The sequence below is a fragment of the Nocardiopsis potens DSM 45234 genome (assembly GCF_000341105.1).
In the GTDB taxonomy this organism is placed as follows: domain Bacteria; phylum Actinomycetota; class Actinomycetes; order Streptosporangiales; family Streptosporangiaceae; genus Nocardiopsis_A; species Nocardiopsis_A potens.
The window spans coordinates 1-56817 of record NZ_ANBB01000056.1 but is presented as its reverse complement, the minus strand read 5'-3'; the positions used below and the strand labels follow the sequence as shown (position 1 = coordinate 56817).

At 76.5% G+C, this 56817-nt stretch carries 50 protein-coding genes and 1 tRNA gene (1 of these 51 only partly in view); 28 read left to right on the top strand and 23 right to left on the bottom strand.

All coding sequences use genetic code 11. The features are described 5' to 3' along the window. Together D459_RS36205 and D459_RS0122895 are read left to right on the top strand one after the other, a co-directional pair. Nucleotides 1-335, top strand: partial view of a hypothetical protein gene (locus tag D459_RS36205; RefSeq protein ID WP_152523085.1) — the 3' portion only. It extends 4 nt beyond the left edge of the window; 335 of the gene's 339 nt are visible here — the last part of the coding sequence; the start codon falls outside the window, past its left edge; its stop codon occupies nt 333-335. Continuing rightward, a complete protein-coding gene (locus tag D459_RS0122895; RefSeq protein WP_017595344.1) occupies nt 335-826 on the top strand; it encodes an ATP-binding protein in 492 nt (163 codons plus the stop codon). The genes D459_RS36205 and D459_RS0122895 overlap by 1 nt, the downstream gene beginning before the upstream one ends. Nucleotides 827-1007: 181 nt before the next feature. Here D459_RS0122895 and D459_RS32460 read toward each other — a convergent pair whose 3' ends face one another. From D459_RS32460 to D459_RS0122870, 5 genes are all read right to left on the bottom strand, one after another. Beyond that, a complete protein-coding gene (locus D459_RS32460; protein ID WP_017595343.1) occupies nt 1008-2423 on the bottom strand; it encodes a DHA2 family efflux MFS transporter permease subunit in 1416 nt (471 codons plus the stop codon). After that, complete coding sequence (locus tag D459_RS0122885; protein ID WP_017595342.1) at nt 2420-3073, bottom strand: DsbA family oxidoreductase; 654 nt, start codon at nt 3071-3073, stop codon at nt 2420-2422. Before D459_RS0122885 ends, D459_RS32460 begins: the two co-directional genes overlap by 4 nt. A 196-nt stretch (nt 3074-3269) precedes the next feature. Then, entirely contained in the window at nt 3270-4214 is a 945-nt protein-coding gene (locus tag D459_RS0122880; protein ID WP_017595341.1) for a quinone oxidoreductase family protein, read from the bottom strand. 139 nt (nt 4215-4353) lie between these two features. Then, nucleotides 4354-7062: an ATP-binding protein gene (locus D459_RS0122875; protein ID WP_017595340.1), complete on the bottom strand. Its 2709-nt coding sequence runs from the start codon at nt 7060-7062 to the stop codon at nt 4354-4356. A 329-nt stretch (nt 7063-7391) separates the two neighbouring features. Beyond that, a complete protein-coding gene (locus tag D459_RS0122870) occupies nt 7392-8171 on the bottom strand; it encodes a TetR/AcrR family transcriptional regulator (protein ID WP_026120678.1) in 780 nt (259 codons plus the stop codon). Between the two features lie 102 nt (nt 8172-8273). Here D459_RS0122870 and D459_RS0122865 point away from each other — a divergent pair, with 102 nt between their 5' ends. The 4 genes from D459_RS0122865 (at nt 8274) to mobF (ending at nt 13727) form a co-directional block, all read left to right on the top strand. Further along, on the top strand, nt 8274-9170 hold the full coding sequence (locus tag D459_RS0122865; protein ID WP_017595338.1) for an NmrA family NAD(P)-binding protein: 897 nt from the start codon (nt 8274-8276) through the stop codon (nt 9168-9170). 451 nt (nt 9171-9621) lie between these two features. After that, nucleotides 9622-9789: a hypothetical protein gene (locus D459_RS35915; RefSeq protein ID WP_017595337.1), complete on the top strand. Its 168-nt coding sequence runs from the start codon at nt 9622-9624 to the stop codon at nt 9787-9789. Nucleotides 9790-10060: 271 nt separating this feature from the next. Further along, entirely contained in the window at nt 10061-10564 is a 504-nt protein-coding gene (locus tag D459_RS0122850; protein ID WP_017595335.1) for a hypothetical protein, read from the top strand. Nucleotides 10565-10616: 52 nt separating this feature from the next. Next, nucleotides 10617-13727, top strand: a complete 3111-nt coding sequence (gene mobF / locus D459_RS32455) for a MobF family relaxase (RefSeq protein WP_017595334.1) — start codon at nt 10617-10619, stop codon at nt 13725-13727. A gap of 48 nt (nt 13728-13775) precedes the next feature. On the opposite strand, the gene D459_RS32450 is transcribed toward mobF, so the two are convergent. The 5 genes from D459_RS32450 to D459_RS0122820 all read right to left on the bottom strand — a co-directional run bounded on the left by D459_RS32450 (nt 13776) and on the right by D459_RS0122820 (nt 19155). Next, entirely contained in the window at nt 13776-15017 is a 1242-nt protein-coding gene (locus D459_RS32450; RefSeq protein WP_017595333.1) for a relaxase/mobilization nuclease domain-containing protein, read from the bottom strand. Further along, a complete protein-coding gene (locus tag D459_RS0122835) occupies nt 15014-15370 on the bottom strand; it encodes a hypothetical protein (protein WP_017595332.1) in 357 nt (118 codons plus the stop codon). Before D459_RS0122835 ends, D459_RS32450 begins: the two co-directional genes overlap by 4 nt. Nucleotides 15371-15791: 421 nt before the next feature. Then, nucleotides 15792-18338, bottom strand: coding sequence for a PEP/pyruvate-binding domain-containing protein (locus D459_RS32445; protein WP_017595331.1), 2547 nt, complete (start codon nt 18336-18338; stop codon nt 15792-15794). Then, a complete protein-coding gene (locus D459_RS0122825; protein WP_026120677.1) occupies nt 18316-18813 on the bottom strand; it encodes a MarR family winged helix-turn-helix transcriptional regulator in 498 nt (165 codons plus the stop codon). The genes D459_RS32445 and D459_RS0122825 overlap by 23 nt, the downstream gene beginning before the upstream one ends. A 268-nt stretch (nt 18814-19081) precedes the next feature. Next, a tRNA-Gly gene (locus D459_RS0122820) sits at nt 19082-19155 on the bottom strand. A gap of 130 nt (nt 19156-19285) precedes the next feature. Between D459_RS0122820 and dcd the strand changes: the two genes are divergently transcribed. After that, entirely contained in the window at nt 19286-19861 is a 576-nt protein-coding gene (dcd, locus tag D459_RS0122815; protein WP_026120676.1) for a dCTP deaminase, read from the top strand. A 106-nt stretch (nt 19862-19967) separates the two neighbouring features. Here the strand turns inward: dcd and D459_RS0122810 are convergent, their stop codons facing one another. Further along, complete coding sequence (locus D459_RS0122810; RefSeq protein ID WP_020380298.1) at nt 19968-20579, bottom strand: rhomboid family intramembrane serine protease; 612 nt, start codon at nt 20577-20579, stop codon at nt 19968-19970. Between the two features lie 509 nt (nt 20580-21088). On the opposite strand from D459_RS0122810, the gene D459_RS0122805 reads away from it, so the two are divergent. The 3 genes from D459_RS0122805 (at nt 21089) to D459_RS0122795 (ending at nt 24671) form a co-directional block, all read left to right on the top strand. Then, the gene (locus D459_RS0122805) at nt 21089-22423 is read left to right on the top strand and encodes a quaternary amine ABC transporter ATP-binding protein (RefSeq protein ID WP_017595327.1); all 1335 of its coding nucleotides are present in this window, start codon (nt 21089-21091) and stop codon (nt 22421-22423) included. Continuing rightward, the gene (locus D459_RS0122800; protein WP_017595326.1) at nt 22420-23655 is read left to right on the top strand and encodes an ABC transporter permease; all 1236 of its coding nucleotides are present in this window, start codon (nt 22420-22422) and stop codon (nt 23653-23655) included. The genes D459_RS0122805 and D459_RS0122800 overlap by 4 nt, the downstream gene beginning before the upstream one ends. Nucleotides 23656-23732: 77 nt before the next feature. Further along, complete coding sequence (locus tag D459_RS0122795; protein WP_017595325.1) at nt 23733-24671, top strand: glycine betaine ABC transporter substrate-binding protein; 939 nt, start codon at nt 23733-23735, stop codon at nt 24669-24671. A gap of 103 nt (nt 24672-24774) precedes the next feature. On the opposite strand, the gene D459_RS0122790 is transcribed toward D459_RS0122795, so the two are convergent. Further along, nucleotides 24775-25245 (bottom strand): hypothetical protein, encoded by a 471-nt coding sequence (locus D459_RS0122790; protein WP_026120674.1) that lies wholly within the window; start codon nt 25243-25245, stop codon nt 24775-24777. Between the two features lie 279 nt (nt 25246-25524). Beyond that, on the bottom strand, nt 25525-27867 hold the full coding sequence (locus tag D459_RS0122785) for a penicillin acylase family protein (protein ID WP_017595323.1): 2343 nt from the start codon (nt 27865-27867) through the stop codon (nt 25525-25527). Nucleotides 27868-28157: 290 nt separating this feature from the next. On the opposite strand from D459_RS0122785, the gene D459_RS36200 reads away from it, so the two are divergent. Together D459_RS36200 and D459_RS0122775 are read left to right on the top strand one after the other, a co-directional pair. Further along, nucleotides 28158-29537 carry a DUF5685 family protein gene (locus D459_RS36200; protein ID WP_017595322.1) on the top strand — a complete coding sequence of 460 codons (1380 nt, stop codon included), beginning with the start codon at nt 28158-28160 and terminating at the stop codon, nt 29535-29537. Between the two features lie 168 nt (nt 29538-29705). Further along, nucleotides 29706-30215, top strand: coding sequence for a DUF6069 family protein (locus tag D459_RS0122775; protein WP_017595321.1), 510 nt, complete (start codon nt 29706-29708; stop codon nt 30213-30215). A 247-nt stretch (nt 30216-30462) separates the two neighbouring features. Here the strand turns inward: D459_RS0122775 and D459_RS32440 are convergent, their stop codons facing one another. Beyond that, entirely contained in the window at nt 30463-32094 is a 1632-nt protein-coding gene (locus D459_RS32440) for a PH domain-containing protein (protein WP_051065516.1), read from the bottom strand. A gap of 14 nt (nt 32095-32108) precedes the next feature. After that, a complete protein-coding gene (locus tag D459_RS0122765; protein ID WP_017595319.1) occupies nt 32109-32645 on the bottom strand; it encodes a PH domain-containing protein in 537 nt (178 codons plus the stop codon). A 96-nt stretch (nt 32646-32741) separates the two neighbouring features. Here D459_RS0122765 and D459_RS0122760 point away from each other — a divergent pair, with 96 nt between their 5' ends. Together D459_RS0122760 and D459_RS0122755 are read left to right on the top strand one after the other, a co-directional pair. Further along, nucleotides 32742-33659 carry an SPFH domain-containing protein gene (locus D459_RS0122760; protein WP_017595318.1) on the top strand — a complete coding sequence of 306 codons (918 nt, stop codon included), beginning with the start codon at nt 32742-32744 and terminating at the stop codon, nt 33657-33659. Between the two features lie 17 nt (nt 33660-33676). Continuing rightward, nucleotides 33677-33934, top strand: coding sequence for a hypothetical protein (locus D459_RS0122755; protein ID WP_017595317.1), 258 nt, complete (start codon nt 33677-33679; stop codon nt 33932-33934). A gap of 160 nt (nt 33935-34094) precedes the next feature. On the opposite strand, the gene D459_RS32435 is transcribed toward D459_RS0122755, so the two are convergent. Together D459_RS32435 and D459_RS0122745 are read right to left on the bottom strand one after the other, a co-directional pair. Further along, a complete protein-coding gene (locus D459_RS32435) occupies nt 34095-36083 on the bottom strand; it encodes a sensor histidine kinase (protein ID WP_017595316.1) in 1989 nt (662 codons plus the stop codon). Continuing rightward, on the bottom strand, nt 36064-36777 hold the full coding sequence (locus tag D459_RS0122745; RefSeq protein ID WP_017595315.1) for a response regulator transcription factor: 714 nt from the start codon (nt 36775-36777) through the stop codon (nt 36064-36066). Before D459_RS0122745 ends, D459_RS32435 begins: the two co-directional genes overlap by 20 nt. Nucleotides 36778-36950: 173 nt before the next feature. On the opposite strand from D459_RS0122745, the gene D459_RS0122740 reads away from it, so the two are divergent. The 3 genes from D459_RS0122740 (at nt 36951) to D459_RS0122730 (ending at nt 39918) form a co-directional block, all read left to right on the top strand. Further along, complete coding sequence (locus D459_RS0122740; RefSeq protein WP_017595314.1) at nt 36951-37682, top strand: L,D-transpeptidase; 732 nt, start codon at nt 36951-36953, stop codon at nt 37680-37682. Nucleotides 37683-37723: 41 nt separating this feature from the next. Beyond that, complete coding sequence (locus D459_RS0122735) at nt 37724-38065, top strand: hypothetical protein (RefSeq protein WP_017595313.1); 342 nt, start codon at nt 37724-37726, stop codon at nt 38063-38065. A gap of 335 nt (nt 38066-38400) precedes the next feature. Further along, complete coding sequence (locus tag D459_RS0122730) at nt 38401-39918, top strand: amidohydrolase (RefSeq protein WP_017595312.1); 1518 nt, start codon at nt 38401-38403, stop codon at nt 39916-39918. 207 nt (nt 39919-40125) lie between these two features. Here D459_RS0122730 and D459_RS0122725 read toward each other — a convergent pair whose 3' ends face one another. The 3 genes from D459_RS0122725 to D459_RS0122715 all read right to left on the bottom strand — a co-directional run bounded on the left by D459_RS0122725 (nt 40126) and on the right by D459_RS0122715 (nt 44154). Beyond that, entirely contained in the window at nt 40126-40515 is a 390-nt protein-coding gene (locus D459_RS0122725) for a hypothetical protein (protein ID WP_020380297.1), read from the bottom strand. A 385-nt stretch (nt 40516-40900) separates the two neighbouring features. Next, nucleotides 40901-41659, bottom strand: a complete 759-nt coding sequence (locus D459_RS0122720) for a putative protein N(5)-glutamine methyltransferase (RefSeq protein WP_017595310.1) — start codon at nt 41657-41659, stop codon at nt 40901-40903. A gap of 1688 nt (nt 41660-43347) precedes the next feature. Next, nucleotides 43348-44154, bottom strand: coding sequence for a TetR/AcrR family transcriptional regulator (locus D459_RS0122715; RefSeq protein WP_020380296.1), 807 nt, complete (start codon nt 44152-44154; stop codon nt 43348-43350). 203 nt (nt 44155-44357) lie between these two features. On the opposite strand from D459_RS0122715, the gene D459_RS0122710 reads away from it, so the two are divergent. The 9 genes from D459_RS0122710 (at nt 44358) to D459_RS0122670 (ending at nt 52488) form a co-directional block, all read left to right on the top strand. Then, nucleotides 44358-45050 (top strand): GTP cyclohydrolase II, encoded by a 693-nt coding sequence (locus tag D459_RS0122710; RefSeq protein ID WP_017595308.1) that lies wholly within the window; start codon nt 44358-44360, stop codon nt 45048-45050. Further along, complete coding sequence (locus D459_RS0122705) at nt 45037-45843, top strand: inositol monophosphatase family protein (protein WP_017595307.1); 807 nt, start codon at nt 45037-45039, stop codon at nt 45841-45843. The genes D459_RS0122710 and D459_RS0122705 overlap by 14 nt, the downstream gene beginning before the upstream one ends. After that, the gene (locus D459_RS37500) at nt 45830-47017 is read left to right on the top strand and encodes a CDP-alcohol phosphatidyltransferase family protein (RefSeq protein WP_338044449.1); all 1188 of its coding nucleotides are present in this window, start codon (nt 45830-45832) and stop codon (nt 47015-47017) included. Before D459_RS0122705 ends, D459_RS37500 begins: the two co-directional genes overlap by 14 nt. A 1-nt stretch (nt 47018) precedes the next feature. Beyond that, nucleotides 47019-47993: a zinc-dependent alcohol dehydrogenase gene (locus D459_RS0122695; RefSeq protein WP_017595305.1), complete on the top strand. Its 975-nt coding sequence runs from the start codon at nt 47019-47021 to the stop codon at nt 47991-47993. Nucleotides 47994-48027: 34 nt separating this feature from the next. Further along, entirely contained in the window at nt 48028-48426 is a 399-nt protein-coding gene (locus tag D459_RS0122690) for a 6-pyruvoyl trahydropterin synthase family protein (RefSeq protein WP_017595304.1), read from the top strand. 86 nt (nt 48427-48512) lie between these two features. Further along, nucleotides 48513-49595 (top strand): glycosyltransferase family 4 protein, encoded by a 1083-nt coding sequence (locus D459_RS0122685; RefSeq protein WP_241485106.1) that lies wholly within the window; start codon nt 48513-48515, stop codon nt 49593-49595. After that, nucleotides 49592-50434, top strand: coding sequence for a hypothetical protein (locus tag D459_RS0122680; protein WP_017595302.1), 843 nt, complete (start codon nt 49592-49594; stop codon nt 50432-50434). The genes D459_RS0122685 and D459_RS0122680 overlap by 4 nt, the downstream gene beginning before the upstream one ends. Nucleotides 50435-51154: 720 nt before the next feature. Continuing rightward, nucleotides 51155-52204, top strand: a complete 1050-nt coding sequence (locus D459_RS0122675; protein WP_017595301.1) for a lysylphosphatidylglycerol synthase transmembrane domain-containing protein — start codon at nt 51155-51157, stop codon at nt 52202-52204. Beyond that, nucleotides 52201-52488 carry a putative quinol monooxygenase gene (locus D459_RS0122670; RefSeq protein ID WP_241485105.1) on the top strand — a complete coding sequence of 96 codons (288 nt, stop codon included), beginning with the start codon at nt 52201-52203 and terminating at the stop codon, nt 52486-52488. Before D459_RS0122675 ends, D459_RS0122670 begins: the two co-directional genes overlap by 4 nt. Nucleotides 52489-52846: 358 nt before the next feature. Here the strand turns inward: D459_RS0122670 and D459_RS0122665 are convergent, their stop codons facing one another. From D459_RS0122665 to D459_RS0122655, 3 genes are all read right to left on the bottom strand, one after another. Then, nucleotides 52847-53545: a creatininase family protein gene (locus D459_RS0122665; protein WP_026120669.1), complete on the bottom strand. Its 699-nt coding sequence runs from the start codon at nt 53543-53545 to the stop codon at nt 52847-52849. Further along, a complete protein-coding gene (locus D459_RS0122660) occupies nt 53542-54432 on the bottom strand; it encodes an isocitrate lyase/PEP mutase family protein (protein ID WP_017595298.1) in 891 nt (296 codons plus the stop codon). The genes D459_RS0122665 and D459_RS0122660 overlap by 4 nt, the downstream gene beginning before the upstream one ends. A gap of 107 nt (nt 54433-54539) precedes the next feature. Beyond that, nucleotides 54540-55160, bottom strand: a complete 621-nt coding sequence (locus D459_RS0122655) for a flavin reductase family protein (RefSeq protein WP_017595297.1) — start codon at nt 55158-55160, stop codon at nt 54540-54542. A 65-nt stretch (nt 55161-55225) separates the two neighbouring features. Between D459_RS0122655 and D459_RS0122650 the strand changes: the two genes are divergently transcribed. Further along, nucleotides 55226-55951 carry an ArsR/SmtB family transcription factor gene (locus D459_RS0122650; RefSeq protein WP_017595296.1) on the top strand — a complete coding sequence of 242 codons (726 nt, stop codon included), beginning with the start codon at nt 55226-55228 and terminating at the stop codon, nt 55949-55951. 34 nt (nt 55952-55985) lie between these two features. After that, on the top strand, nt 55986-56393 hold the full coding sequence (locus tag D459_RS0122645) for an NUDIX hydrolase (RefSeq protein WP_206540794.1): 408 nt from the start codon (nt 55986-55988) through the stop codon (nt 56391-56393). Nucleotides 56394-56817: the final 424 nt, after the last annotated feature.

Below are 56817 nucleotides of genomic sequence, written 5' to 3'. Positions count from 1 at the left end.
AGTCGTCATATGTGCATGGAGGGCGTGCCGCTCTGCTCACCGACCTGCAGGACGAGATCCGCGTCCTGGGACGCACCGCGCTGATCGCACTCGGATCCTCGGACCACCCGGTGCTCTACACCACCGACGCCGACGGTCGCCGCGTGGCGGTGGTGGCGGTGCGGATCGGCGGCGAATGGTGGTTCATCTGGGGAAAGCGCGGCCAGGCCCCGGCGGCGGCGCCGGGCAGGGCCGCGCGGATGCTCGTCCGGCATCCCCGGTCGGACGTGGTGGACCTGTTCGCCCGGCGGCCCCGGGCGCGCGGGTTCCGCACCGGGTGGGCGGAGGCCGCGTGATGGCCGTGCAGGTCCTGGAACCCGTCGCGACCGTCTCCGGCGGCCTCGCCCTGCCGGGCCGGCCCGAGCAGTGCAGCCAGGCCCGGCTGTGGACGCGCTCGCTGCTGCACCCCTTCCCCGACGTGGCCGACGCCGTGGAGCTGGTGGCCAGCGAGTTCTTCACCAACGCGATCCGCTACACCGCCTCGGGCCGCCCCGGCGGGCGCGTCGGCCTGACCCTGGTCGGCCTGTCCAGCGGGATCGTTCACCTGGAAATCGTCGATCAGGGGTGCGCGGAGGGGACCGCCGCGGTTCTGCCGCCGGCCGTGGACCGGACGCACGGGCGCGGACTCTTCCTCGCTGAGGCCCTGGCGCAGGCGTGGGGGCAGGTGCCGACCGGCGGCGATCCGCGCTACGGCCCCTTCGCCGCCGCGCCCGAGGGGCACCGCGGGCCCCTGGTCACCTGGGCCGACTTCCTGACCAAGATCCGACCGGCGTCGACCATGCGCTGACACCTTCGGAGAACCCCTCATAACGGGAGAGCGGAAGGAGAAGAGAACGGAGTGCCGGTCCACCCGGGTATGGCGGCTGATGGCGGAGCTCGGCATCGGGGCGTGAAGCTCCGCCGAGCCCTTCACGCGACTGATTTCCGGCACCGCCCCGACCCCGGACGGGACCGGGGCGGTCCCGAGCTCATCCGGTGGGCGCCCGGTTCCCGCCCGTCCTCGACGGGGCCGCCAAGGGGAGCAGGGCGCTCGCCAGCAGCACGCCCGCCACGGCCAGGTAGGCGGTGCCGATGGAGTGCTCCAGCGGGCCGAGGCCGAAGGCGAGGGCGCCGAGGGCGACGGTGCCCACCGTGCCGCCGATCTGGCGGAAGAAGGTGAACAGGCCGCTGGCCACGCCCACGTCCTCCGGAGGCACCCCGTCCTGCAGGGCGACCACGACCACCTGGAAGAACACCCCGGTGCCCAGGCCCATGGCGGCGGCGAGCAGGCCCACCGCCCACAGCGGGGAGTCCGCGCCGAGGGCGGAGAAGCCGGCCATGGAGCCGGCCATCCACGCCGTGCTCAGCACCAGCATCGGGCGGTGGCCGCCGTGCACCGCGATCGGGCCGGCGATCCGGCCGGCCGCGATGATCGCCGCGGTCTGCGGCACCAGCATCAGCCCCGCCTCCGTCGGGGAGAGCCCCATCACCGCCTGCAGGTGCAGCGGGAGCAGCAGCAGACCGCCGAAGATCCCGATGCCCGCCGCGAAGTTCACCGCGTTGACCAGGGTGAACGTGCGGTTCCGGAACAGGCGGGGCGGGAGCAGCGCATCATCGCCCAGCGCCCGCTCGGTGCGGACGAACAGCACCGCGCCCGCCGCCGCCACCGCACCGGCCGCGGCGGCGGCCGGGGAGGCCCACCCCCACTCGGCACCGAACTCGGCGAGCAGCAGCACCGGGACGACCGCCGCGACCAGCAGCACCCCGCCGAGCAGGTCGACGCGGCGCGCCGGGCCGCGGGCCGGCCGCGGCAGCGCCCCCGCGACCAGGGCCAGTGCCGCCGCCCCGACCGGCAGGTTCACCAGGAACGCCCAGCGCCACCCGTCCACCCCCAGCAGGGTGCCGGCCCCGGCGAAGAAGCCGCCCAGCACCGGCCCGGCGACGCTCGCCACCGCGAACGCCGCGCCGAGCCACGCCTGGTGGCGCACCCGGCGCTCCGGCGGCAGCAGGTCGGCGAGGACCGCCAGGGCCAGCGCCATCAGCCCGCCGGCGCCCAGCCCCTGCACGGCGCGGAACACCGCCAGCACCGGCATGGACCAGGCCAGCCCGCACAGCAGCGACCCGAGGAGGAAGATCCCGACCGAGGCGGTGTAAAGCGGGCGCCGCCCGTACACGTCGGAGAGCTTCGCGTAGACCGGCGTGGACACCACCGAGGCCACCAGGTAGGCCGACATCGCCCAGGCCTGGACCTCCGCGCCGCCCAGCCGCTCGGCGATGGTCCGCAGCGCGGTGGCGACGATCATCTGGTCCAGCGCCGACAGCAGCACGCCCAGGAGCAGCCCGGTCGAGACCGCGGCGACGGTGCGCGGCGCCGGCGCAGGACCGGGCACCGGGTCCGCGCTCACCCCCGCTCCGCTTCGCGGAGCAGGGACAGCAGCTCATCGGGGCCGAGCGCACCGGAGACCGCCTTCCCGCCGTTCACCCGGTAGGACGGCACCCCGGTCACCCCCGCCTCGACCGCCAGCTCGCGGTCGCGCCGCACGCCGTCGGCGTGCGCCCCGGTCCGCCACATCTCCTCGGTGGCGGCCGGGTCCAGACCGGCCTCGGCGGCCAGCGCGGTGAGCGCGTCCCGCCCGCCCAGCTCGGCGTGGTCCACGTGGTAGGCGTGGAACAGCCGCTCCAGCACCGGCCCGGCCGCACCGTGCTCGGAGGCGAGCCGGACCAGCCGGTGCGCGTCGAAGGTGTCGAACGGCCGCACGTTCTCCGGGTCCAGGTCGAGCCCGACGGCCCGGCCGCCGGCCTTCACCCGGGTCACGACCGCGGCGGCCTGCTCCTCGTCGAAGCCCCACTCGGTGCGCATGACCTCGGCGAGCCGCAGGCCGGGCCGCTCCGGCCCGCCCGGGCGCAGCTCGAACGCCCGCCACCGCACCTCGACCCGGTCCGCCCCGGGGAGGCGATCCAGGGCGGCGGTCAGGTTCCGGGTGCCGATCCAGCACCAGGGGCAGACGATGTCCACCCAGACGTCGAGGGTGGTGCCGGTGGTGGCGGAGGCCATGGGGTCCTGCCTTTCCGGGCGCATGAGGCCCTGAGTCGTGGAGGTTCCGGAAGGGGGAGGGGCGGCCGCGCCGGAGACGCGGGCCGATCCCGACCGGGGGTGCGGAACAGGGACCGGACCGGTGCCGGGGCGCCCCGGCACCGACCCCGCCTGCCGCGCCGACACGCGGACGGGGGAAAGGAGCGCGGAACCGGGCTCACGCGCCGGTCGCGCCGCGCAGGGCGGCGGTGGTGAGCACGATCTTTCCGCGGATGCCGCCCGCCTTGTAGTGGCGGTGCGCGTCGGCCGCCTTCTCCAGCGGGAAGGTGCGGTGCAGGTGCACCCGGAGCCTCCCCTGGGCGTACAGGTCGGCGAGCTCGGCCAGGCGCGCCGCGGAGCGCTTCGGCGGGACGGTCCGCACCCCCAGATCGGCCGCCTTGCCGTGCTCGACCAGGGTGAAGATGCGCGAACGGTCCGCGACCAGCTCCAGCGAGGCGTCCAGGGCGTGCCCGCCGACCCCGTCGATCGCGCCGTGCACCGCCCCCTCCGGGGCCAGGGCCCGCACCCGGTCGGCGAAGCCGTCGCCGTAGGAGACCGGGAGCGCGCCCAGCGACCGCAGGTGGTCGTGCTGCGGCTCCCGGGCGGCGCCGATCACGGTCGCGCCCTTCAAACGGGCGAGCTGCACGGCCATCGCGCCCACCGCCCCGGCGGCACCGTGCACCAGCAGCGTCTCGCCCGCGCCGAGCCCCATGTCCTGCAGGGCGATGTGCGCGGTCTGCGCGGCCGCGGTGAAACCGCCGGCGACCTCCCACGGCATGTTCGCCGGCTTGGCGGTGATCTGGTCGGCGGGGAAGACCGCGTGCTCGCGGTAGGAGCCGAGCACGTTGAACCCGAGCACCTCGTCCCCGGGCGCGAACCCGGAGACGCCCTCGCCGACCTCCCGCACCACCCCGGCGTACTCGTTGCCGGGGATGCGCGGGTAGTCCATCGGCCCGACCACCGCCGGCAGCCAGCCCTCGACGACGGCCACGTCGAACGGCTGCACCCCGGCGGCCATCACCTCGATCAGCACCTCCCCGGGACCGGCCCCGGGCACCTCGGCCTCGACGACCTGCAGCACCTCGGGCCCGCCCGGCTCGTGGAACACGACGGCCTTGCTCATCGGACTCCCGCCCTTCCGCTCCGCGCCCGGCCCGGTGCCGGGGCGCAGAACAGAACGGTAGGCGCGCACCCCACCGGCCCGAATCCGTGCCGCCACTGGGCCCGCCACGTGCGGGCCCAGTGGCGGGCCCGACGTCCGCTCAGCCGTCGGAGAGGTCCAGACGGGCCAGGTCCGCGCGGGACCGGACGCCGAGCTTCGGATAGGCCTTGTACAGGTGGTACTCGACGGTGCGGTGGCTCAGGAAGAGCCGCGCGGCGATCTCGCGGTTGCTCACGCCGTCCGCGGCCAACCGGGCGATCTGCAGCTCCTGCGGGGTGAGCAGGGACGCCGGCGCGCCGCCGCCCCCGGCCGGGGCGGCCTCACCGGCCGCGCGCAGCTCGGCGCGGGCCCGCCCGGCCCACGGGGCGGCGCCCAGCCGCTCGAAGACCTCCAGCGCGGTGCGGAGCAGATCCCGCGCCTCGCCCCGCCGCTTGCGCCGGCGGAGCCACTCCCCGTACAGCAGCGCGGTCCGGGCGCGCTCGAACGGCCGCCCGCCGGCCTCGTGCTCCGCCATCGCCGCGGCGAAGCGCCCGCCCGCCTCGTCCGGGCCGGAGAGCAGGGCATGGCAGCGCTCCACCAGCGCCCGGGCCCACGGCCGGTCCGAGGCCCGCGCCCACACCTCGAACCCGGCGAGCGCCTTCCGGCCGCACTCGGGCTCCCCGGCCAGCACCGCCGCCTCGACCAGGTCGGCGGAGGAGGAGACGGCCGGCCCGGTGGCGCGCGCCGGACCGGACAGCGCCCCGGCGAACCGGCGCAGCGCCTCGGCCGGGCGGCCGGAGGCCAGGTCGAGCAGGCCGAGCGCGCACTCCGCGGCCGCCGCCGACTCCGCGGTCCCGGCGGACCGCCCGGCGAGGCGGCGGCAGCGCTCCCCATCGCCCTCGATCGCCGCGGCCCGCGCGGCCACCGCGCTCAGCCGGGCGCCGCGGTGCGTCTGCCCGGTGTCGCGCGCGAAGGCCAGCGCCTCCGCCAGCGACAGGGCGGCGTCGCGGTGCCGACCGGCCATCAGCTGCGCCTGCGCCTGCATCTGCAGCACCGCGGGGAGCGCGCCGAGCAGCCCGCGCCCGCAGGCGGCGGCGGCGTCCGCGCCCGCCAGCTCCGCGGCCGCCTCGTCGTCCCCGATGAGCAGCGCCGCCGCGCACAGGTGCAGCCGGACGATGAGGCTGTCCGGCGGGCTGGACCGGGCCGACTCGACCGCGCCGCGCAGCCGCGGCAGCGCGCCCCGGACGTCGCCCGCGGCGAGCAGGCCGAGCGCGGCCACGGACGCGGCGACCGGCCCCGGCGCGGGCAGGAACCCGTCCGCGCCGCCCGGCTCCGCGGAGATCCCCTCCGCCAGCCGCGCCGCCTCCCGCACCGCCTCGCCCTCCCCGGCCGCCCACGCCGCATCGGCGGCCATGACCAGCAGGGTCAGCGCGAGCGCCGGATCCCGGCCGGTGATCGGCGCGGCGCGGTCGAGCAGCACCCGCGCCGCCCGGGCCGGCACGCCCCGCTCGATCTCCATGGTGCCGCGCACCATCGCGGTGCCCGCCAGCAGCACCGGGTCGCGGGTCAGCGCCGCCGCCTGCTCGGCGAGGGCGTCCGCCCGCTCGGTGCGGCCCACGGTGATCGAGGACTGGGCGGCCCGGGTGAGCCGCCGGGCCCGGTCCGCGGCGTCGGCGCTGAGCTCGGCGGAGCGCTCGTAGAACGGCACCGCGGAGGGCAGGGCCCCCCGCCGCCGGGCCCGCTCGGCGGCCCGCTCCAGCTCGGCGGCGGTGCCGTCGTCCGGGCCGGTGGCGGCCGCGGCGAGCTGCAGCGCCCGCCGGTCCCCGTCGAGCACCCCGGCCAGGGCGCGGTGGATCGCCAGCCGCAGCGACGGCGCCGCCGCCTGGTAGCACGCGGAGCGGATCAGCGGGTGGCGGAAGGCGAGCGCGACCCCGGAGACGTGCACCAGGCCGGCCCGCTCGGCCGGGTCCAGGTCGGTCTCGGCGGCGCCGAGCGCCCGCCCGGCCTGGAGCACGGTGCCCAGCTCGCCGGTGCCCTCGGCGGCGGCGACGGCCAGCAGCAGCCGGGTCCCCTCGGGCAGCCGGTCGATGCGGGCGCCCAGCGAGTCCAGCACCCGCCGCCGGACCGGGAACGCGGCCGGCGCGGCGGCGCGGCCGGCCCGCTGCTCACCGGTGAGGCCGCCGGGCAGCTCGACCAGGGCCAGCGGATTCCCCTCGGCCTCGGCGAGGACCCGGTCCCGCACGTCGCGGGGGAGACCGGGGAAGCGGTCGGCGAGCAGCCCGACGGCGGCCTCCCGGTCCAGCGGCGCGGGCGCGAGCTCCTCGATGCCGGGCGCGTCGAACCCGTCGCGCGCGGCGAAGACGAACGCCACCCCTTCGGCGTGCAGCCGGCGGGCGGCGAACAGCAGCACGTCGGCGGAGGCGTCGTCGAGCCAGTGCGCGTCGTCGACCAGGCACAGCACCGGGCGCCGGGCGGCCAGATCGGACAGGAGGGTGAGCACCGCCAGGCCGACCAGGAACCGCTCGCCCGGCTCCGCCTCGGACAGCCCGAGGGCGCCGCGGACCACCGCGGCCTGGGCCTCCGGCAGCCCGTCGACGGCGGGCAGCACCGGACGGAGCAGCATGTGCAGCGCGCCGAACGGCAGCCCGGACTCGGCCTCCACCCCGGTCGCCCGCAGCACCCGCACCCCGTCGGCGCCGCGCGCGGCGGCGTCCAGCAGCGCGGTCTTGCCGATCCCGGCCTCCCCGCGCACCACCAGCGCCCCGCTCACCCCGGCCCGCGCCCCGTCGACCAGCCGGGCGACGGCGGCCTCCTCCTCGTCCCGCCCCATAAGCACGCCCTCAACGTAGCGCCCGGCCCCCGACCGCCACGGCCCCGGAGCCGGGAAACGGCCGAGATACCGCTCCGGGCGGCCCTCGGCGGCGGACGCGGCCCCGCCGCTCACCGATCCTGCCGGGAGCTCCAGCGAGCCCCGGACGCTGTTCTGCATGCTGTGCAGGCAGAGGGAGCGGCCGCCGGCGTGGACCGAGCCCGCGGCGGCCAGGGGCGTCGTACCGCTCGTCGGCGCAGATCCGGAACATCCGGCGGTCCGATAGGGCCAGGGGGCGGCCCTCCCCGCCTCGGCTCCGGGGCCCGCCCCTCTGGGAGAAGGGCCGCGCGTCACGCCCCCGCGCGCTCCCTCTCCCGCCGCCGCTGGGCCCGCTTTCGGCAGGCGGGACCGCAGTAGCGCGCAGGCCGCCCGGTACCGCGGACCTCCAGCGGCGTCCCGCAAATCCGGCACCACCGGGGCGGGAAGGCGCCGTCACGGATCTCCGGGGACGCGGGCACCGCGTCACGAATCGGCGCACCGCCCGCCGGTTCCGTGACGTCCTCGCCCGGCGCCCGCCCCGCGCGCAGCACCTCCAGCGCGGTCCGCGCCATCCGCTCGCCGCCGGGCCCGCTCGACACCATCGCGGCACAGCCGACGACCAGCGCCTTCACCTCATCGGTGGTGACGTCGGCGCGGACACCGCCGGCACGCTGCGCCGCGGCCAGGTGGTCGCGCAGCGCCTCCTCGAAGCGGAGCGCCGAGGCGCTCAGCACGGTCCGGGGCCAGCCCGCGTCGGTCCGGAGCGCACCGCAGAGCCGGGAGCGCCCGCCCGCCGATTCGACGGTGTCGAGGAGGAGCGCGAAGAAGGCTCCGCCGGGCCCGGAGCGGCCGCGCCGGCGTTCCGCGCGTGCGACGAGTTCGTCGATCTGGGCGGCGAGGACGGCTTCGAGCAGCCCTTCCTTGGTGGGGAAGTGCCGGTGCACGGTGCCGGCGCCCACGCCCGCGGCGCGGGCGATCAGGGCGAGTGAGACGGACGTGCCCTCCGCCGCCACGGCGCGCCGGGCCGCCCGCAGGACGGCGGCGCGGTTCCGCCTGGCGTCGGCCCTGAGGCCCTCCGCGGGGGCGCTCATCTCGCGAACCATGTCACGGAATCCCTCCGCGCCCCGGTGAGAGGCCTAGCGTCCATGGCGATCCGGGTCGGACGACCCGATTCTACGACCGGAAGGAACACCATGGAGGAGACGCGGACGATCCTGGTCACGGGCGGAACCGGGCGGCAGGGCGGCGCCGTCGCCCGCCGGCTGCGCGCCGACGGCCACCGGGTCCGGGCCCTGGTGCGCAGGCCGGACTCCCCGGCCGCCGCGGACCTGCGGGCGATCGGAGCGGAACCGGTCCCCGGCGACATGGACGACCCGGCGGGCCTGGAAGCGGCGCTGACCGGCGCGGACGGGGTGTTCATCGTCCCGCCGGCGGCCTACGGGCCGGACGGGGCCGACACCGGCCTGGAGTTCCGGCGCGGTGCCGCGGTGGTCGACGCCGCGGTCGCGGCCGGGGTGGAGCAGGCCGTGTTCACCGGCATCGGCTCGTTCTCGGGCGGGGCGGCCCGGCAGGCGGAGGGGAAACTGCGGATCGAGCGGTACCTGCAGGCCGCCGGGCTGAGCACGACGGTGCTGCGCCCGGTCCGCTTCATGACGAACTTCCTCGGCACCGGCGCCGGAGTGGACGACGTCCGGGACGGCGTGAGCCGCCACGTGTTCCCCGCCGACGAGCCGGTGCAGCTGATCGCCCTGGAGGACATCGCCGAGTTCGCGGCGATGGCCTTCGCCGACCCCGCCCGGTTCGCCGGACGCACCCTCGAACTCGCCGGCGACGACCCCACTCCGGACGAGGCGTTCGCCGCGATCAACGCCGCGACCGGACTCGACCTCCGCTACTCCGCCCTGGACGCGGACGAGGCGGAGTCGGCGGGCCCCGCGGTCGCCGAGGCCCGCGCCCTCTGGCTCGCCGGCCACCGCTGGCACGCCGACATCGAGGCCCTCCGCGCGCTCCACCCCGACCTGCGCACCTTCCGCACCTGGCTGACCGATGGCGGCGCCGACCTCCTCCGGCGAGCACTCCTCCGAGCCTGAGCCACACAGGTCCACCAGCCACCCCAAGGAGAGCCCTCCGAGCGCCGCACGGCCGCACGGCCCCGCAGCCCCCAGAAGGCATACACACCGCACCGCCCCCAGGCCGACCCCGGGTCCGACCCCAGAAAGCGAAGAAAAAAGAGAAAAGGAAAAAAAGGGAAGCAAGTTATATCTAAGGGTTGCTTTAGCGGCGTGCCGGCGGTGGCCGCAAGCGCGCTGGGATCTGCGATCCGGCGGGGCCCGGGCCCACCCGATTGTTTCGGAGCCCACCCCGCCGGGTCCCTCCCGGCCCGACCCGGGGGGCACGGACGGCAACAGCAGGGGCGAGGGGGACCCCCGCCCTATTCGGAGCCGATTGTGAATGCCCCCCGGCCCGGCCCGGCCCGTCGGGCCGAGCCCCACCGCAACAATCGCGCGACCCCTCGCGCGGCACGGACGCCAAGGAGGAGCCATGGCGAAGGACAAGAACAAGGCCACCCCGGGTTGGAAGCACCGCCCCGCCCGCAGCGTGGCGGACACCCCGGGCGACTGCACCAACACGCCGAGCTGCAACAACATCGGCACCCTGCCCAACGGCGAGGTCTGCACCTGCGGCAACGGGATCCGCGCCAACCAGTAGGTTTACCCACCAGCAATAAGGGTAGACTCTTAACTGAAGGCCCCCGAGGCCCCGAGCTTTGAGAACTCAACAGCGAGAGGAGGTGAACCATGAAGGGACAGATCGACCCGGTCGTTCGCGAGCACTGCGGCGCGCACGACATCGAGGACTGCGACATGTGCAACCCGAACGGCACCCAGAACGAGAAGCGCTAAAGCGCCAGAGCGCTGGTATCGTCACGAATCCCCCCAAGCGTGTCGGCCCGCCCGACACCGGTGCGAAAGGCGGGCAGATGCCGTCCGATCCGCGCCGCGGCCCCGAAGAGCGGCCGCTGGTAACGCTCAAGGAATGGGCCGCCGAAGTCGGCTACAGCCACGCCTACGCGGTGCACGTGATGCCGCGCTACTACCCCGACTTCCCGCGCCCGGAGCGCTACCGCACCGGCATGAGCGAAAAAGGCGGAGGCGGGGGCAGCGCCCTTTACGACCCCGCCGCACTCGAACCCTTCCGCCCGCGCCGCCCCGACCCCGCCGAGCTCTCGGCCGCCGACCTGGAGCGCGAAGTCACCCTGGTGGGGTTCGCGAAGCTGATCGGGGTGGACGGGCGCAGTCTCACCCAGATCAAGGACGACCGGCCCGATACGCTGCCCGACACCGTCGACGGCCGGCGCTGGTACCCGCGGGCGCGCTACCGCGCCGCGGACCTGCTGCTTATGTGGAACGCCCGCCCGGGACCGGGGCGCGGCTCGGACAAGCGCAGAGCGGAGCTGCCCTGGTGGGCCGCGGACCGGGAGTGAACCGGCCCGGTCCCGCCGCGGCACCGGGGCCCTGCGGCCGGGCGGGGGCGCCGTGGCCGCGGTGGTGAAGCTGCGCAGCACCGAGCAGATCGAGTACCGCCTCAGCGGCCAATGCGGCTGCGACCACCGCGCCCACGCCCACGACGACGCGGCCGGGAACCGGCAGGTGGAGTACCGCCTGGGCGGAGCCGACCGGCCCTTGGAGCGGATCGGCTCGGGCTGGAGCCGGTTCGGCCGGGCCCCCGGTACCACCGTGGACACCGAGGCCGAGGTCGATGAGGTGCGCGCCGCGCTGGCCGGGCGCGACCCGCGCACCGGCGAGCAGCTGGTCACCCCCAAGACGGCGGTCGACCCCCGGGCCAAGCTCCCCGCCCAGCCCCTGGTCGAGGCGGTGCGGGCGGTGGCCGCGGCCGCCGACCCCTCCCGAGAGGAGGGCATGGACCCGGTCGAGCTGCTGGGGTCGGAGCGCCTGGCCGCGCGGTGGCGGCGCCTGGAGCGCGGCGTGCTGCGCGACGGCGCGGCCCACCGCGCCGCGGTGGGCGATCTGGAGGCGGTGGCCGGGGCCGCCGGGGTCGACCCGGCGATGCTGTGGGAGGCCGGTGAGCTGGCCAAGGCCCGCCGCCACGCCGATGACCGGGTGGCCGTCGGCAACATGGGCTATGACCTGGTGCTGAACATGCCCAAGAGCATGTCGGTGGCCTACGGGCTGATGGGGGAGGCCGATGCGGCCGAGTTCGAGGAGATCTACCTGGACTCGGTGCGCGAGACGGTCCGGGCGGTCGAGGAGTGGACGGCCTACGGGCTGGCCGGCCACCACGGCGACGGTGCCCGCGCGCGGCGGGTGGAATCGGCCGGGTTCGCCGCGACGGTGACGCTGCACCGCTCGGCCCGCCCGGTGGGCGGGCAGGCCGGCGACCCCCATATCCACGCCCACGTGACCATTCCCAACCTGATCGAGTGCGAGGACGGCGGCTGGCGCACCCTGGCGGCCGGCGGGCGCGATCTGCACCGCCACGTGGCCGTGGCCGGCGAGCTGGCCAAGGCCCGCATGCGCCGCCGGCTCAGCGAGCGCTACGGCGCCGTCTGGAAACGGGACGAACGCTCGGGCGAATGGGAGATCGCGGGCTTCGATGCCCGGTTGCGCTCCGGTTTCAGCTCCCGGGCCCGCCAGATCGACGCGCACGCCGCCGCCGGCGCCTCTACGGCGCAGCGCCAAGCGGTGGCCCGCGCGCTGGCCGAGGCGAAGCGGCCCGATCAGGAACCGGGCAGTGCCCGGCGGTCCTGGCGCCGTCGAGCGCGCGAGGCGGGCTATGACCCCGATGCAGTACTGGCCGCGGGCCTGCCGGGCCTGCGCTCGGGGGTCGGGCGCGGCGGTGCGCGCGTGGACCTGCAGGAGCTGTGCGCGGCGGTGTGGGATCCCGAGACCGGTGTGACGGCCCGGCGCAAGGTGGCCACCCGCACCCAGGTGATGACGGCGGTGCTGCAGGCCCTGCCGCAGGGGGTGTCCGGGCTTTCGGAGCTGGAGGTGCTCACCGATGCGGTTCTGCGCGGCCCGGACGCCGTCGCGCTGGGCGGCGGGCCCCAGACGCATCTGTCCAACTCCACGCAGTGGACCTCGCGCAGGATCGTGGAGTCCGAGCGGACGATCACCCTGTCGGCGCGCCGGCGCCGGGGCGAGGGGGCGGCCGCGGTGCCGGTGGAGCAGGCCGAGCAGGCGCTCGCGGCCTTCGAGGAGCGCCGCGGGTTCGCCCTCTCGGACGAGCAGCGGGCCTGCGCCGTGCGGCTGCTGGTGGAGGGGCACGGCGTCGAGGCGGTCCGGGGGGTGGCCGGGGCGGGCAAGACCACGCTGATGAGCGCGGTCTTCGAGGGGTGGTCGGCTCAGGGGCTGCGGGTGGCGGGGGCGGCCACGGCGGCGGTGGCCGCGGCGAATCTGGAGGCCGAGTCGGGCATCGCCGCGCGCACGGTGGCCTCCTGGCTGGCGCGGATCGAGTCCGGGGAGGGCTTGGAGGGGGTGGACGTGCTGGTCATCGACGAGGCGGCGATGGTCGACGACCACTCGATGGCCGCGCTGGCGGCCGCGGCCGAGCGTGCCGGGACCAAGGTCGTGGGCATCGGCGACCCGGCCCAGTTGCGCGCGGTGGGGGTGGGCGGCTCCTTCGCGGCGGTGCACCGCATCGTCGGGGGCCACACCCTGCGGGAGAACCGCCGGCAGCGCCGCGCGGTGGACCGCAAGGCCCTGGAGCTGTGGGTGGAGGGCGGCCACTCCAGTGCGCTGGCCGTGTGGGGCGGGGCCGGCCGGGTGCATGCCGCGCGGCGGGCCCATGAGGCCCATGCCGCCATCGCGCAGGCGTGGCTGGCCGATCGCCGGGGGATCGCCGACCCGCACCGCGCGGCCGAGGACGTGCTGGTGCTGGCGGCGCGCAACAGCGACGTCGACGAACTCAACGCCCGCATGCGCTCACTGGCGCGCGGCCAGGGGTGGCTGGGGGAGGACGAGGTCGGGTTCGCGCTGCGCGGCGGCGGGCGCCTGGAGCTGTCGGCCGGGGACGTGGTGCGGGTGCGGCGCAACGACTACCGGTCCCGGCGCGGGGAGGGGCCCGATGTCCTGAACGGGGTGCGCGGTGTGGTCGCGGAGGTGGATGCGCGGCGGGGGGTGCGGGTGCGGTGGCGCTCGCGCGAGGGCGAGCGCAGCGCGTGGTTCTCTCCGGAGGCGCTGGCGCGCGGTGACGTGAGCCTGGGGTATGCGATGACCATCGCCGCGGCTCAGGGGCTGACGTGCGAGCGGGTGCACGTGTACGGCATCGGGGCCGACGCCAATTCGCTGTATCCGGCGATGACGCGTTCGCGGGAGCGGGCCGACCTGTATCTGGCGGCCGAGGCGCTTCAGGGCCTGGACCCAACGGTGTTCGGTTCCGATCGTGCTCTGGTGCAGGCGGCGATCGGTGCCTATGGTCGCGATCTGGAGGCCCGCAAGGAGGTCATGGTCGGCGATCTGCTGGAGGCCCGCCGGGGGGAGGGGGCGCGGCGTTCGGCGCCGCCCTCGATCCGCGAGGCGCTGCGGCGCCGGCACGGGGCGGACCGGAGCGGGCCGCGGGCGGGTCGCGGGGGGCCCTCGGCGCGGCGGGGCGGCCCGCGCGGCCCGGGCCGGGGCCGCCGGAGGTGATCAGCGACGGCCTGAACCCCGACCCCGCCCCCGACCCACCGGAGGCGATCATGCGCGGAGTGCGTCGAGGGCGGCGCGCGCCGCCGCGGCCTGGGGGCGCCAACCCTGCTCGGCGAACCAGCGGGCCGCGGTGCGCGCCAGGGCGGTGATCTCGTCGCGGGCTCGGGCGGCTTCGCCGGGGCGGGCGGGTGTGCCGGGCAGGCGGCGGGCGGCCTGGCGCAGTGTGCGCGCGGCGGGGTGGTCGGCGGCGCGCAGGGGCGGGCGGGCGGCGTGCGCCCATTCGTGGTCGGCCCGGCCCAGGGCGGCGGCGATGCCGGTGGGGGCGGTGGCGGCGGCGCTGAGCGCGTCGCCCAGGGCGGCGGTGGTGGCGGCGCGCCGGTCGGGGCCGTGGTCGGCCCATTGGGCGTGTGCGGTCCGCAGGGCCAGGGCCAGGCCGGGCCAGCCGGGTGCGGGGTCGCGGTCGGGGGCGGGGAAGCGGGCGCGGACGCGGGCCAGCGACAGGTCGGGGGCGAGTTTGGAGCCGGAGAACCACACCGGTGCTCCGGCGGCGGTGCGGTCGTGGGGCCAGGCCAGGGCGTAGCCGTCCAGGGCGCCGCCGGTGCGGTGGTGGTGGACCAGGGCACCGGCCGCGCTGAGGGCGTCGAAGAATTCCGTGTCGCTGCCGCTGGTGGCGGCGGAGCGACGGGCGAGGCGGGCGAGGCCGGTGCGGGAGGGCTCGGTGCGGCCTGCGCGGCGGGCGCGCTCCTGCTCGGCGCGGGTGGGCCGGGGGGCGGCGGTGCGGTCGGCGGGGGCGGTGGGGCGGAGTCCGAGCCGCTGCTCGATCCGCCGGCAGCCGTGGCGCAGGCGCAGGGCGTCGTTGTGGATGCGCGGCAGGGTCCCGTCCTGGCGGGCCAGGGTGGCGACCAGGTGGATGTGGTGGCTTTCGTCGCCGTCGTGGCGTACGGCGATCCAGCGGCAGCCGCGGGAGTCGCCGCGGGGGGCGATGCCGGCGGCGTCGAGGAGGTCGCCGGCGATGGAGGCCCATTCGGCGTCGGTCAGGGCGCGGTCGGTGTGGGCGGCGCGCACGGCGCAGTGCCAGACGTGGCGGGGCCGGCCGGGTAGGACGAAGCGGTCGAGGCGGTCGGCGAGGCGGGCCAGTTCGGGGCCGGGGGCGGGGCCGGGGTCGTGGACGCCCCAGGTGCGCCAGGCGGCGACGAGGTGGGGGTCGCTGTGCTCGTTGGCGCGTCCGGGGCCGTAGAGGTATTCGAGAAGGCCGCGGGTGTCGCCGCCGCGCATGACTTTGGCGATCATGGCCGGGCGCTCTTCTGGAGGGCTTCGCAGGCGTCTTCGAGGGTACCGATGGCGGTGGCGGCCCGCTGCAGCAGCTCGGGGGCGGTGCCTTCGGAGTGGAGGAGTTCGGCGAGGGCGTCCAGGGCGATGATGCCCTCGTTGAGGGTGATCATGGCTTCGCGCCGGCCGGGGGTGGTCTCCAGTGCAGTGCGGGCGACGCCGAGGCAGGCGTGGGCGGCGAAGCCTCCCAGTGTCATGCCGTGCTCGTCGGCGGCGCGGGAGAGCAGCCGGTGCTCTTCGGCGCTGAGGCTGAGTTTGACGTGGTGGTCCCGGCGCACGCCGGTGCGGCGGTCGCCGCGTCGCTGAGGGGGCATGGGCTATTTCCTACCGGCTTTTGCCCGTGCGGGGAACGGGGAGTGCGGCTCTGGGGACGAGCGGGGCGGAGGAACCCCCGCCCGCACACGCGGCCGCGTGTGCGGGCGGCCTGCCCCGAGCGCAGGGGCCTCCGGAGTGGTGCGGGAAGCCTTCCGCGCCTCCGGAGACCCCCGCCCGCCTCTCCTTCCCCACCGGCGATGGGGTCAAGGAGCCCGACCGCCGCACCCTTGCGGCACCACGGCGCCGACCGGCCGCGCGCCCCCGCTCCCGCCTCCATCCCTCCGTCCCCGCTCCCGCCTCCATCCCCCGTCGCCCATCCCCGCCCCCGCCCCGCCCCCGCGCCGTTCGCCCGGCAGGGGCCGCAGCAGGGGCGCTCGGACGGGGCCGGCCCGGGGCCGTCCTCCCCGGGCCGGCCCCGGGTCAGTTCCGGTCGGCGTGCTCCGGTTCGCGGCCGGCGGTCTTCTCCGAGGCGTTCCCTCCGCTTTCTCCGCTCTCTCCGCTGCCGTTCTCTCCGCTGCCGTCCTCGTCGACCGGCATCACGGTGCCGGCGGTGCCGTCGATCGTGATCAGGTCGCCGTCCTTGATCCGCCGGGTGGCGTTCTGCAGGCAGATCACCGCCGGGATGCCGTACTCGCGGGCCACCGTCGGCCCGTGCGCGATCGGCGAACCGGTCTCGGTGACCAGTCCCGCCGCGGTCATGAACAGCGGCGTCCAGCCGGGGTCGGTGGTCGGGGCGACCAGGATCTCGCCCGGCTCCAGGTGCGCCCCGACCGGGTCGCGCACCACCCGCGCCCTGCCGGTGGCCTGTCCCGCGGCGGCGGGTTTGCCCACCATCGCGCCCTCCGCGGGCGGGGGCGCGGGCAGCAGCGCCTCCACGTCGGTGCCGTCCGACAGCAGCAGCGCGGGAACCTCCGGGCGGCGCAGCTCGCGCCGGTAGAACGCCCGGCGCTCGGTGACCGTCTCCCGGTGGTCGGCGCCCTGCTCGATCGCGGTGCGCACTTCGGGCAGCTTCAGGAACATGATGTCGCCGGAGTGCTCCAGCAGACCGCGGGCGGCGAGTTCCTCGCCGATCAGGACCAGCTGGCGGCGGGTCTCCCAGTAGGGGATGAGCCAGGCGAACTTGGCGACCTCGCGGAGGCCGGTCAGTTCGCGGGAGCGGCGCATCAGGAACAGCCCCAGGCGGCCGCGGATCCGGTGCCGGCGGCGCACCCGCCGCTCGACCTCGGCGATGACGGCCTCGGCGCGCTCGGCCGCGCGGGCGAACCGGCGGTCCGGTGCCTGCTCGGGGTCGTCCACTCGCAGGTAGTTGGCGATGGTGCCGAACAGCGGTGCCGGGTCGTCGCCCCACCGGGGCATGCCGATGTCCACCTCGGCGGCGGCCCGGTGGCCGTAGAGCCTGAGGAACTCCTCCATCCCGATGTCGGGGAGGGTGCCGGCCCGGTACTTCTCCGCCAGCTCTTCGGGCGGGGTGTGCAGGAAGAGGTCGCGGTGTTCGCGGGCGCGGACGGCCATGCCCCACAGGGCCATGTCCATCTGGGTGGTGACGTTGTGCGGCATGCCGCCCAGGGCGGTGTCCGCCTCCTCCTCGGTGATGATGCCCTTGAGCACCGCGCCGGGGGCCGTGGTCAGGACGATGCCGGCGAACAGCGGCCACATGAGCTGCATGAGCCCGCGGAACATCACACCGCCGCCGCCGTTCTCCTGGACGAACTTCAGCCGCTCGGCGGCGCTCGCGCCGGCGGGGAGGGGGTCGGCGCTCTGCTCGCGGAGGAAGCGGATGGCCCGGTCCACTCTGGCCCTCGCCTGCTCGGGCCGGGCCACGGAGCCGATGACCCCGGCTGCTCCGGGGAGGGCGTACCGCAGCGCCAGGCGGACCGTCGGCCCGAGGCTGATCGCCGCGCCCTTGGCCGGTGCGAAGCGCGGGTCGTCCAGCAGGTGCCGGATGGCGGCCTTGGCCCGGGGGCCGTAGACGTCGGCCATCGAGGGCAGGCGGGACCGGAGTCTCCTGCTGCGGAGGAATTCGGTCATGTCGAGGTAGAGGCGGCTGCCGACGCCGGTCATGAGCGGCACCGCTTCGCCCGTGCGGCGGTCCTTCAGGTAGGACCCCATCCACTCCTCCACCAGCACGTCCATCATGGACATCCCCATCGGGGTGACCGGGCGGAGCAGGCCCTGGATGTTGCCGACCTCCATGTAGGCGCGGGGCCGGGGCAGGTGCGCGTCGTCGGGGAGCGGGAACAGGGTGGTGATCGCGCGGGACTGCAGCAGCCACAGCACGCCGTCGGAGTCGTAGGCCCATTCGGCGTCCTGCGGGGAGCCGAAGTGCCGCTGCAGCCGGTCGCCGGCGGCGCGCAGCTCCTCCACTTGGTCGCGGGTGAGGCAGCCGTCCTCGGGGCCGTGGATTCCGTCCGGGCCCATCTCGTAGTGGTCGGGGTCGGTGCTGCCGTCGACGACCGCGGTGCCCAGTCCGCGCACGGCGTCGGCGACCATGACGGACCGGCTGCCGCTGAGCGGGTCGGCGGTGAACAGCACTCCGGCGGTGTCGGCGTCGACCATGCGCTGCACGACGACGGCCATGTGCACGTCGTCGCCGTCGATCTCGTTGTCCCGGCGGTAGGCGACCGCGCGCTCGGAGTCCAGTGACTCCCAGCAGCGGCGGACCGCGTCCACCAGCTCTTCGACGCCTTCGACGTTGAGAATGGTGTCCTGCTGCCCGGCGAAGCTGGCGTCGGGCAGGTCTTCGGCGGTGGCGCTGGAGCGCACCGCCACCGGGCCCCCGCCGAGCCGTTCGTAGGCGCGGGCCAGTGCGTCCTCGGGGATCGCGCCCGCCCGGTGCGCCTCGGTGGTCAGGCAGAAGCCGGGCGGGACGCGCTCGCCGGCGGCGATCATCTCGCCCAGGCCGGCGGCCTTGCCTCCGACCAGGCCGATCATGCCTGCGTCGATCTCACTCAGGCCGACCACGTGCATCGCGTTCACTCCTCATCCTGCGCGCAGCCGCGGCGAGCAGCTCCATCGCGCTCACCACGGACTCCAATTCCTCCGCCGTCAAGTGGGTCCACAGCTCGGACTGCGCCTCCACCCGGGTGCGGGCGATGCGTCCCAGCACCGCATGGCCTCCGTCGGCGAGGCGCACCCGCCTGACCCGGCGGTCGGCGCCGTCCTCGTATCTCTCCACGAGACCGCGCCGCACCAAGCGGTCGACCAGGCGGCTCGTCCGCGATGTGGAGCGGCCGAGCACCGCGGCCAGTTCTTTGAGGGTGGGGTCCCCCGGGAACGGCGCGCGGTCGTGGTCGAGCGTCTGGAGCAGGGCGATGTCGATGAGCGACAGATCCTCGTCCTCGTTGACCCGGACGAGGCTGGGCACCGTGTCGCGCTGCAGGGAGCGCAGCACCGCCAGCAGCCGCTCTCCCTGATTCTTGTGCTCATCTGCATTGGTTGCCATGGCGCAATTAAATCTAGTCCGCCGGAGCCGGGGGTGTCCAGAAGGGGGATCCGTTCCATACGCGCTCTTGACGCGGGACCGCGGGGCGCCCGGGGCCGCTGCACCGGCCGCGCGGACGGCCGCCCGCCGTCGGACGGCCTCGCCGGGCGGATCCGGAGGGGCGGCTTCCCCGCTGCGGCACGTATGTGGCACGGAGGGTGCCGCATCCTCCTGAAAAGCAGTAAGGCCAGGTCCCCGGATTTCCGGAACGACCTGGCCTTTCGCTTTATGGAGCGGATGACGGGAATCGAACCCGCGTTATCAGCTTGGGAAGCTGAAGTTCTACCATTGAACTACATCCGCTTGGGCAGCTGTTGGGCTGTCCTTCGCCGGACAGCTTACCCGATGCGGCGGGCGGTCGGGAACACGGCGGGCGGGGTGTGGCGGGACGGGGCGCCCGGAGCAGGGGGTCGCAGCAGGTAGGTTCTGGAGCGTGCTGCTCTCTGATCGGGATATCAGGTCCGAAATCGAGTCCGGGCGGGTGAAGATCGACCCGTACGACCCGGGGATGATCCAGCCGTCGAGCATCGACGTCCGGCTGGATCGGTTCTTCCGCGTGTTCGAGAACCACCGGTACCCGCACATCGATCCGGCGGTGGAGCAGCCGGACCTGACCCGGCTGGTCGAGGTGGGGGCGGACAGCGAGTTCATCCTGCACCCGGGGGAGTTCGTGCTGGCGTCCACCTACGAGGTGGTGACGCTGCCGGAGGACATCGCCAGCCGGCTGGAGGGGAAGAGCTCGCTGGGGCGGCTCGGGCTGCTGACCCATTCGACCGCGGGCTTCATCGACCCGGGCTTCTCCGGGCACGTGACGCTGGAGCTGTCCAACGTGGCGACGCTGCCGATGAAGCTGTACCCCGGGATGAAGATCGGGCAGCTGTGCATGTTCCGGCTGACCTCCCCGGCCGAGCACCCCTACGGGTCGGACCGGTACGGGTCGCGCTACCAGGGGCAGCGGGGGCCGACGCCGTCGCGGGCCTATCTGAACTTCAGCCGCGCGGAGATCTGAGCGCGGGGGCGGGAAGAGCGAAGGACGAGGGCGGGGCGGCCGGTGGCCGCCCCGCCCTCGCCGCGTCCCGGCCCGGTGCCTCCGGGCGCGCCGCCGGCGCCGCCGGTCAGTACCGGTAGTCGGGGTAGGGGCCGTAGCCGCCCTGGACCGAGGAGGGGGCGGGGCGGGTGCGGGTGGGCAGGAACCAGGCGGCGAGCAGGCCGCCGAGGAAACCGAAGAGGTGGGCCTGCCAGGAGACGCCCGCGGCCTGCGGCAGGACGCCCCAGATCAGCGTGCCGTAGAAGATGACGACGCAGATCATGATGACGATGTCGACCGTCTTGCGCTCCACGATGCCGCGGAGCACCGTGTAGCCGAAGTAGCCGAAGACCAGGCCGCTGGCGCCGACGGTGAGCGTGCCCGGGGCGGAGAACAGCCAGACGCCGATGCCGCTGACCGCCATCACGATGAGGGTGGTCCACACGAACCGGCTCAGGCCGCTGAACGCCACCAGCGCACCCAGCACCAGGAGCGGCACCGTGTTGCTCATCAGGTGGGTGAAGTCGGCGTGCATGAAGGGGGCGGTCAGCACGGTCCAGGGTGCGCCGAGGTCCCAGGAGCGCAGGCCGAAGGCCGCGTCGAGCGCACCGCCGAAGAGGGTGTCGGCGATCTCGATGATCCACATCGCGGCGGCGAACGCCGCGACGGTGAGTATGGCGACTATCCGCGAGTGCGTCACTCTCCCGACTGTATGCGACCGGAGCAAGGGGCGCCGGGGTGATTACGGTTTCGGGTCGGAAGTGTCCGGAGTGTAGCGGCACGATCGGCTTTGTCGAAGTATTTGTGATGTACTTCACGCTCGGGTATGGAGTGATGTAGATCACTATCCAGGGGGTGGGCGGGACCGGCAGAGGCGGCTCGCCTTGGGAACGAGGTTCGGACCAGGTTAAACGTGTTACTTGGGCGTGACCTTTCCCGGAAGGCCGAACAGCTTATCTCGCTAAAGTTGCTTAACGCCATAAAAAGGACTTAAGGCGCGGAGGTCGGCTCAAGCCGCGGTGCACGCCGCCGGGTCCGAGGGGGAACGGCCCCGGACGGCGGTTCTCGGCTCCGTGCCGTTTCGCTCGCAGCCCCAAAGGGGCGGGACCGGCGAGACGGGTGGAGCGCGACTGCGCCGCCTCGGTCCCGAACGAGCAAAGACGCTAAGAGGAGACCGTGCCAGCAGTACGCGCAGACAAGCTCTACAAGGTGTTCGGGAAGAAGGCCGGCAAGGCCGTCGAACTCCTCTCCGACGGGCGGCACCGGGACGAGATCGCCGACCTGAACGTGACCGCCGCCGTCATCGACGTCTCCTTCGAGGTCGAGCCGGGCGAGATCTTCGTGGTCATGGGGCTGTCCGGGTCGGGCAAGTCGACCCTGATCCGGATGCTCAACGGCCTGCTGGCGCCCACGTCGGGGCGGGTCGAGGTGGACGGCACCGACATCACCGCGCTGCCCAAGCAGGGGCTGCGCAAGCTGCGCAGCGAGAAGATCAGCATGGTCTTCCAGCACTTCGCGCTCTTCCCGCACCGCACGGTGAAGGAGAACGCCGCCTACGGCCTGGAGGTCCGCGGCGTCCCGCGCGAGGCCCGGGAGGCCAAGGCGGTCGAGGCGCTGGAACTGGTCGGCCTGGCCGGCTGGGAGGACAAGGTCCCCGGCCAGCTCTCCGGCGGCATGCAGCAGCGCGTCGGCCTGGCCCGCGCGCTCGCCGCCGACACCGACATCATCCTGATGGACGAGGCGTTCAGCGCCCTGGACCCGCTGATCCGCAGGGACATGCAGACCCAGCTGCTGGAGCTGCAGGAGACGCTGGGCAAGACCATCATCTTCATCACGCACGACCTCAACGAGGCGATGCGGCTGGGCGACCGGATCTGCGTGCTGCGCGACGGCCGGACCGCCCAGATCGGCACCGCCGAGGAGATCCTCAACGACCCGGCCAACGACTACGTGGCCCAGTTCGTCGAGGACGTCGACCGCACCCGGGTGCTCACCGCCTCCTCGGTGATGGAGGCGCCGATCCCGGTGGTCGCGCCGGACAACGGCCCGCGCGCCGCGCTGCGCACCATGCGGGAGAACCAGACCTCCTACGCCTTCGTGCAGCGCCGCGACCGCCGCCTGGTGGGCGGGATCAAGGAGAGCGCCGTCGGCAAGGCCGTCCGGGAGAACGCCAAGGACCTCTCCGCGCTGGTCGACGCCGGGATCGAGCGGGTCTCGCCGGACACCGCGATCGCCGACCTGTTCGCCCAGGCCGCGGAGAGCACCTTCCCGCTGGCCGTGGTGGACGGCGACGAGCGCCTGGTCGGGGTGATCCCGCGGGGGACCCTGCTGGCCGCGCTGGCGCCCCCGGAGGAGAACGGCGCCGATGACGCCGCCGATGGCGGTGCCGAAGGCGAAGAGGCCGACGGCGCCGAGGACGCCGAGAGCGCCGGGGACGGCGCCGGCTCGGACGGCGACGGCGACCGGAAGGACGGCGCCGAGAAGGGTGCCGAGGGAGCCGCCGACGAAGAGCCGGCCGCCGCAGAGGAAGGGGGAAGCAAGTGAACACGCTGACCGTCAGCATCCCCCGCCTCCCGGTAGGGGACGCCTTCGAATCCGCGATCAACTGGATGCGGGAGTCGCTGAGCGGCCTGTTCGAGGTCATCGGCCTGGTCATCAAGACCTGCGTCGACGCGCTGTACGGGCTGTTCGCCGAGACCTCGGCGACCCAGTTCACGCTGCTCGCCGCCGCGGTGATCGCCGGCGGGCTGCTCGTCCGCGGCAAGTACCGCCCGACGCTCATCGCGATCGGGGTGTGGGCGGCGCTCTACGTCGCCGAGCTGGTCGGAGGGGTGGCCGCCGCGGTCATCACCTCGCTGCCGGCGGTGCTGTTCACCCCGGCGATGAACCTGTTCGGCGCGGAGTACGTCTACCCGCCGCTGGTGCTCGCGCTGCTGCTGCTCGCGGCCCTGATGGCGATCAGCTTCACCGCCGCCCGCAACACCGGCCAGGAGCTGCTGGCCGCGCTGTCCGCGGTGGTGCTCTTCGTCTTCCTGGGCCTGCACTTCATCGCCGGGGTCCAGCTGGCGCTGCTGGTCATGCCGCTGTTCGCGCTGCTCGCGCTGGTGGTGGCCGGCTGGCGGGTCGCGCTCTTCACGGTGCTGGGCTTCCTGCTCATCATGAGCATGGACAAGTGGGACAACGCGATGAGCAGCCTGGCGCTGATCATCGTGGCGACCGTGGTCGCGGTCGCGGTCTCGCTGCCGATCGGCATCCTGGCGGCGAAAAACGACAAGGTCAGCGCGGTGGTCAAGCCGGTGCTGGACTTCATGCAGACGCTGCCGGCCTTCGTCTACCTGCTGCCCGCCATCGCCTTCTTCAGCATCGGCGCGGTGCCCGGCGTCATCGCCACCGTCATCTTCGCGATGCCGCCCGGGGTGCGCCTGACCGAGCTGGGCATCCGCCAGGTGGACAAGGAGCTGGTCGAGGCGGGCGAGGCGTTCGGCGCCCCGGAGATGCAGATCCTCCGCCGGATCCAGCTGCCGCTGGCCCTGGCCACCATCATGGCCGGCGTCAACCAGATCATCATGCTGAGCCTGTCCATGGTCGTCATCGCGGGGATGGTCGGCGCCGGCGGCTTGGGCAACGACGTCTACACCGGTATCGCGCAGGGCAACATCCCGGTCGGCTTCGAGGGCGGCCTCGCCGTCGTCGTGCTGGCGATCTACCTGGACCGGCTGACCGGTGCGGTGACCCGCTTCTCCCCGGCGGCCCGCGCCGCGCGCGCGGCCAAATGACCCGCTCCCCGGGGGCCGCACCCGCACAGCGGCCCCCGGGGCAACCGTTCACCCAGCACGAAGAGGAGAGACCGGACATGCGCAACGGTATCCGATCCCGCCGTTTCCTCACCGCCGGGGCGGTCGCCGCCTCGGTCACCCTGCTCGCCGGAGCCTGCGGCGGCGGTGGCGGCGGTGTCGCCACCGGCCCGGAGGAGGGCGACGGCGGTGGCAAGGAGATCAGCATCGGCATGATCCCCTGGGAAGAGGACATCGCCATCACCAACCTGTGGAAGGTGATCCTCGAGGAGAAGGGGTACACGGTCACCGTCGAGGAGGTCGACGTCGCGCCGACCTTCGAGGGCGTCGCCAATGGCGACATCGACATGTACATGGACGTCTGGCTGCCCACCACCCACGGGGACTACTGGGACCAGTACGGCGACAAGCTCGAGGAACTCGGCACCTGGAACGAGAACGCCTCGCTGGAGCTGACCGTCCCGTCCTACGTCGAGGACGTGGACAGCATCGAGGACCTCAAGGGCAAGGAGGAGATGTTCGGCGAGCGCATCGTCGGCATCGAGGCCGGGTCCGGCCTGGTCCAGCAGACCGAGGACGAGGCCATCCCCACCTACGGCCTGGAGGGGTACGAGCTGGTCAAGTCCTCCACTCCGGCGATGCTGGAGGAGCTGGAGACGGCCATCAAGGACGAGGAGCCGGTGCTGGTCACCCTCTGGCGCCCGCACATCGCCTACTCCAAGTACGACCTCAAGGACCTGGAGGACCCCGAGGGCGCGATGGGCGAGGCCGAGACGATGAGCGTCGTCGGCAGAGAGGGCTTCACCGAGGAGTTCCCCGAGGTCACCGAGTGGATGAAGAACTTCAAGCTGGATGACGACCAGATCCAGAGCCTGGAGACCGCCATCCTGCTGGACAACGAGGACGACCACGAGGCCGGCGCCCGCCAGTGGCTGAAGGAGAACCCGGAGTTCCTGGAGGCCTCCATGGGCGACGACGCCGAGGGCCTGGAGTTCTGATCCCGGACCCGCTCCGCCCGGAGCGGCCCCGGAGACGATGAGAGGGCCCCGCCGAGTCCGGCGGGGCCCTCCCGTCCGTCCGCGCCCTGCGCTGCGGCGCCGGTCAGCGGTCGGCGCTGCCGGAGGTGATGGAGCGGTCCCGGGGCGGGATGCCGGCGGCGGCCATGAACATCTCGATCCTGCCGATCGGGGCCAGGCCGGTCAGCGGCAGGTAGGGCCGGGCGGCCCGGCGGCCCTCGGTGGACGGGAAGGCCCGCGGCCGGCCGGTCAGGTCGCACAGGCCCAGTGAGCGGTTGCGGCCGGTGAGCAGGTAGTAGGAGCCGATGTCGGCGAACGGGATGCGCACCACGTACCGGCCGCGGATGTAGCGGAACTCCCCGTCGGAGAACTCCAGGGCCGGCGAGTGCAGCCTGCTCCCGTGCCAGACCAGTGCCGCTCCGGCGGCGGCCAGCAGCAGGCCCAGCACCAGGTTGGCCCAGTGCGTCGGGGAGAGCGCGACGGTGATCGCGCCGAGGACCACCAGCGCCGACCCGCTCCAGATCTCGCCGTGCTTCCGACCCGAAGGGCAGACCAAGCGAACCGTTTCGGACACGGCTATGCCTCTCTCGTACCGCAGGGTGGGGATGGCGGGGATCGCTGTCCGAACCTTATCGGCTCGGCCGCCGTTCCGGCGCTGGAATCGGTCATATGGGCGTGCCGCGCCGGGTGTGATCGGTCGCCTCCGGGTCCTCCTCGCGATGATCCGGGCGCCGTTTCGTCCCCGGCCGGCTCCGCGGTCCCGGCCGGCTCCGCGGCCGCGGCGGGACCTGGACCGGCGCGGGGCGGCCCGCCCCAGGTCATCGCGGGGCGGCGGTCAGGGGGCCGGGAGCAGCCGGATCGTGCGCTCGGTGTGCTCGGCCACCGCGGCCCGGGTGTAGAGCAGCGGGAAGTAGTCGCCGCGCCGCCACATCGGGAGCAGGTCGGCGTAGTGCGGCGACGAGGGGTCGCCGGACTGGCCGGGGGCGTTGGCGGCGCGGGAGGCGTCCCAGGCGCCCACGTCCAGCACCATCCGGGCGCCGGCGCCGGTGTGGTGGGTGAAGTCGGCCGGGTCGTGGCCGGTGGCGTCGACCGAGTGGGGGGCGCCGCCGCGCGGGAACGGGCCCAGGTGCGCGCCGGCGGCGTGCGCGAACCAGGTCTGCTGCAGGTCGCCCCAGCGCCAGCGGGCCGGGTCCGGGCCGAGCAGCAGTTCCGCCTCCGCGTAGGCGCCGGCGAGCGTCTCGGCGAGCAGCGCGTTCCGGTCGCCGGGGTCCAGCGAGCGCAGTGCGGCGGCCAGCGCCTCCGGGTCGGCGCCGGGATCGGGGAGCGGCGAAGGGGGGAGCGCCGCCTCCCGCACCGCGGGGGCCAGGTGCCGGGAGGTCCAGATCCGGAAGAGCGCGGCCCCCGCCGAGTCCTCGGCGGCGGAGCCGTCCCACGCCCCCAGCACCGCCAGGGCGGCCCGGGACCCGGGTCCGGCCCCGTCTCCGCGCCCGGGCGGTCCGAGGTCCTCCAGGAGCGGCAGGAGCAGCCCGGACACCGGGTCGTACCGGTCGTTCTGCAGCGTCATCGCGTCGCCCGGGCCGAACGCCGGGTCGGCGGCGAGCGCCTCGGTGATCCTCTGGTGGCGCAGCGGCGGCGGCCACTCGTACCCGGCGGGCGCCCCCGGGCCGGGCCGGTACTCGTTGGCGGAGGCGAGGAACCCGGCGGCCGGATCGCGCTCGGCGGGCAGCGCGGCGCCCGGGGCGAACCCGGCCCACTCGTAGCGGCCGTCGCCGGGGACCGGCAGCAGCCCGTCGAAGCCCTCCCGGACCGGGACCCGGCCCCCGGCGGCCAGCGCGATCGACCCCGAGGCGTCGGCGTAGAGGTAGGTCAGCGGGGGGCCGCCCCAGTCGGCCAGGGCGGCGCCGAACGCCTCGGCGCCGCGGGCCCGCATCAGCTCCAGCGACCCCAGGTAGGGGGCGGTGCCCGGTTCGCTCCAGGCGGTGCGCACCGCGTAGGCGGCCCGCCCGGCCGCGTCGGCCAGCACCACCGGCCCGTGCCGGGTGAAAAGCAGCTCCACCTCGACCGGGTCCCCGCCGCGCACCGGGATCCGCTCGGTGGTGCGCCGCATCCGCTCCCAGCCGCCCCGGTAGGCGTACAGCTCGGGGTCGTCCGGGTGGAGCCGGTAGACGTAGAGGTCCTCGGCGTCGGCGGAGAAGTAGGTCAGGCCGAACGCGGCGGTGCCGTTGTGCCCCATGGCCACCCCGGGCGCACCGGGGTGGCCGGCGCCGACCACGTCGGTGCCGGGCGCGGAGAGGTGCGCGAAGTACCGGGTGGAGGGCGCGGTGAGGGCCCGGTGCGGGTCGCCGGCCAGCAGCGGCCTGCCGGTGCCGGTCCGGTCCGCGGCGACCGCCCAGGCGTTGCTGCCCTCGGCGGCCGACGGCGGGCGCGCGGGCGGGGCCGGCCGGGTCAGGTCGGCGGGCGCGGTGGCCAGCAGGTAGTCGTCGAGCACCCCGGGCGGGATCGCGCACGGGTCGAGGCCGTCGGGCACCTCGGGGGCGGCGTCCGGGCGGAGCGGCGCGCGCAGCGCGTCGGAGCGCACTCCGGCCGCGCACGCGGTCCGCGCCCGCACCACTTCGCTGACCACGTTGCCGGTCAGCGCCGAGGAGCGGATCCGCACCACGTCCTCGGCGCGCCACCGGCCGGGGCGGTGGCCGAGTTCGGCGAATTCGGCGGGCAGGTGGCCGGGGTTCTCCTCCAGCCAGCCGATGTAGGCGTTGACGCCGTCGGCGAACCGCTCGGCGGCGAGCCGGGTCCGCTCCCCGTAGGCCGCCCATTCGGCGGCCATGTCCCCGCGGTACAGGAAGAGCCGCGCGGCGCGGTCCTGCTCGGTGAAGGCCGGGCCGAACGCCTCGGAGAGCAGCCCGAGGCCGCGCCGCCGCTCCAGGTCGATCTGGAAGAGCCGGTCCCGGGCGGCGTTCACCCCCTGGGCGAAGTACAGGTCGCCGGTGCTCCCGGCGTAGATGTGCGGGACGCCCCACCGGTCCACCCGGATCTCCGCGGCCTCCTCCAGGCCGGGGAGCGGGTAGGCCTGCGGTTCGGGCCGGTGGAGCCCGGTGGCCGCCGCGGCGGGGGCGAGCAGCGCCGCGCACGCGGCGGCGGCGACCAGGCGGCGCCGGAGCGGCGCTGCGGTCGGGGCCATGGTGGTCGGTCGCTCCGGGGGTGGGGACGGCGTTCCGGCGCAGCCTACCGAGGGCCGCCAAAGTGCGGCCCCGGGAGTCCGGAGCCGGCCGCGCGGGACGCGGCGCGCCCCGTTCCCCGGGGTCTTCTCCCCGGGGTCTTCGGGGTCCGCCCGCGTTCCGGCGCCGCCCCGTCCGGCCGCCCCGTCCGGCCGCCCGGTGGGCGCCCGCGCGGTCCGCCCGGGGAACCGGAGTGGCCCGGAGCACGTCTGAACCGCCGTTCCGCTCCCCATCTGCGAAGAAGAGCCCGCACATGTTCGGAATCCTGAGACCCTGCCGCCACACCCTTCCCGCCCCCCTCGCGGACGAGTGGATGGGGCACCTCTGCGGCCTGTGCCTGGCGCTGCGCGACGGCCACGGGCAGGCGGCCCGGGTCGCCACCAACTACGACGGGCTGGTGGTCTCGGTGCTGGCCGCCGCCCAGTCGGAGGAGTGCGCGAGCACCCGCACGGCCGGTCCCTGCCCGCTGCGCGGCATGCGCCGGGCCGACGTCGCCGAGGGGGAGGGCGCCCGGCTGGCGGCGGTGGTGTCGCTGCTGCTGGCGTCGGCGAAGATCAGTGACCACGTGGCGGACGGCGACGGGGTGTACGCCCGCCCCGGGGTGCGCACCGCCGCGCGCCGGGCGGCCGCCCGCTGGGGCGCGGGCGCCCTGGCGGCGGGGGAGGGGCTGGGGTTCGACGGGTCGGCGCTGGCCGCCGTCGCCGACCGGCAGCGGGAGGCGGAGTCCGCCGCGACCGAGGGGACCGACGTCCTGCAGGTGACCCGGCCGACCGAGGAGGCCACCGGGGAGGCGTTCGCGCACACCGCGCTGCTGGCCGGGCGGCCGGGCAACGCCGGTCCGCTGCGCGAGGCGGGCCGGCTGTTCGGCCGGGTCGCGCACCTGCTGGACGCGGTGGAGGACCTGGAGGAGGACCGCGAGGCGGGGGCGTGGAACCCGCTCGCCGCCACCGGGACGCCGGTGGAGCGGGCCCGCGGGCTCTGCGACGACGCGGTGCTCGGCGTCTCCCTGGCGCTGCGCGAGGCCGAGTTCGCCGACGACCGGCTGGTGCACGCACTGCTCGTGCACGAGCTGCGGCGGGCGGTCGACCGGACCTTCGCCCACGCGGGGTACCCGGGGCAGGACCCGCGCCATCCGCACCATCCGGGGCACGGGTACCCCGGCCACCCGCACCAGCCGGGCCACCCGCACGGCCCGCAGCAGCCCGGGCAGCAGCAGTACCCGGGGCACCACGGGCCCTACCGGCAGGACCGGCGCCGGCAGGACAGCGGGACGGACATGTCCTCCTCCGGCGACGGCTCCGGATGGGGCGGCGGTGGTGACGGCGGGGGCTTCGGCGGCTGGGGAGGCGGCGACGGCGGTTCCGGCTGGGGCGGCGGGGGCGACGGCGGCGAGCGGCGCAAGGTCAAGGACCAGGGGGACTGCGGGTGCAAGACCCCGGCGATCTGGTATCCGCCGAAGAAGCGGGGGTTCTTCGCCGGCTGCGGGATCACCCTGTTCATGTGCTGCACCTGCCAGCAGTGCTGCCGGGACCCCTACCCCGGCCCGTGGAGCGGGAGGAAGCGGGAGGCGTGGTGCGACGACTGCGGTAACTGCGACTGCGGCGGCTGCGACTGCTGCTGCTGTTGCGACTGACCTCCTGGGGGCGGTGGCGGTGTGCGTCCCGTCCTTGCGCCTGCGGTCTCCGGCCGGGCCGTGCGCCGCTCCGGGCCGGTGCGGCGGGTCCGGCACCGCGGTGGCGGGGCCGGGAGGCTCCGCGGAGCGGGGAGGAGCGGGGGGCTTCGGTGAAGAGAGGGAAGGCTCGTGAGCGTCTTCGGAACCGCCTCCGCGGCGGGGGCCGGCCGGGCGGCCGGTCCGCCGGGGTCCGTCCGCCGCCGCGTCCGCGCGTCGGCCGTCGCGGCCGCGGTCGCCCTGCCGCTGCTGCTGTGGACCGCGGCCGTTCCGATCGGCGGCCACCCGCTGGAGGTGAGCACCGGGATGCGGACCGGGACGCTCGCCCCGGAGCCGATGGAGCTGGGCGCGGCGCCCTTCGCGGTCGTCCCGCTGCTGTCCGCGCTGCTCGGCTGGGCGCTGCTGGCCCTGCTGGAGCGGTTCACCGGCCGCGCGGCCCGGTGGATCTGGGGCGTGCTCGCCGCCGCGGTCCTGGCGGTGTCCTTCCTGCCGCCGGCCGACCCCGCGCTCAACGGGACGACCGCCGCGGTGCTGGCCACCGCCCACCTGCTGGTCGGGGCCGCCGTGATCCCGCCCTTCCTGCTCACCTCACCGCGCCCGCCGGGCCCGCCGGGCGCGGGGTCCCGGGCGCGGACCGACTGACCCGGCAGGGGCGGCCCTCCGCCGGGCGGACCCCGTGCCGGTCCCGGTTCCGTTCGCGCAGGCGGTACGGCGGCGGGGGAGCCCTGGCCGGGTGCTCCGGGCGGCCGCCCGCCGCCCGCCGTCCATCGGTGTTCGCGGCCGTTCGCGGCGGACGGGAGGGCCGCCTCGCGGGGGCGCGCCCGGGCCGGGGCGGGGCCGCCGGTCGGCGGGGCCTTCCGGCGGCGCTCCGCGTTCGGCGGTGCCCGGGTCAGTCCCGGATCAGGAACGGGGCGAGCAGGCCCGGGACGGCCTCGTCGGCGAGGGCGAGGCCCTGGCCGTGGCCGATGTCGCGGGCCTTGTGCACGCCGCTGTCGGCCGCCACGGTGGCGCCGAGGGTGGACAGCCCGGCCCGGCGCTGCAGCGGGGACCGGGTGACGGTCCAGCCGATCACCGCCTCCCGCTTGAGCGCGACCGTGGACCGGGCCGCCATGCCGCCGCGCAGGTAGAGCAGGCGCCGGTCCAGGCCGTGGCCGAGGCCGCGGTAGGCGCCGACCGCGTAGGGCGCGCTGAGCAGGGCGGAGACCGCGGCGGCGGCCGCGGTGCCGCCGGCGGCGACGTCCGCCGGGACGGCCGGGACCAGCCAGAGCGGCGCGCCGACCGCGGCGGTGAGCAGCACGGTGGCGGCGGCCGCGCGGAACAGCCTGCGGCGCAGCGCGGCGCGCGGGTGCCGGGCGAGCTCCGGGAACCCGGCCCCGGGCAGCACGTCCCCGGCGGTGCGCACGGCTTCGGCGCGGGGCATGTCCGGGGAGAGCGTCCGCTTGGCGACCAGGCCCTTGTTCTGCTCGTTCTCGCCGAGGCCGGAGGCGATCGCGGCCACCGAGGCCGCGCCGAACCAGCGCAGCGGCAGGTACTCGCACAGCTCGACGCCGCGCAGCCGGCGCTCCTCGATGGAGACCGAGGAGAGGTTGAGCAGGCCGCGCTTGACCAGCAGGGTGCCGTCGGGCTCCCGGGTGAGCCGGTAGCCCCACCAGGCCTCGATGTGCACCGCCAGCGCGACGGAGGTCCCGAAGGCGACCACGCCGAGCAGTACCGAGGGGACGGTCACCAGCGCCGCGGACATGACGAAGTCGTACAGGCCCATGCCGATCGGCACGAACAGGCTGCTCGCGAAGTCGCCGATGATCTGGGCGGCGATGCCGACCAGGGCGGCCAGTGCGCCGTAGCCCAGCGCCATCGGGCCCCAGGAGAGCGCGCCGTACCGGAACCAGCGCGGGGCGAGCGCGGCCAGCACCACCGGTTCGCCGCCGGCCTGCCCGGCGTCGTCGGCGGCGTCCCCCGGGCGCGCCCCCGCGGCGGCCGGGGCGCCGGGCGAGCGGCGCAGCAGTTCGCGGCGGAGGCGCCGCCCCTCCTCCGCGGTGACCAGGTCGAGCTTGAGCTCGTCGCCGGGGTCGCCGCTCTGCCCGCTGCCGACGGTGACCCGGCACAGCCCGAACGGGCGGGCCCACAGCGAGGCCGCCACGTCCACGGTGCGGATCCGATCCCGGGGCAGGGAGCGGTGGGTGCGGGCGATGACGCCGGAGCGCATCTCCATCCGCTCCTCGGTGACCCGGTAGCGGGTGAGCCGGTAGCGGAAGACCTCGCCGCCGCCGATGCTGAGCGTGAGGAGCGCGGCGGCCGACAGGATGAGCGCGCCCCACGGCCAGAACACCCCGAAGAAGGCGGTGACCCCGGCGCCGGCCAGCCCCGGCAGTACGAAGAACAGGGCGACGGCCAGCAGGCTCACCCGGACGGTGAGCGGGCTGAGCCGGCGCCACTCGGAGCCGGCGGGCGCGCCCGCGCCGGGATGCGCGCCCGCGCCGGTCGGGACGGCGTGCAGGGCGCCGTTCACGGTGTCGTCCATGCCGATCACGCCTTTCACGTCGCGTCGCCGGGGATGGCCTGGGTGGCCTCGGAGAGCCGGGCCGCCAGGTCGGCGGCGAGCTCGGCGTCGAGGCCGTCCACCTTCAGCGGGCCGGCCGCCGAGGCGGTGGTCACGGTGAGGGTGGCCAGCCCGAACGCGCGCTGCAGCGGCCCGCGGTCGGTGTCCACGGTCTGGATCCGGGAGAGCGGGGCGATCCGCCACTCCTGCCACAGCCAGCCCGAGGCGGTGTAGACGGCCTCGTCGGTGACCTCCCAGCGGTGCACCCGGTAGCGCCAGGCCGGCATCACGGCGGTGACGGCCAGGCCGATCGCGGCGACGGTCGCGGTGGCGGCCGCCAGGGCCAGGACGAGCCAGGGCACCACTTCGAACAGGGCGAGGGCGACCGCCGCGATCCCGGTCGGCGCCGCGGCGGCCGCGGTCGCGAACAGGGTGCGCACGGTCCAGTGCGCGATGGCGCGGCGCTGCACCCGGTGCCGCGGCGGGCGGAGCCGGGGCTCGGTCGCACGGCGGGCGGCCTCTCGTGTCTCCATGGGGCCCTCCTTCGGGTCGTCCTAAAAAAGTGATATCACAATGCTATGCTCAAGTCATCAAGTAACCTGGACCACCTCGACCGTGAGGAGCACCGAATGGAAGCGGAGATCCCGCCTGCGGCGGCCGTGGAGATGCCGGAACCGCAGTACAGGGAGCGCGTCGCGTTCGGCGCCGCCGGGCTGCCCGTCGCGCTGGCCTGCCTGGTCGCGGCGGTCGCCGGCATCGCCCTGGCCGTGGCCGGCCTCTCCGGTCCCGCCTGGGCCCTGATCGGGGCGGGCGCCGTGCTGGTGGCGGCCGCCGCGGTCACCGCGCTCGGGCTGACCGTCGTCGCCCCCAACGAGGCGCGCGTCGTTCAGTTCCTCGGCCGCTACACCGGCACCGTCCGCAAGGACGGCCTGCGCTGGGTCAACCCGCTCACCACCCGGCGGGCGATCTCCACCCGGATCCGCAACCACGAGACCTCGGTGATGAAGGTCAACGACGCCGAGGGCAACCCGATCGACATCGCCGCGGTGGTGGTCTGGCAGGTGGAGGACACCGCCCGGGCCGCGTTCGAGGTCGACGACTTCGTGCAGTTCGTCTCCACCCAGACCGAGGCCGGGGTGCGGCACATCGCCAACCGCTACCCCTACGACGCCCACCAGGAGGGCGTGCTCTCGCTGCGGGACAACGCCGAGGAGATCACCGAGCGGATGTCCCGGGAGATCACCGAGAGGGTGGAGTCGGCCGGCGTGCGCATCGTCGAGGCCCGGTTCACCCACCTGGCCTATGCCCAGGAGATCGCCCAGGCCATGCTCCAGCGGCAGCAGGCCAGCGCCGTGGTGGCGGCCCGCCGGCAGATCGTGGACGGCGCGGTCAGCATGGTCGACCTGGCGCTGCAGCGCCTCTCCGAGCAGGAGGTGGTGGACCTGGACGAGGAGCGCAAGGCGACCATGGTCAGCAACCTGCTGGTGGTGCTCTGCTCGGACCGACCGACCAGCCCGGTGGTGAACACGGGCTCGCTCTACCAGTAGGGAACGGCCTGATAGCAGTGGCCGAGCGGAAGAAGATCCTGCTCCGCCTGGACCCCGCGGTGCACGACGCACTGGCGCGCTGGGCCGGCGACGAGCTGCGCAGCACCAACGCCCAGATCGAGTTCCTGCTCCGCCGCGCCCTCAACGACTCCGGCCGGATGCCCCGCAACGCGGGCGCCATCCCCCGGCGCGGCCGGCCGGCCAAGAAGCCCGGTGGCGAGGACGGCGGCGCGGGCGAAGAGAAGGAAGATGGCGGAAGCACCCCCCGGCAGTGAGGCCGGTCGGGGCCGAAGTCGAGAGCGCTGCAGGAGGTTCACCCGCCTGCGGTTCAGCCCACCTGCGGTGCGTGCAGCCCTGGGCTCAACACCGTCGTGGCCCGCGATGACGTCGAGCTCGACGAGGTGGGTGCGCCGGGTTCGGGTGGGCGCGGGCCGGTCAGCGGTCCGGGCCTGTGGCGGGCTCCGGGACCCGGGAGCCGTCCGCAGGGCCGGCCGGGCCGGACGGGCCGGCCAGGGGGACGCGGACGGTGAACGCCGCGCCGCCGCCGGGGGCGTGCGCCGCGCCGGCGGTGCCGCCGTGCAGCTCGGCGATGTTGCGGACGATCGCCAGCCCCAGGCCGCTGCCGCCGGTCCGGCGGTTGCGCGACTTGTCCGCCCGCCAGAACCGGTCGAAGACGTGCGGCAGGTCCTCCGCGGAGATCCCGCTCCCGGTGTCGACCACCTCGATCAGCGCGTCCCCGCCGTCCCGGCGGCAGCGCACCGTCACCGTCCCGCCCTCCGGGGTGTGCCGGATCGCGTTGCCGACCAGGTTCCCGATGGCCTGCAGCAGCCGGGCCCGGTCGGCGACCGGCACCACCCCCGGCTCGGCGTCGGCCGCCAGGCGCACGCCGGCGCCCTCCGCGGTCAGCGAGTGGCTGGCCACCGCCTGGCCGGGGAGCCGGTGCAGGTCGACCGGCTCCAGCGCCAGATCGAGCCGGCCCGCGTCGGCCATCGCCAGGTCGCGCAGGTCGTCGATGATCCGCTGGAGCAGCAGCGTCTCCTCGACCAGCATCGCGGTGCGGTCCGGGGAGAGCTCGGTGACGCCGTCCTGCGCCGCCTCCAGCCAGCCGCGCAGGTTGCTCAGCGGGGTGCGCAGCTCGTGCGAGACGTCGCTGATCATGTCCTTGCGCTGCCGCTCCAGCCGCTCCAGGTGCTCGGCCATCTCGTTGAACGCGGTGGCCAGCCGGCCGATCTCGCCGGAGTCGCGCACCTCGACCCGGCGCGCGCCGGCGCCCGAGCCCATCCGCCGCACCGCGGTGGTCAGCGAGCGCACCGGGCGGACCAGGCGGGTCGACACGGCGACGCTCACCCCCACCGTCAGCACCAGCACCAGCAGCGCGACCCCGCCGATCCGCAGCCACCCCTCGCGGGAGAGCGAGATGCCCATCGGGGAGGCGTCCTCCGGGTCGTCGATGAAGAGCAGGGCGCTCGGCGCGACGTGCGGTGCGAGCTGGGCGCGGCGGCTCTCGTCGACGCAGGAGGCGATGCGCGGGTCGGTGCCGCCGGGCGAGTCGGCCGGCAGGCCCGGGTCCGGCGCCGGGGACGGCTGCGCCAGCGGCGGCGCGGGCGAGCCCGGGCGCCCGTCGCCGCCCGGCTCCTCCTCCGGCGGGGTGAAGCCGGGGACCTGGTAGAACTCGCCCTCCCCGGTCGAGGGGTCGATCGCGTACGCCGCCTCCAGGCCGGAGGGCTCCAGGCAGCTCCGGATGAGCGCGTTCAGCTCCTCCAGCGCCTCCTCCTCGGTGGGGGTGGGGTCCGCGAGCGCCTCCTGGCCGCAGGAGGGGTCGTAGAGGCCCGGGTCCTCCTCGGGCAGTGCGACGAACGGCCGCCCGCTCGGGGACTCCTCCACCCCGGTGTCGACCCCGTAGACGCCGGCCAGGCAGGAAGCGGTCCACTCGGCGGCCTCTCGGAGCCGCTCCCGCTCCTCGTCCGGCAGCGCGAACGGGCCGACCGCCCGCGGATCGATCCGGTCCGCGCCCTCAGCGGCGGAGGAGACGTCCACCGCCAGCGGGTCCACCACCGAGGAGGCGCGCGGCGGAAGCGAGGCGCCGGCGTCGTCGGAGTCGGCCAGCGGCGCCCGGTTCTCCGTGGTCAGAACGATGCGCCGGCCGGTCTCGTCGGCGAGCCGGTCCACCACCGGCTGCACCCCGCTCCAGGAGGTGTGCCGGGCCGCGTAGCCCAGCAGGGCGTCGTTGATCCGGGTGTCCACGGCCAGCGTCTCGCCCTGGTCGACGCTGATCGACTCCGAGGCGCCCTGCGCGGTCAGCCACGCGGTCGCGGTGATGGAGCAGACCGCGACCAGCGCGGAGCTGGCCATCAGCCGGGCGAGCAGGCTGTGCCGGAGCGGGACGCCGGTGGCCCGGTGCCGGTTACGCCGTCCGCTCCGCATGCGCGTCCCCGTTGAGCTTGTAGCCGACCCCGAACACGGTCACCAGCCAGCGCGGCGACCGCGGGTCCGGTTCGAACTTCTTGCGCAGGTTCTTCACGTGCACGTCGATGCTGCGCTCGGTGATGAACCGGTCGATGCCGTGGATGCGCTCCAGCAGCCGGGCCCGGGTGAACACGTGCCCGGGGTGCGCCGCCATCGCGGCGAGCAGCTGGAACTCGCCCGGGGTGCAGTCCACCGGGGCGCCGTCGAAGTGCACGGTGTACCGGGACGTGTCCACGGTGATCGGCCCGGCGCGGAGCACCGTGCCGGCGGGGCGGCCGGGGGAGCGCCGGGCCCGGCGGAGCAGGGTGCGCACCCGGGCCATCAGCTCGCGCGGGCTGTAGGGCTTGGTCATGTAGTCGTCCGCGCCGAGGTCCAGGCCGTCCAGCAGGTCCTCCTCGGTGGAGCGGGCGGTGAGCATCAGCACCGCGACGTCGTCGGAGGCGGCGCGCAGCGCCCGGCACGCCTCCCGGCCGTCCAGCACCGGCATCATCACGTCCAGGATCACCAGGTCGGGGCCGCTGCGGTGGAACTCGGCCAGTGCGGCGCGCCCGTCGTGCACGACGGACGCGGTGTGCCCCTCGTGCTCCAGGTAGCGCCGGACCAGCTCCGCCTGGTTGGCGTCGTCCTCGGCGATCAGCACGTGCGCGCACACCCTCGGGGCCTCCTGCCGTTCTGTCCGCTATCGACCGATGCTAGGCGACGCCGGGCGGGCGACACGGCCTTCACACCGAGGGCTCACGACTTCCTCACATCGGGCGGCCAGTGTGGGGGGCGTTCCGGCGCGGAGATGCGCCGGAGGACCCCTGGCAGACCTGGACGGAGACCATGCCCCGAACCCCTGCCGCCGCACTGGCCGGCCTGCCGGCCGCGGCCGCGCTGCTGGCCGCCCTGACCGCCTGCAGCGCGGACGGCGGCCCGGAGCCGTCGGGCGGCGAGGGCGCCGCGGCGGAGGACGGCGCCGGGAAGGCGCGGATCGCCACCGTGATCGGCGAGGAGATCGCCGTCCTCGACGGGCCGGACGGGAAGCCGGTCGAGACCCTCGCCAACCCGAACGACCTCGGCGCCGAGCGGGTGTTCCTGGTGGAGCGCTCCGAGGGCGACTGGCTGGAGGTGCTGCTGCCGGTCCGGCCGAACGGCTCCACCGGCTGGGTGCGGCGGGACGAGGTGGAGCTCACCTCGACCGGGTTCCGGCTGGAGGTCGACATGGACGCCTTCTCCTTCTCCGTGCTCGACGGGGAGGAGGAGGTGCGCAGCGGCGAGATCGCCATCGGTGTGGAGGACACCCCGACGCCGCCCGGCCGGTACTACTTCACCGAGCTGCTGGAGCCTCCCGAACCGGACGGGGAGTACGGCGCCTACGCCTTCGGGCTCAGCGGCTTCTCCCCGACCCTGGAGACCTTCGCGGGCGGCCCGGGCCAGCTCGCGGTGCACGGCACCCCCGACGAGTCGGTCCTGGGCACCGAGGTCAGCCACGGGTGCGTCCGGGTCGCCGACGACGACATCACCTGGATGGCCGAGCGCCTGCCGCTCGGCACCCCCGTCGAGATCTCCGCATGATCCGCGGCGGCGGGGGACCCCCCGTTCTGAAAGGACACCGAATGCGACTCACCGGATTCCTGCTCGCCTCCGCGCTGGCCGCCGCCGCGCTGGCCGGGGCGGCCCCCGCCTACGCCGGGGACGGCGCCCCGCCCGCGGTCCCCGGCGACCCGGCCCCGGTCGACCCGGGCGGGGCGCCCGCCGACCCGGGGGAGACCCCTGCCGACCCGGCCCCGGTCGACCCGGGGACCGCCCCGGGCGGGGAGCCGAGCCCGGCGCCCGAGGAGCCGAGCCCGGCCCCGGGCGAGGAGGACCCCGGCGTCCCGAGCCCGGCGCCGGACGGGGAGGTGCCCGAGGCGGCCCCCGCCCCGGCCCTGCCCAAGGAGCCCTCCTACACGGGCTGACCCGCCGGCCCCGGCGGGGCGGAGAGCGGGCCGCCCCGCCGGCCGCGCCGCGGCCGGGCGGAGGACGCACCGCCCGGCCGCGGCCCGCCCGCCGAGCCCCGGCCGGTCCGGCGGGGCCGTCTCCCCGTCCTGAACACCGGAGCGTCGGTGGTGAGGCGCCGCCCGGCCCCGCCGGATCCGGTGCGCGCCGATCGCGGTGAGCTCCCCCCGGGCCGCCCCGGCGGAGCGGCCCGGGGGCGCACCCGCCGGAGTGCCCCGGCCCCTCTCCCGGCGGCGGCCCGCGGTGCGGCAGTATGGCAGCGGTGCAGCGCCGGCCGAGCCGCCCGGGAGGGGACATGCCCGATCGAACCGAGGAGACCGCCCGGCCGGAGCCCGGCCTGCTGCTGCGCGGGGTGCGCTGCGGCCCGCGCGGCCCCCGCCGGGACGTGCGGATCCGGGGCGGCCGGGTCGCCGCGGTCGAACCGCCCGGTGCCCGCGCCGACGGCGAGGAGCAGGTCGACGGGCGCGGCGGCACGCTGCTGCCCGGGCTGGTCGACGCGCACACGCACATGGGGCAGTGGGCCGAGCACCGGCGCCGGGTGCCGCTGGGGCGCGCCGCCTCGGCCGCGGCCGCCGCGGACGCCGTGCGGGACGCGGTCCGGGAGCGCGGCGCCGCCCCGGGCGAGCTCGTGGTCGGCGCCGGGCTGCGCGACGCGATGTGGCCCGCCGCGCCGCACAAGGACCTGCTGGAGCGGGCCGCCCCCGGGGTGCCGGTCGCGCTCATCGCCAACGACCTGCACATGTGCTGGCTGAGCCCGGCCGCGCTGCGGCTGCTCGGGCGCGACCACCCCACCGGCGTGTTCACCGAGGGCGCGTGCATGGAGGTCACCGCCGCGCTGCCGAGCGCCCCGGAGGAGGTGCGCGACGCCCGGGTGCTGGAGGCCGCCGACGCCGCGGCGGCGCGCGGCGTCACCGGCGTCGCCGACTACGAGCTCGCCGACACCGCCGCCGACTGGCTGCGCCGCGCCGGGCGGCGCGCCCCATCGGTCCGGGTGGCCTGCGTGATCGCCCGGCCCCTGCTGGACACCGCGATCGAGCGCGGCCACCGCACCGGGCGGGCGCTCCGCCCGGACGGGCTGCTCACCGTCGGCCCGTTCAAGCTGTTCACCGACGGGTCGCTGAACACCCGGACCGCTTACTGCGACGACCCCTACCCGGACGCCGGGCCGGGCGCGCCGGACCGGTTCGGGGTGCTGGAGCTTCCCCCGGAGGAGCTGGTGCCGCTGATGCGCAAGGCCGCCGAGCACGGCCTGCACCCCGCGGTGCACGCCATCGGCGACGGCGCCAACCGGATCGCGCTGGACGCGTTCGCCGAGGTCGGCTGCGCGGGCCGGATCGAGCACGCCCAGCTGCTCCGCCCCGGCGACGCCGAGCGGTTCGCCCGGCTCGGCGTGGTCGCGAGCGTGCAGCCGGCGCACGCCCCCGACGACCGGGACGTCGCCGAGCACCACTGGCGCGGCCGGACCGGTCGCGCCTTCCCCTACGCCGACCTGCTCGCGGCCGGCGCCCGGCTGGAGATCGGTTCGGACGCCCCGGTCGCGCCGCTGGACCCCTGGGACGGGATCGCCTCGGCGGTGGCCCGGACCGACGACGAGCGCCCGCCCTGGCACCCCGAGCAGGCCGTCCCGCCGGCGGCGGCGCTCGCCGCGGCCTCCGGCGGCCGCTCCGGGGTCCGCCCCGGCGACCCCGCCGACCTGGTGCTCACCGCGGCCGACCCGGTCGAGACGCCCCCGGCGGACCTGCGCTCGATGCCGGTCCTGCTCACCCTCCTGGCCGGCCGCCCGACCTTCCGCGCGGACGGCCTCGACCGCTGACGGCGGCCGATCGCGGCGCGGCGCTCCGGCCGGTCCGCGCCCGGCGGCGGTCCTGCCCGTTTTGCCGGCGGGCCGATCGGCCTTCCGCGCGGACGGCCTCGACCGCTGACGGCGGCCGATCGCGGCGGGCCCGGGGCCTCTGTCCGGGGACGGCATCGGCGTCCCCGCCGCTGCCGTCCCCGGAGCGGCGGCGCCGAGGCCGCCGCGTCACTTCCGGTGCAGGGCCCGGGAGAGGCCCAGCGCGACCAGGCCGCTGATCAGGCCGACCAGTGCGCCGGTGAACAGGCTGCTCACCATCGACGCCCCGCGCAGCACCAGGTCCTCGGCCGCGGGGGAGAGCGTCCCGGCCAGGTTGCCGCCCAGCTCCGGGGCGCCGCCGGCGAACGAGTGGGTCCACAGCACCTGGTGCACCGCGCCGAGCAGCACCCCGTAGACCAGGCCCACCGCGAGCAGCGTCACCAGCGGGGAGGGCACCCGCTTCCGGAGCGCCACCGCGATCCAGACCGCGACCGGGACGAACACCAGCACCGCGTTGACCGCCTGAGGGGGCGGCCCGAGGTCGTGCGCGACCACCCGGGGGACCCCGAGCAGCGCCAAGCCGAAGATCCAGGGCAGGGAGAGGCCGAGTGGCCGCCCCCGCCCCGTGTTCCGCCCCGTGTTCGCCGTCTCCACCGTCGCCTCTCCTCCGGTCGCCGATCGCGTTCCCGGTGACGCTAGGCGGAGGGCCGGGGGCCCGGCGTCCGCCCGTGGTGGACTCCCGGTGTCATCCCCGGGATGGACGCGGGCGGCCCGGCACCGGTCCGACTACTCCGCGAGGACGCGGGCCGGCCCCCCTGCGGGCGCAGCCTCCCCGGGCGGCGGCCTCGGTGACGCGGCCCCGCCGCGGTGCCCGGACTGGGCCGCGGCGCCGGGACCGGGGAGCGGTGCCCGTACCAGGGCGCGGTGCCCGGACCGGCCGGGGATCCGCGGGGCGGCGCGGCGGCTACGGGAGGATCCCGATGACCGCGGTCGCGTCGAGTTCGCCGTCCTCGACGGTCTGCGGGAGCAGCCCGGCGCGGGCGACGATGTCGCAGGTCATCAGGGCCTGCGGGGTGCTGGTCTCGATCAGCAGCGCACCGCCGGGGCGGAGCCAGTCGGGCGCGGCGGCGGCCACCCGGCGCTGCACGTCCAGGCCGTCGGCGCCGCCGTCCAGGGTGGCGAGCGGTTCGTGGTCGCGGGCCTCCGGGGGCAGCGTCCCGATGGCCCCGGTGGGGACGTAGGGCGCGTTGGCCGCGACCACGTCGATCCGGCCGCGCAGCCGGCCGGGCAGCGCGTCGAACAGGTCGCCCAGGTGCACCCCGCCCGCGCCGTCCAGGTTGCGGCGCGCGCAGTCCACCGCGACCGGGTCGATGTCGGCGGCGTGCACCTCGGCGCCGTCCACCGCGGCGAGCAGCGCCGCGCCGACGGCGCCGGAGCCGCAGCACAGGTCGACGGCGGTGCCGCCGGGGCGGAGCAGCGCGGCCGCCCGCGCGGCGAGGAACTCGGTGCGCCGCCGGGGGACGAACACGCCCGGCCCCACGGTGATCCGCAGGCCGGCGAATTCGGCCCAGCCCAGCAGGTGCTCCAGGGGGAGCCCGGCGGAGCGGCGCTCCACCAGGGAGTCGAGCAGCTCGGGGGTGCCGGCCGCCGCGACGAGCAGCAGAGCCTCGTCCTCGGCGAAGACGCAGCCGGCGGCGCGGAGCCGCTCGGCGGTCGCGGCCAAGGCGGGGCCGGGCGGGAAGTCCGGCGGGGAGAGGGGGGACGGGGAGGGTGCAGCAGAAGTGCGGATCACCGCGGAGAGCCTTTCAACGCAGGGCGAAGGGTGCTCTCCCGTCCTCCTAGCGGAGGCGGGCCGCGCGGTCGCGAGGCGGGAGCACCCGGCCTGTACGGATAGGAACGGGTCTCACCTCCTCGGTCGGTCCGGTTCCGGTCGCCGCCGAGGCTAGCACGCCCGTCTGCGGTGCCCCCGCTCCGCCGCCCCGTTCCCCCGGCCGCGTGCCGCTCCTCCCCGAAGGCCTCGGCGCTGCGGGGGCATCAGGACGCCCTGGCGCCCCCGCAGCACCGAGACCACCGCTCTGGGGCGGGATCCTCGGATCCAGATCGTTGATGGGAGAAGCCCGCTCCCTCCGGCGTTCCCCGGCGCCGACCGCCCTTTTCCCATCAGCGGTCCAGCGCTCCGCCCGGGCGCGGCGCCTCGCGGGGTGGGGGTTCAAACAGGCGGCGACGGCAGCGGTGGGGACGGGGCGAAGGCCTCGCCCGGGCGCGGCGCCTCACGGGGCGGGGGTTCAGGCGGGCGGCGAGGGCGGGGAGGGGGACCGGCCGGTCGGTCGGGTGCGGCAGGGCGGGGCGGGCGGCAGGGGTGGGGCAGGCAGCGGGGGCGCCGTGTCCGCGTCGCCCCTGAAACCGCCGCCCCTTTCCTGACGTGGGTGAATACGCAGGGTGATGGTGGGGTGGGGTGCCCTGCGCACCGCGAGAGCAGCCCGGTGATTCCCGGGCGCGCATCCCGGCCCGGATCGGCCCCCGTCAGGCCCGAATCGCCCTGATCGGGTCGGTGGGCGGGGGTTCGAGCCGCCCAGAAGACCGGGAAACCGGGGCCGGAACCCAGGGAGGGGCAGCGCGGGGGCAAGATGTCGCTTTCATCCCCCGTAAGGCTCTGCCTTGGCCACTCTGGGTAATCGGTGAGGGGGCGGTGGGGGCCTGGGGGCTTACTACTCGCTGGTAGATGTAATCGGGCCTGTCGTGGAGGTGCGCAGGGTGCCCCTGCCCCTGCCCGTCCCCTCCCGCGAACCCGGCATATAGGGATAAGGCCCCCTGGTGGGTGCGGGCGGCCCGCCCGCGCCGCCGGGGCGCCGCCCCCTCGCCGGGAGCACGCGCCGGGCCGGTGACGCGGCGCCCGCCCACTCCCGCCCTCGTCGCCCGTCTGGACCTTCGCTCCGCGGGGCGCCGCGCCCGACCGACCGGCCGGCCGGTCCCCCTCCCCGCCCTCGCCGCCCGCCTGAACCCCCGCCCCGTGAGGCGCCGGGCCCGGGCGACCGCCTGCACCCCGCCCCCGCCCCTGCCGCTGCCGTCGCCGCCTGTTTGAGCCTTCGCCCCGTGGGGCGTTGCGCCCGACCGACTGGCCGGTCCCCCTTCCCGTCGTCGCTGCCTGCTTGTGCCTTCGCTCCGCGGGGCGCCGCGCCTGACCGACCGGCCGGTCCCCCTTCCCGCCGTCGCCGCTTGCTTGAACCTTCACCCCGTGGGGTGTCGTGCCCGGTCGGAGTGCTGGATGGGGGAAGAGGGGCGGCACCGGGGAACGCCCCGTCGGCCGCTCCTTCCCGTTGATTTCGGCGGTGTCGCCGTCTCAGAGCCGGTCGAGACGGCGACACCGCCGAGATCAGCGCCCGGAGGAGGCGGGCTTCTCCCGGCGATGATCTAGGCCCGCTCCTCCGCGAGCAGGGCGCGGCGGACCTCCTCGATCCGGGCGTCGTCGAAGTCCACCTCCGGGTCGGGTTCGATCAGGGCGCTGAACAGGGAGCCGAGGCCCAGGCCGGGCTGGGACCACTCGGCCTCCTCCGCGGCGCCGAACGGGTTGGCGGTCGCGCCGGCGGTGATGATCTCCGGAGTGGAGGGGACCATGATGACCAGGCCGCGGACCAGCGCGTTGGCGAGTCCGGCCAGGGTGGTGAAGGAGGCGCCGCTCTCCGGGCGCATCCTGAGGCCGAGCAGCCCGGCCATCCGCCGGTAGGTCTCGGCGAGCCGGGCGGAGACGCCGCTCTCCGAGGCGGCGAGCGCGGACCGCACCTCGTCCCGGAGGTCCCCCTCGGGGAGGCTGAGGAAGGTCGCGTGCAGGGCGAGGTAGGTGCGCCACTGCGGCGATTCGTGGAAGGTCTCCACCTCGCGGAGGGCGCCCTGGCGCGCCACCTCCGCGATGAGCGCGACGCGCCGCTCGGGGACGCGCAGCCAGTCCAGCCGGTCGAGGATGATCCGGTGCACCGCGGCGAGGGCCTCCCGGTTGCTGCCGGAGATCGCCGGGTCGGAGCCGCGGGCCAGCTCCTTGAGCAGGTCGCTGAAGAACAGGTCCTTGTAGGGCCAGCGCCGGTAGACCGCGCTGCGCGACACCCCGGCGTCGCGGATGACGTCCTCCAGCCCGATGTGCTCCAGGCTCACCGTCAGGCCGCTCTCCTCGACCATCTGCTTCGCGGTGTCCAGCATCCGCCGCTCGGTCTCGGCGTCGGACAACCGGCGCCGCCTCCGCGTCGGCCCCAGGCCCGCCCGCTGGTCCCCGCCCATGGGTTTCCTCCCCGAAATGAGATATGGTGTCCCAAGTTTTGAATACCGAATTCTGAGTCTACGACTCCGCCGGGCACGCTACCAGCGCGAAGCCGGGTAGGAATCCACGGCGGCACGATCCACGTCCCGGTTCCACGAACCGAGGGGGGAAGATGGGCGAACACGCACTCGACCTGAGCGACGTCGCCGAATCCGACCTGGTGACCCGGCGCGGCAGGTTCCGCGCCGTGGCCTTCCGGGACCCGGTCGACGGACACGAGCACATGGCCCTGGTCCGCGGGGACCCGGCCGCCGGAGAGGCCGCCCTGGTCCGGGTGCACTCCGAATGCATGACCGGGGACGTCTTCGGCGCGGTCCGCTGCGAGTGCGGCGACCAGCTCGGCGCCGCCCTGGACGCGATCGCCGAGGAGGGCGCCGGGGTCCTGGTCTACCTGCGCGGGCACGAAGGCCGCGGGATCGGCCTGGTGGCCAAGGTGCGCACGCACATCCTCCAGGACGAGCAGGGGCTGGACACGGTCGACTCGGCCACCTCCCTGGGCCTGCCGGTGGACGTCCGCGACTACGGGCCGGCCGCCCGGGTCCTGCGCCACCTCGGCATCGGCGCGGTCCGGCTGCTCTCCAACAACCCGGACAAGATCGAGGCGCTGCGCGCCCACGGCATCGAGGTCGCCGCCCGGGTCCCGCTGCTCGCCCCGGTGCACGACGGGAACCTCCGCTACCTCACCGCCAAGCGCGACCGGCTCGGCCACGACCTGCCGAACCTCGGCCCGGACCCGGCCGGCGGCGGCGCCGGGCGCGCCCCGGCCGCCCCCGCCGAGGAGGGAGGCCGCGGTGCACGGCCCTGACGGCCCCGCCGGGCTGCTGCCCCTCGCGCGCGAGGCGGTCGCGCGCGCCCGCCGCATCGTCCGCTCCCGCGTCCCCGCCGCGGTCACCGCCAAGGGCGACCGCGACCTGGTCACCGACGTCGACCTGGCGGTCGAGGAGGAGGTCAGGTCCTTCCTGGCGCGGGAGACGCCGGAGATCGGGCTGCTCGGCGAGGAGCACGGCCTCAGCGGGGCGGCCGACGGCCCGCGCTGGGTGCTCGACCCGATCGACGGCACCGCCAACTTCGCCCGCGGCATCCCGCTGTGCGCGGTCTCGCTCGGGCTGCTCACCGGCGGGCGCAGCGTGCTCGCCGTCATCGACCACCCGTTCCTCGGCGTCGTCTACACCGCCGTGCAGGGCGGCGGGGCGCACGCCGGCGGCGAGCCGATCCGGGTCTCCGCCGAGACCGACCCGGCCCGCGCCGCCGTCGCGATCGGCGACTTCGCCCGCGGCGAGGGGGCCGCGGAGCGGAACCGGGTCCGGCTGGCGCTGATGGAGCGGCTCGGCGGGCGGGTGCAGCGGCTGCGCATGTTCGGCGCGGCCGCGGTCGACCTGGCGTGGACGGCCTCCGGGCGGATCGACGCCGCGGTCATCCTGGCGAACCTGCCGTGGGACACCTCGGCCGGCGCGCTGCTGGTGCGCGAGGCCGGCGGCCTGGTGCTCGACGCCGACGGAAGCGAGCACACCGCCGACTCGGCGGCGACGATCGCCGTCGCCCCGGGCCTGCGCGGGATGGTCCTGGACGAACTGGGGAGGGCGCGTGCGGCCGGTTAGCGCGGTGGACGGGGCGTCCGCGGGCGGCGCGGCGCCGGACCGGGGCCCGCGCGGCACCGCGGCACGGCCCGGGATCGGCCCGGCCGCCGGCGCCGCCGCCCAGCCGGTCCTGCTCGGTCTGGTCTGCGCGGCCATCGGGCTGGGCACGGTCGGCTGGCTGGCCGGGCTGGGCTACGCGGCGGTGCTGTGCGCGCTGCTGGCGGCGGCGGTGCGCCGCCCGGGCGCCCGCCCGCTCGGCCCGGCCGACAAGGTCACCCTGGCCCGCGCGGTGCTGGTCGGCGGGGTCGCGGCGCTCGTCGCCGACCGTGCGCTCGACGGGGCGGCCGGCACCGACGGCCCGGCCGCGCTGGCCATCGCCGCGCTCGCCGCGGTCGGCCTGGTCCTGGACGGGGTGGACGGCAGGGTGGCCCGGCGCACCGGTACCTCCTCGCCGCGCGGGGCCCGCTTCGACATGGAGGTCGACGCCTTCCTCATCCTGGTGCTGAGCCTGCACGCCGCCCTCTTCCTCGGGCCGTGGACGGCGGCGATCGGCGCGATGCGCTACGCCTTCGCCGCCGCGGCGCGGGTGCTCCCCCGGCTCCGCGGCGAACTCCCGCCGAGCCGGGCCCGGAAGGCCGTCGCGGTGCTGCAGGCGGTCGCGCTGATCGCGGTCGCCCCGGACCTGCTGCCCCGGCCGGCCGCGGCCGCCGTCGCGGCGCTGGCGCTGGCGCTGCTGACCTGGTCCTTCGGTCGCGACGTGCGGTGGCTGTGGCGTACCGGGCGGCCGGAGCCCGACCCGCCCCGGCCCACCGGAACGACGGCGGGGACGGCCGCACCGACGGCCCGGAACGGCGCCCCGCCGACGGCGCGGGACCGCATCGGTCCGCAGACCTGCGGCGGCGCCCGCCCGCCGACGACCGGTGCCGATGGGGAGGCGTACCGCGGCGCCGGCCCGTCGGTCGGGAGCGGGTCCTCCCCGGATCCTTCGAGCGGTGCGGAAACGCGGACCGGTGCCGATGTGCAGGCGCACCGCGGCGCCCCGCCGACGGCCCGGAATGGTGCCGCTCCGACCCCGCGGAGCAGGGCGTTGCCGAAAGCGCGGGGCGGAGCCCTTCCCGGGACGGAGCGGCCCGGGGCGGAGCGCCCCGGGGCAGACCCGGGCCGACCCCGGCAGGCCGACCGGACGGGAGGCTGACATGGCGGAGACCGCGCACGCGTTCTGGATCGCCGCCCCCGGGCGGGGCGAGATCCGCGCCGTCGAACTGCCCGAGCCCGGCCCCGGCGACGTCCTGGTCCGCACCCGCTACACCGGCGTCAGCCGGGGCACCGAGGAGCTGGTCTTCCGCGGCGGCGTCCCGGAGAGCCAGTACCGCGCGATGCGCGCCCCCTTCCAGGAGGGCGAGTTCCCCGGACCGGTCAAGTACGGCTACCTCAGCGTCGGCACGGTCGAGCACGGCCCGCCGCACCTGCTCGGCCGGGACGTCTTCGCGCTCCACCCGCACCAGACCCGGTTCGTCGTCCCGGCCGGCGCGGTGGCCCCGCTGCCGGACGGGGTGCCGCCGCGCCGCGCCGTGCTGGCCGGCACCGTGGAGACCGCGGTCAACGCGCTCTGGGACGCGGCGCCGCTGCTCGGCGACCGGGTGGCGGTGGTCGGCGGCGGCATGGTGGGCTGCTGCGCCGCCCGGCTGCTGGCGCGCTTCCCCGGCGTCCGGGTCCAGCTGGTGGACACCGACCCGGACCGCGCCGAGACGGCCGGCCGGCTCGGCGCCGAGTTCGCCCTGCCCGAGCACGCCCGCGGCCGGTGCGACCTGGTGCTGCACGCCAGCGCCACCGAGGAGGGGCTGGCCCTGTGCCTGCGGCTGCTCGCCGCCGAGGGCGAGGTCGTCGAGCTGAGCTGGTACGGCGACCGCAGCGTCGCGCTCCCGCTGGGCGAGGCCTTCCACAGCCGCCGGCTGGCGATCCGCGCCAGCCAGGTCGGCACCGTCTCCCCGGCGCGCGCCTCCCGGAGGACCTTCGCCGACCGGATGGCCCTCGCCCTGGAGCTGCTCGCCGACCCCGCCTTCGACGCGCTGATCACCGGGGAGAGCGCCTTCGGCGAGCTGCCCGCGGTGATGCCCCGGCTCGCCGACGGGTCGCTGCCCGCGCTGTGCCACCGGATCTCCTACTCCTGACACCCGCCCCGACCAGACGACGAGGAGCCCGCTCTTGTTCAGTGTCACCGTCCGCGACCACGTGATGGTCGCGCACAGCTTCCGCGGCGAGGTGTTCGGCCCGGCGCAGGCGCTGCACGGCGCCACGTTCGTGGTCGACGCGGCGTTCCGCCGGCCGGAGCTCGACGCCGACGGGGTCGTCGTCGACATCGGGCTGGCCTCCCGGGAGCTCGCCGCGGTGCTCGCCCCGCTCGACCACCGCAACCTGGACGAGGTGCCGGAGTTCGCCGGGGTCAACACCACCACCGAGTTCCTCGCCGGGGTGGTCGCCGACCGGCTCGCCGAGCGGATCGCGGCCGGCGCCCTCGGCGCCGGCGCGCACGGCCTGACCGGGCTGGCGGTCACCCTGCACGAGTCGCACGTGGCCTGGGCGACCTGCGAGCGGGACCTGTGACCCCGCCCCGGGCCCCGGCGGGCGGCGGGCCCCCGCGCCCGGCGCCGGGGGCCGCGCCGGCCGGGCCGGCCGGGCAGGTCGCCGTGGTGCTGCCCACCGGTCCGGACGATCCCGCCGCGCTGAGCGGGGGAGACCGCTACGACCGGCGGATCATCCGGGGGCTGGCCGAGGCGGGGCGGCCGGTCCGCGAGCACCGGGTCCCGGGGGAGTGGCCGGACCCGGACCCGGCGGACCGGGCTGAGCTGGCCCGCGCCCTCGCCGCCTGTCCGGACGGCTCCGTGGTGCTCGCCGACGGGCTGCTCGCCTGCGCCGCGCCGGACGCCGTGGTCCCGGAGGCGGACCGGCTGCGCATCGCGGTCCTGGTGCACCTGCCGCTGGCCGACGAGACGGGCCTGGCGCCCGCGGCCGCCGCGGACCTGGAGGCCGGCGAGCGGGAGGTGCTGCGGGCGGCGGCCGCCGTGGTGGCGACCGGGCCGTGGGCCGGCCGGGAACTGGCCGCGCGGTACCGCCTGCCCGCCGACCGGGTGCACGTCGTCCCGCCGGGCACCGACCCGGCCCCGCCCGCCCCCGGCGCCGACGGGGCCTCCGGGCTGCTCTGCGTCGCCTCGATCACCCCGCGCAAGGGGCACGACCTGCTGGTCGAGGCGCTCGCCGCCGTCGCCGACCTGCCCTGGGAGTGCCGCTGCGCCGGCCCGTCGGAGCGCGCCCCGGAGTTCGCCGAGGAGGTCCTCGGGGCGGCCGCCCGGCACGGGCTGGGCGGCAGGGTGCGCCTGACCGGGCCGCTGGCCGGCGCCGACCTGGAGGCCGCCTATGCCGCCGCGGACCTGGTGGTGCTGCCGTCCAGGGCGGAGACCTTCGGCATGGCGGCCGCCGAAGCGCTGGCGCGCGGCATCCCGGTGCTGGCCGCGGCGTCGGGCGCGCTCCCGGAGACCATCGGCCGCGCCCCGGGCGGGGACGTGCCGGGGCTCCTGGTGCCGCCCGGCGACGCCCCGGCGCTCGCCGCGGCGCTCCGCAGCTGGCTCACCGACCCCGCCCTGCGGCGCCGGCTGCGCCGCGCGGCCCGCCTCCGCGCACCGGAACTCGGCGCCTGGCCGGAGAGCGCGGCCGCGATGTCGGCGGTGCTGGACGCCGTCGCCGCCGCACCGCTGCGCGGGGAGGGCCCGCGATGAACGGCCCGGACCCCTCCGGCTACGCCCCGGACTGGCTGGCGCTGCGCGAGCCGGCCGACGCGGAGGCCCGCTCCGCCGAGCTGGCGGCGGTGGTGCGGGACCGGCTCGCCGCGCGGGCGCCAGGGCCGCTGCTCGTCCGGGACCTGGGGGCCGGTACCGGCGCGATGGCGCGGTGGCTGGCCGGCCGGCTGCCGGGGCCGCAGCACTGGGTGCTCTACGACCGGGACCCCGCCCTGCTCGCCCGCGCGGCGGCGGCCGCGCCGCCGCAGGCGGACGGCGGGGCGGCGGTCGGGGTGGAGGTGCGCGAGGCAGACCTGGCCGCGCTGGGCGCACCGGACCTCGCCGGCGCCGGGCTGGTCACGGCCTCAGCCCTGCTCGACCTGCTGACGGGGGAAGAGGTCGCGGGGCTGGCCGGGGCGTGCGCCGGGGCCGGGTGCGCCGCGCTGATCACGCTGTCGGTGGCCGGCCGGGTGGAACTCGACCCGGCCGACCCGCTCGACGCGGAGGTCCGGGCGGCCTTCAACGCGCACCAGCGGCGGGCCGTCGGCGGACGCCGCCCCCTCGGCCCGGACGCCCCCGGCGCCGCCGCCCGCGCCTTCCGGGAGCGCGGCGCCGAGGTGCTGCTCCGCCCCAGCCCGTGGCGGCTCGGCCCGGACCGCCCGGAACTGCTCCGGACCTGGCTGCACGGCTGGGTCGCCGCGGCCGTCGAGCAGACCCCCGGACTGGCCGTCGCCGCCGCCCCCTACCTGGCCCGCCGGACCGCCCAGTCCGAATCGGGCCTGCTGCACGCCGCCGTCCACCACACCGACCTGCTCGCCCTCCCACCGGAACCGCCCTGATGCCCCGCCCACCCGGCACCGGAACCGGCCCGTGGCGACGGCGGGCCGCCCGGTGCCGCCCCGGCCGTTTCCCTTGCCCGGGTCGCGGGGCGGGCCGTTTCGCGGGGCCGATCCGGGAGAGGGGGGAAGGGCCTCTGGTCGTGGTGGGGAGTGGTCCGGCCTGCCGGTTCCGAAGAGGCGGGTGTTCAAGGCTGCTCGCCGGACGCGGGAGAGGGGCGGCCTTCCTCTCCCGTCTGGCGGTCTGCGGTGCAGGTCGCTCCGCCTGTCCGGGCCGCCGGGCGGGGGCTTCGCGGGGCCGCACCGGCAGGGGAGGGAGGAGACAAGGGCCCGGGACCTCTCTGGGCGCGCCGGCGGGCGGGGTGCGGTCGGCGGAGTTGTCCACAGGGTGGGGAATTTCTTCGCCGGGGGCGCCCCCGCGCGGTGAAGATCGTAGGCAGCGGGTCGGCGGTGCTCCGCCGGCCGATCGGGGAGGAATGCAAGGGGGGAGCCATGCAGCACGAGCGGTCGGCGCCGGTCCGGCGGCCGGGAGTGGCCGAACGGGGCGGTGCGCCGGGGCGGACGGCCGCTGTCCGCCCTGCTCCGCGCGGTGGTGCGGACCGCCGCCATGCCTCGGCGCCCCCGCTCCCCGCGCCCCCGGAGGCCTCCGCGACGCGCGGTCGGCCGCACGGCGGGGCGCTCCGCTCCGCGGCGGCGTGGGCGGCGGGGCCGTGGGGGAGGGCCTTGGGCGGGCTGGCCGTCCTCGCGGCCCTGGCCTGGTGGTTCAGCGCGGACGCGTTCGCCGCCGCGCTGCTCGCGATCGACGGCCGCGCGCTCGCCGCGGCGCTGGGGATCGGGCTGGCCACCACGGTGCTGAGCGCCTGGCGGTGGCGGATCGTCGCGCACGGGGTGGGGCTGCGGCTGCCCCCGGCCGCCGCCCTCGCCGACTACTACCGCGCCCTCTTCCTCAACGCGGTGCTGCCCGGCGGCGTCCTCGGCGACGTGCATCGCGGGGTGGCCCACGGGCGCCGCGCCGGCGACGTCGGCCGGGGCGTGCGCGCGGTCGTCCTGGAGCGCAGCGCGGGCCAGGCCGTGCTGGTCGCGGTCGGCGCCGCCGTGCTGCTCCTCGCCCCGCCCGCCTGGGCGGCGGCGGGGCGTCCGCCGTTACCCGGGCCGCAGGCGGCGGTGTGGGCCGCGGTCGCGGCCGCCGCCGCGGGTGCGTTCGCCGCCTGGGCCCGGTGGGGGCGGGGCGGCCACCGGGTGCGGTGCGCGGCGGCCGCCTTCGCCGCGGACCTGCGCGGCGGGCTGCTGTCCCGGAGGGCCTGGCCGGGCGTGCTGCTGCTGTCCGCGGCGGTGCTGGCCGGACACGTCGCCCTGTTCGCGGTCGCGGCGCACACCGCAGGGGCCGCCGCCCCGCCGTCCCTGCTGGTCCCGCTGGCGCTCTTCGCCCTGCTGGTGATGGGCGTCCCGGTGAACGCGGCCGGCTGGGGCCCGCGGGAGGCCGCCTCCGCGGCGGCGTTCGCCGCCGCAGGCCTCACCGCCGAGCAGGGCCTGGCCGCATCGGTGGCCTACGGCGCCCTCGCCCTCGCCGCGAGCCTCCCCGGCGCCGCGGTCCTGCTGTTCCGCCGCCGACCGGGGAGAGCGCCCGGCCGCCCCGCCGGTCCGGACGCCCCCGGGGAGGTTCCGGGCCCGGGTTCCGATGAGTTCTCCGGGCCGCGCCGGTCGGTACCGGTGGCGCACGACGCGCCGACCGGTGCCCGTACCGACCGAGAAGGAGGAGAGCCTTGCCGGTGATCGTCGCTGGAAGGGTGTACGTGGATCCGCGGGACAGGGAGCGGTTCGTCGAGGAGCATCGCGGCACCATCGAGGCGGCCCGCAACGCGCCGGGCTGCCTCGACATGGCGATCTCGCCCGACCCGGTGGACCCGGCCCGGGTGAACATCTTCGAGCACTTCGAGACGGCGGAGGCGCTGGAGTACTGGCGCGCCACCGCACCGGTGCCGGAGGGGGCCGTGGCCATCGAGAAGGACCAGGTGCTCAAGCACGAGATCTCCGCCTCCGGGCCGCCTTTCGACTGACCTGCGTTGGGCGGGGAGGACGCGGCCCCGAGGACCCCCGGGGCCGCCCTCCCCGCTCCGCGGCCGCCGGGGACGGGGCACGGGGCCGGTCCGCGCTCCCGGCGGACCGGCGGCCCGCCGACCCGGACGAGGCGGGGTCGGCCGCCGTGCGCTCGGTCCGGAACCGGGCAGGGGCGGCGGCCCCGCCCGGCCCGGTGCCCCACCGGCACGGATCGGCCCGGGGCGGGCGAGGCGGGGCAGGGCGTCCCTGCCGACGGCCATCGGGGACGCGGACGGCCGCCCGGTTCCGCCGGCCTGTCGGCGGAGACGAGGAGGCGGGCGGGAACCCCGGCCGTCCGGCCGCGTGCCCGGTGTCCGGTCAGCCGCCCAGCGCGGCCAGGTGCGGGCCGAACGCCCCGGTCAGGTGGGCGAGGACGGCCCGGCCCTTCTCCGCGGAGGCCAGGGAGGGGCGGCCGACGACGCCGCTCTCGGTGTAGGCGCGCAGGCCCAGGGTGGGCATGTGCCTGCGGTCGTCGGCGGTGTGGTCGGCCGAGGCGTACCCGGGCCGCACCAGCTCGGGGCGGACGTGCAGCAGGATCGAGGTCTCCAGCTCGCCCGCGTGCATGTCGCCCTGGGCCGGGGTCTCCAGCCCGGCCGCGGCGCGCGCGTCCTCCCAGTCCGCCTCGGCCGGGAACAGCGCCATGCCGCCGCCGGACTCCTGCACCGCGTTGCCCAGCACGTGGTTGCCGCCGTGCCCGTTGACCAGGACCAGCCGCGGCACGCCCGACCGGCGCAGCGACGCGGCGACGTCCCGCACCACCGCGTACAGGGTCGCCGCCGAGATGCTCACGGTGCCCGGCCACGCCTCGTGCTCGTGCGAGCAGGAGATCGCCACCGGCGGCAGCAGCAGGACCGGGTGCTCGGCGGCGATCCCGCGCGCGATCGTGCACGCGACCACGGTGTCGGTCGTCGACGGCAGGTGCGGCCCGTGCTGCTCGAAGCTCCCCACCGGCAGCAGAGCCACGTCCGCTCCCCGGTCGCGCTCCTCCACGGTCGTAAAGGTCGGCAGATCGATCATGACCCCACTATCCCCGAGCCGGGGCCGCCGCCCCCGGCCCGGTCCCGGACCGGTCCCCAACGTCCGCCTCCGGCCCGGCCCCGAGCCGCCTCCGGGCCGTCCCGGTAGAGCCCGGCGAGCGCCTGGGCCTCGGCGTAGGACGGCGGCGGGCCGTCCGGGACGGGCCCGTCCGCGGCGATCCCGCGGGCGGCGCGCACCGCCGCGCCGATCGCGGCGCGGAACGGCAGCGACCCGCTGCTCACCCGGGCCGCCCCGGCCTCGGCCAGCGCGCGCAGCGAAGGGCCTCCCGGCCGGTGGAGCACGTTGAGCGGCAGGCCGACGCGGCCGGCCAGCGCCCCGACGCCGGCCGCGCCGGGCAGGCCGGGGACGAACAGGCCGTCCGCCCCGGCGTCCCGGTAGGCCAGCGCCCGGTCCAGGGTCTGCTCCGCGTGCCCGGCGCCGGGCAGCCAGTGCGTGTCGGTCCGCGCGTTGACGAAGAGCGCCGGGGCGGCCTCCTTCGCCGCCCGGATCAGGGCGCACTGCTCGGCGGGGTCGGCGAGGCCGGTACCGCGCCCGTCCTCCAGGTTGATCCCCGCGGCGCCCGCGGCCGCCAGTTCGGCGGCGAGCGCCCCGACGCCCTCCGGGCCCTCCCCGAAACCGCCCTCCACGTCCACGGTGACCAGCGCGTCCAACCGGGCCATCCCGCGCGCCAACCGGACGGTCTCCGCCCGGGTGGCGCCCTCCGCGTCCGGTTTGCCCGCCGCGGCGGCCACACCCAGGCTGGTCGTCCCGATCGCGCGGAACCCGGCCGCGGCCAGCGCCGCGGCGGAGGCCAGGTCCCAGGCGTTGGGCAGTACGAACGGGTCCCCGGGGCGGTGCAGCGCCCGGAACTCCGCGAAGCGGTCCATCGCTCTCCTCCTCGCTTCTTCTCTTCACGGCCGCCCTCCCGGCCCGCCCTCCGCGGGCGGGGAGCGGCCCTCGGGCGCCGGTCCCGGCGCGGAGCCCGTGAGCGGGCTCAGACCCCCGCAGGGGCACGGTCCGGGGTCTCGCTCCGGCGGGACCGGCCGAGCTCGGGGCCGAGGCCGAAGTAGTGCCGGAAGTTGTAGACGAGGGGGCTCCACGCCGACGGGTCGATGTGCTGGGTGCCGGGCACCACGATGTGCGGCGCGGCGTGCACCCGGGCGACCGACGTCTCCACGATCGCGAACATGCCGGAGGCGTCCGGGTGGATGCGGGCCACCCACGCCTCCAGCTGGAGCGGGCACCCGGCGACCCGCGGCGGGCGGACGTCGGCGGAGGGCTCGGGGGACAGCCCGGAGGCGGCGAACTTGTCCGGCTCGTGGCGGAACCCGGGCGGGTGCCCCTCCGGCACCGGGTCGCGGCCGGTCAGCATCGCCATGTCCTCCACCGCCCGCCACATGTCGGGGGAGGGGAGGCTGACCACCAGCTCCGGGCGCTCGGCGAGGTTGGCCGCGCTCTGCCCCGTCCGCCCCAGGCCCAGCACGACGGTCCGGCCCAGCGCCCAGGCCGAGGAGATCGGGGCGAGGTTGGCCGAGCCGTCGGGGTTCTCGGTGGTCAGCAGGGCGACCGGCGTTCCGAAGTAGAGGATCCGCGGTTCCACGGTGAGGTGCTCCATGCCTCCGAGCCTGGCGGCCCGACGGTTCGGCGGCCGCCGAACCGCGGCCGGGCTAGCGTGGGATCGTGAACCACCGAACCGACCCCGGCGGGGGACCCGACCTGGCCAGGGTGGCGGCGCTGCTCGCGGACGGCACCCGGGCCGCGTTCTGCCTGGCGCTGCTGGACGGCAGGGCGTGGACCGCCGCCGAGCTGGCCGGCCACGCGGGGGTGGCGCGGTCCACCGCGAGCGAGCACCTGACGGCGCTGGTCGGCGGCGGGCTGCTGCGCGAGGTCCGGCAGGGCCGGCACCGCTACCTGAGCCTGGCCTCGCCGCGGGTCGCCGAGGTGATCGAGGCGCTGTCCGCGCTGGCCCCCGGCGACCGGCCGCAGCGCCGTTCGCTGTCCGCGGTGCGCCGGAGCGGCGCGTTGTCCCGCGCCCGCACCTGCTACGACCACCTGGCCGGGGCGCTCGGCGTCGCCATCGCCGACGCCATGCGCGACCGCGGCCTGGTCGACGCCGAGCGCGGCCCCGCGCTGACCGACTCCGGCGCCGCATGGTTCGCCGACCTGGGCATCGACCTGCCGCGGCGGTCCCGGCGGCCGGCCCTGCTGTCCTGCCTGGACTGGACCGAGCGCCGCCCGCACCTGGCCGGGGCGCTCGGCGCCGCGCTGTGCTCGCACGCCTTCGCCGCGGGGTGGGTGGTCCGCCCGGGCCCGACCCGCGCCGTCGCGGTCACCGGGGACGGGCATGCGGCCTTCCGCGCCCGCCTGGGACTCCCCGAGGAGGTGCTGGCCGCCGCCCGGGGCTGACCGGCGGCCCGCCGCCGGCGCTACCGTGGAGGCCATGCCTCGAACCATGCTCCACGTCGCGGCCGTCTGCTTCGAAGACGACCGATCCCGGGTGCTGACCGTGCGCAAGCGCGGCACGGACGCCTTCATGCTCCCCGGCGGCAAGCTCGAACCCGGCGAGACCCCCGCCGAGGCGGCGGTCCGCGAGGTCCGCGAGGAGATCGGCGTCGAGCTGGCCCTCGGCGACCTGTCCCCGCTCGGCTCCTGGTCCGGACCGGCCGCCAACGAGCCGGACACCGGCGTCACCGCCACCGTCTTCACCGCGCCCCTGACCCGGGCCCCCGCCCCCGCTCGGGAGATCGCCGAATCCCGCTGGATCGCTCCCGGCGACACCGGCCTCGACGCCGTCCTCGCCCCGCTGCTGAGCGAGTACGTCTTCCCCGCCCTCGACGCCGCCCGCTGACCCCCGCGCCCGTCCCCGTCCCCGCGTTGACCTCGACGTCGTTGCCGTCTCAACCGGCGGTGGTTTCCAGCGCCTGCTGAAACCCCGCACACCAGAGGACAGGAGAGGGCCGGTCGGTCGGGTGCGGCGCCTCACGGGGCGGGGGCTCAGGCGGGCAGCGAGGGCAGCAGCGGGGACCGGCCGGTCGGTTGGGCGCGGCGCCTCGCGGAGCGAAGGTCAAGACGGGCAGCGACGGCGTAGGCAGGGGCGGGGTGCAGGTGGTCGCTCGAGTGTCGGGCCCCACGGGGTGAGGGTTCAAGCCAGCAGCGAAGGCGGCGGGTGGGGACCGGCCGGTCGGTCGGGTGCGGCAGAGCAGGGCGGGGGCGGGTTCGCCGTGCCCGTGTCGCCCGGGCGCCGTTGCCGGCCGCCCTTGAAACCGTCGCAC

Coding starts and splice junctions, on each gene's coding strand:
- D459_RS0122895 (WP_017595344.1), top strand. CDS start 335: ATGGCCGTGCAGGTCCTGGAACCCGTCGCGACCGTCTCCGGCGGCCTC.
- D459_RS0122885 (WP_017595342.1), bottom strand. CDS start 3,073: ATGGCCTCCGCCACCACCGGCACCACCCTCGACGTCTGGGTGGACATC.
- D459_RS0122880 (WP_017595341.1), bottom strand. CDS start 4,214: ATGAGCAAGGCCGTCGTGTTCCACGAGCCGGGCGGGCCCGAGGTGCTG.
- D459_RS0122875 (WP_017595340.1), bottom strand. CDS start 7,062: ATGGGGCGGGACGAGGAGGAGGCCGCCGTCGCCCGGCTGGTCGACGGG.
- D459_RS0122870 (WP_026120678.1), bottom strand. CDS start 8,171: ATGAGCGCCCCCGCGGAGGGCCTCAGGGCCGACGCCAGGCGGAACCGC.
- D459_RS0122865 (WP_017595338.1), top strand. CDS start 8,274: ATGGAGGAGACGCGGACGATCCTGGTCACGGGCGGAACCGGGCGGCAG.
- D459_RS35915 (WP_017595337.1), top strand. CDS start 9,622: ATGGCGAAGGACAAGAACAAGGCCACCCCGGGTTGGAAGCACCGCCCC.
- D459_RS0122850 (WP_017595335.1), top strand. CDS start 10,061: ATGCCGTCCGATCCGCGCCGCGGCCCCGAAGAGCGGCCGCTGGTAACG.
- D459_RS32450 (WP_017595333.1), bottom strand. CDS start 15,017: ATGATCGCCAAAGTCATGCGCGGCGGCGACACCCGCGGCCTTCTCGAA.
- D459_RS0122835 (WP_017595332.1), bottom strand. CDS start 15,370: ATGCCCCCTCAGCGACGCGGCGACCGCCGCACCGGCGTGCGCCGGGAC.
- D459_RS32445 (WP_017595331.1), bottom strand. CDS start 18,338: ATGCACGTGGTCGGCCTGAGTGAGATCGACGCAGGCATGATCGGCCTG.
- D459_RS0122825 (WP_026120677.1), bottom strand. CDS start 18,813: ATGGCAACCAATGCAGATGAGCACAAGAATCAGGGAGAGCGGCTGCTG.
- D459_RS0122795 (WP_017595325.1), top strand. CDS start 23,733: ATGCGCAACGGTATCCGATCCCGCCGTTTCCTCACCGCCGGGGCGGTC.
- D459_RS0122785 (WP_017595323.1), bottom strand. CDS start 27,867: ATGGCCCCGACCGCAGCGCCGCTCCGGCGCCGCCTGGTCGCCGCCGCC.
- D459_RS36200 (WP_017595322.1), top strand. CDS start 28,158: ATGTTCGGAATCCTGAGACCCTGCCGCCACACCCTTCCCGCCCCCCTC.
- D459_RS32440 (WP_051065516.1), bottom strand. CDS start 32,094: ATGGACGACACCGTGAACGGCGCCCTGCACGCCGTCCCGACCGGCGCG.
- D459_RS0122765 (WP_017595319.1), bottom strand. CDS start 32,645: ATGGAGACACGAGAGGCCGCCCGCCGTGCGACCGAGCCCCGGCTCCGC.
- D459_RS0122760 (WP_017595318.1), top strand. CDS start 32,742: ATGGAAGCGGAGATCCCGCCTGCGGCGGCCGTGGAGATGCCGGAACCG.
- D459_RS32435 (WP_017595316.1), bottom strand. CDS start 36,083: ATGCGGAGCGGACGGCGTAACCGGCACCGGGCCACCGGCGTCCCGCTC.
- D459_RS0122740 (WP_017595314.1), top strand. CDS start 36,951: ATGCCCCGAACCCCTGCCGCCGCACTGGCCGGCCTGCCGGCCGCGGCC.
- D459_RS0122735 (WP_017595313.1), top strand. CDS start 37,724: ATGCGACTCACCGGATTCCTGCTCGCCTCCGCGCTGGCCGCCGCCGCG.
- D459_RS0122730 (WP_017595312.1), top strand. CDS start 38,401: ATGCCCGATCGAACCGAGGAGACCGCCCGGCCGGAGCCCGGCCTGCTG.
- D459_RS0122710 (WP_017595308.1), top strand. CDS start 44,358: ATGGGCGAACACGCACTCGACCTGAGCGACGTCGCCGAATCCGACCTG.
- D459_RS0122695 (WP_017595305.1), top strand. CDS start 47,019: ATGGCGGAGACCGCGCACGCGTTCTGGATCGCCGCCCCCGGGCGGGGC.
- D459_RS0122680 (WP_017595302.1), top strand. CDS start 49,592: ATGAACGGCCCGGACCCCTCCGGCTACGCCCCGGACTGGCTGGCGCTG.
- D459_RS0122665 (WP_026120669.1), bottom strand. CDS start 53,545: ATGATCGATCTGCCGACCTTTACGACCGTGGAGGAGCGCGACCGGGGA.
- D459_RS0122660 (WP_017595298.1), bottom strand. CDS start 54,432: ATGGACCGCTTCGCGGAGTTCCGGGCGCTGCACCGCCCCGGGGACCCG.
- D459_RS0122655 (WP_017595297.1), bottom strand. CDS start 55,160: ATGGAGCACCTCACCGTGGAACCGCGGATCCTCTACTTCGGAACGCCG.
- D459_RS0122645 (WP_206540794.1), top strand. CDS start 55,986: ATGCCTCGAACCATGCTCCACGTCGCGGCCGTCTGCTTCGAAGACGAC.